Annotated in this window: 61 protein-coding genes and 1 riboswitch; of the genes, 7 read left to right on the forward strand and 54 right to left on the reverse strand. The window is 44.0% G+C overall.

Annotated elements, in window-relative coordinates:
- Nucleotides 1-271: 271 nt before the first annotated feature.
- On the reverse strand, nt 272-931 hold the full coding sequence (gene prsW / locus BLS23_RS15830; protein WP_089654019.1) for a glutamic-type intramembrane protease PrsW: 660 nt from the start codon (nt 929-931) through the stop codon (nt 272-274).
- A gap of 91 nt (nt 932-1,022) precedes the next feature.
- On the opposite strand from prsW, the gene BLS23_RS15835 reads away from it, so the two are divergent.
- Nucleotides 1,023-1,991 (forward strand): asparaginase, encoded by a 969-nt coding sequence (locus BLS23_RS15835; protein ID WP_089654110.1) that lies wholly within the window; start codon nt 1,023-1,025, stop codon nt 1,989-1,991.
- 70 nt (nt 1,992-2,061) lie between these two features.
- On the opposite strand, the gene BLS23_RS15840 is transcribed toward BLS23_RS15835, so the two are convergent.
- From BLS23_RS15840 to BLS23_RS15870, 7 genes are all read right to left on the reverse strand, one after another.
- Nucleotides 2,062-3,036, reverse strand: coding sequence for a YpdA family putative bacillithiol disulfide reductase (locus tag BLS23_RS15840; protein ID WP_089654020.1), 975 nt, complete (start codon nt 3,034-3,036; stop codon nt 2,062-2,064).
- A 234-nt stretch (nt 3,037-3,270) separates the two neighbouring features.
- Nucleotides 3,271-4,551 (reverse strand): Glu/Leu/Phe/Val family dehydrogenase, encoded by a 1,281-nt coding sequence (locus BLS23_RS15845; RefSeq protein ID WP_089654021.1) that lies wholly within the window; start codon nt 4,549-4,551, stop codon nt 3,271-3,273.
- Nucleotides 4,552-4,702: 151 nt separating this feature from the next.
- Nucleotides 4,703-5,623 carry a D-alanine--D-alanine ligase gene (locus BLS23_RS15850; protein ID WP_089654022.1) on the reverse strand — a complete coding sequence of 307 codons (921 nt, stop codon included), beginning with the start codon at nt 5,621-5,623 and terminating at the stop codon, nt 4,703-4,705.
- 700 nt (nt 5,624-6,323) lie between these two features.
- Entirely contained in the window at nt 6,324-6,905 is a 582-nt protein-coding gene (locus tag BLS23_RS15855; RefSeq protein WP_089654023.1) for a genetic competence negative regulator, read from the reverse strand.
- Between the two features lie 344 nt (nt 6,906-7,249).
- A complete protein-coding gene (locus tag BLS23_RS15860) occupies nt 7,250-8,149 on the reverse strand; it encodes a MerR family transcriptional regulator (RefSeq protein ID WP_089654024.1) in 900 nt (299 codons plus the stop codon).
- 96 nt (nt 8,150-8,245) lie between these two features.
- Nucleotides 8,246-9,013, reverse strand: coding sequence for a metallophosphoesterase (locus tag BLS23_RS15865; RefSeq protein ID WP_167356103.1), 768 nt, complete (start codon nt 9,011-9,013; stop codon nt 8,246-8,248).
- A 381-nt stretch (nt 9,014-9,394) separates the two neighbouring features.
- Entirely contained in the window at nt 9,395-10,033 is a 639-nt protein-coding gene (locus tag BLS23_RS15870) for a CBS domain-containing protein (protein WP_089654026.1), read from the reverse strand.
- Nucleotides 10,034-10,156: 123 nt separating this feature from the next.
- Here BLS23_RS15870 and BLS23_RS15875 point away from each other — a divergent pair, with 123 nt between their 5' ends.
- The 3 genes from BLS23_RS15875 to BLS23_RS15885 are packed head-to-tail and all read left to right on the forward strand — an operon-like array spanning nt 10,157 to nt 11,247.
- Nucleotides 10,157-10,378, forward strand: coding sequence for a spore coat associated protein CotJA (locus BLS23_RS15875; RefSeq protein WP_089654027.1), 222 nt, complete (start codon nt 10,157-10,159; stop codon nt 10,376-10,378).
- Nucleotides 10,375-10,644: a spore coat protein CotJB gene (locus tag BLS23_RS15880; RefSeq protein ID WP_089654028.1), complete on the forward strand. Its 270-nt coding sequence runs from the start codon at nt 10,375-10,377 to the stop codon at nt 10,642-10,644. The genes BLS23_RS15875 and BLS23_RS15880 overlap by 4 nt, the downstream gene beginning before the upstream one ends.
- A gap of 33 nt (nt 10,645-10,677) precedes the next feature.
- Nucleotides 10,678-11,247, forward strand: a complete 570-nt coding sequence (locus BLS23_RS15885) for a manganese catalase family protein (protein ID WP_089654029.1) — start codon at nt 10,678-10,680, stop codon at nt 11,245-11,247.
- 3 nt (nt 11,248-11,250) lie between these two features.
- On the opposite strand, the gene BLS23_RS15890 is transcribed toward BLS23_RS15885, so the two are convergent.
- The 4 genes from BLS23_RS15890 to BLS23_RS15905 are packed head-to-tail and all read right to left on the reverse strand — an operon-like array spanning nt 11,251 to nt 14,719.
- Nucleotides 11,251-11,562, reverse strand: coding sequence for a hypothetical protein (locus BLS23_RS15890; RefSeq protein ID WP_089654030.1), 312 nt, complete (start codon nt 11,560-11,562; stop codon nt 11,251-11,253).
- The gene (locus BLS23_RS15895; protein WP_089654031.1) at nt 11,555-12,151 is read right to left on the reverse strand and encodes a CPBP family intramembrane glutamic endopeptidase; all 597 of its coding nucleotides are present in this window, start codon (nt 12,149-12,151) and stop codon (nt 11,555-11,557) included. The genes BLS23_RS15890 and BLS23_RS15895 overlap by 8 nt, the downstream gene beginning before the upstream one ends.
- A complete protein-coding gene (locus BLS23_RS15900) occupies nt 12,148-13,659 on the reverse strand; it encodes a RecQ family ATP-dependent DNA helicase (RefSeq protein ID WP_089654032.1) in 1,512 nt (503 codons plus the stop codon). Before BLS23_RS15900 ends, BLS23_RS15895 begins: the two co-directional genes overlap by 4 nt.
- Complete coding sequence (locus BLS23_RS15905) at nt 13,649-14,719, reverse strand: YpbB family protein (protein WP_089654033.1); 1,071 nt, start codon at nt 14,717-14,719, stop codon at nt 13,649-13,651. Before BLS23_RS15905 ends, BLS23_RS15900 begins: the two co-directional genes overlap by 11 nt.
- 130 nt (nt 14,720-14,849) lie before the next feature.
- On the opposite strand from BLS23_RS15905, the gene BLS23_RS15910 reads away from it, so the two are divergent.
- The gene (locus BLS23_RS15910; RefSeq protein ID WP_089654034.1) at nt 14,850-15,101 is read left to right on the forward strand and encodes a ferredoxin; all 252 of its coding nucleotides are present in this window, start codon (nt 14,850-14,852) and stop codon (nt 15,099-15,101) included.
- A gap of 41 nt (nt 15,102-15,142) precedes the next feature.
- Here the strand turns inward: BLS23_RS15910 and BLS23_RS15915 are convergent, their stop codons facing one another.
- The 16 genes from BLS23_RS15915 to BLS23_RS15990 all read right to left on the reverse strand — a co-directional run bounded on the left by BLS23_RS15915 (nt 15,143) and on the right by BLS23_RS15990 (nt 30,804).
- On the reverse strand, nt 15,143-15,592 hold the full coding sequence (locus BLS23_RS15915) for a helix-turn-helix transcriptional regulator (protein ID WP_089654035.1): 450 nt from the start codon (nt 15,590-15,592) through the stop codon (nt 15,143-15,145).
- A 220-nt stretch (nt 15,593-15,812) separates the two neighbouring features.
- A complete protein-coding gene (locus BLS23_RS15920; protein ID WP_089654036.1) occupies nt 15,813-17,042 on the reverse strand; it encodes a GerMN domain-containing protein in 1,230 nt (409 codons plus the stop codon).
- Nucleotides 17,029-17,571: an RNA polymerase sigma factor SigX gene (sigX, locus tag BLS23_RS15925; protein WP_089654037.1), complete on the reverse strand. Its 543-nt coding sequence runs from the start codon at nt 17,569-17,571 to the stop codon at nt 17,029-17,031. Before sigX ends, BLS23_RS15920 begins: the two co-directional genes overlap by 14 nt.
- 741 nt (nt 17,572-18,312) lie before the next feature.
- Nucleotides 18,313-18,825 carry an ECF transporter S component gene (locus BLS23_RS15930; RefSeq protein ID WP_089654038.1) on the reverse strand — a complete coding sequence of 171 codons (513 nt, stop codon included), beginning with the start codon at nt 18,823-18,825 and terminating at the stop codon, nt 18,313-18,315.
- A gap of 6 nt (nt 18,826-18,831) precedes the next feature.
- Nucleotides 18,832-19,233, reverse strand: coding sequence for a DUF4430 domain-containing protein (locus BLS23_RS15935; protein ID WP_089654039.1), 402 nt, complete (start codon nt 19,231-19,233; stop codon nt 18,832-18,834).
- Nucleotides 19,234-19,440: 207 nt separating this feature from the next.
- A riboswitch (cobalamin riboswitch) is annotated at nt 19,441-19,621 on the reverse strand.
- A gap of 45 nt (nt 19,622-19,666) precedes the next feature.
- Complete coding sequence (locus tag BLS23_RS15940) at nt 19,667-21,451, reverse strand: ATP-binding protein (protein ID WP_208599190.1); 1,785 nt, start codon at nt 21,449-21,451, stop codon at nt 19,667-19,669.
- Entirely contained in the window at nt 21,451-22,167 is a 717-nt protein-coding gene (locus tag BLS23_RS15945; protein ID WP_089654041.1) for a response regulator transcription factor, read from the reverse strand. Before BLS23_RS15945 ends, BLS23_RS15940 begins: the two co-directional genes overlap by 1 nt.
- Nucleotides 22,168-22,274: 107 nt before the next feature.
- Entirely contained in the window at nt 22,275-23,465 is a 1,191-nt protein-coding gene (gene ccsB / locus BLS23_RS15950) for a c-type cytochrome biogenesis protein CcsB (RefSeq protein WP_089654042.1), read from the reverse strand.
- A gap of 17 nt (nt 23,466-23,482) precedes the next feature.
- Nucleotides 23,483-25,114 carry a cytochrome c biogenesis protein ResB gene (resB, locus tag BLS23_RS15955; RefSeq protein WP_089654043.1) on the reverse strand — a complete coding sequence of 544 codons (1,632 nt, stop codon included), beginning with the start codon at nt 25,112-25,114 and terminating at the stop codon, nt 23,483-23,485.
- Nucleotides 25,115-25,142: 28 nt separating this feature from the next.
- Entirely contained in the window at nt 25,143-25,694 is a 552-nt protein-coding gene (gene resA / locus BLS23_RS15960; protein WP_089654044.1) for a thiol-disulfide oxidoreductase ResA, read from the reverse strand.
- Between the two features lie 54 nt (nt 25,695-25,748).
- The gene (locus tag BLS23_RS15965) at nt 25,749-26,477 is read right to left on the reverse strand and encodes a pseudouridine synthase (protein WP_089654111.1); all 729 of its coding nucleotides are present in this window, start codon (nt 26,475-26,477) and stop codon (nt 25,749-25,751) included.
- A gap of 136 nt (nt 26,478-26,613) precedes the next feature.
- Nucleotides 26,614-27,129: a spore maturation protein gene (locus BLS23_RS15970; RefSeq protein WP_089654045.1), complete on the reverse strand. Its 516-nt coding sequence runs from the start codon at nt 27,127-27,129 to the stop codon at nt 26,614-26,616.
- On the reverse strand, nt 27,126-27,716 hold the full coding sequence (locus BLS23_RS15975; RefSeq protein ID WP_089654046.1) for a nucleoside recognition domain-containing protein: 591 nt from the start codon (nt 27,714-27,716) through the stop codon (nt 27,126-27,128). Before BLS23_RS15975 ends, BLS23_RS15970 begins: the two co-directional genes overlap by 4 nt.
- Entirely contained in the window at nt 27,704-28,765 is a 1,062-nt protein-coding gene (locus tag BLS23_RS15980) for a D-alanyl-D-alanine carboxypeptidase family protein (RefSeq protein WP_089654112.1), read from the reverse strand. Before BLS23_RS15980 ends, BLS23_RS15975 begins: the two co-directional genes overlap by 13 nt.
- A 699-nt stretch (nt 28,766-29,464) precedes the next feature.
- Nucleotides 29,465-30,058 (reverse strand): SMC-Scp complex subunit ScpB, encoded by a 594-nt coding sequence (gene scpB / locus BLS23_RS15985; protein ID WP_089654047.1) that lies wholly within the window; start codon nt 30,056-30,058, stop codon nt 29,465-29,467.
- A complete protein-coding gene (locus tag BLS23_RS15990) occupies nt 30,049-30,804 on the reverse strand; it encodes a segregation/condensation protein A (protein ID WP_089654048.1) in 756 nt (251 codons plus the stop codon). Before BLS23_RS15990 ends, scpB begins: the two co-directional genes overlap by 10 nt.
- 200 nt (nt 30,805-31,004) lie before the next feature.
- Between BLS23_RS15990 and BLS23_RS15995 the strand changes: the two genes are divergently transcribed.
- A complete protein-coding gene (locus BLS23_RS15995) occupies nt 31,005-31,478 on the forward strand; it encodes a DUF309 domain-containing protein (RefSeq protein ID WP_089654049.1) in 474 nt (157 codons plus the stop codon).
- Between the two features lie 54 nt (nt 31,479-31,532).
- On the opposite strand, the gene BLS23_RS16000 is transcribed toward BLS23_RS15995, so the two are convergent.
- From BLS23_RS16000 to BLS23_RS16120, 25 genes are all read right to left on the reverse strand, one after another.
- Nucleotides 31,533-31,898 carry a GNAT family N-acetyltransferase gene (locus BLS23_RS16000; protein ID WP_089654050.1) on the reverse strand — a complete coding sequence of 122 codons (366 nt, stop codon included), beginning with the start codon at nt 31,896-31,898 and terminating at the stop codon, nt 31,533-31,535.
- Nucleotides 31,899-32,158: 260 nt separating this feature from the next.
- Nucleotides 32,159-32,608 carry a site-2 protease family protein gene (locus BLS23_RS16005; RefSeq protein WP_089654051.1) on the reverse strand — a complete coding sequence of 150 codons (450 nt, stop codon included), beginning with the start codon at nt 32,606-32,608 and terminating at the stop codon, nt 32,159-32,161.
- 18 nt (nt 32,609-32,626) lie between these two features.
- Entirely contained in the window at nt 32,627-33,061 is a 435-nt protein-coding gene (locus tag BLS23_RS16010; RefSeq protein WP_089654052.1) for a peptidylprolyl isomerase, read from the reverse strand.
- Between the two features lie 14 nt (nt 33,062-33,075).
- The gene (lysA, locus tag BLS23_RS16015) at nt 33,076-34,371 is read right to left on the reverse strand and encodes a diaminopimelate decarboxylase (RefSeq protein WP_089654053.1); all 1,296 of its coding nucleotides are present in this window, start codon (nt 34,369-34,371) and stop codon (nt 33,076-33,078) included.
- Between the two features lie 115 nt (nt 34,372-34,486).
- Nucleotides 34,487-35,956: a spore germination protein gene (locus BLS23_RS16020; RefSeq protein WP_089654054.1), complete on the reverse strand. Its 1,470-nt coding sequence runs from the start codon at nt 35,954-35,956 to the stop codon at nt 34,487-34,489.
- Between the two features lie 24 nt (nt 35,957-35,980).
- On the reverse strand, nt 35,981-36,331 hold the full coding sequence (gene spoVAE / locus BLS23_RS16025; RefSeq protein WP_089654055.1) for a stage V sporulation protein AE: 351 nt from the start codon (nt 36,329-36,331) through the stop codon (nt 35,981-35,983).
- Entirely contained in the window at nt 36,328-37,344 is a 1,017-nt protein-coding gene (gene spoVAD / locus BLS23_RS16030; RefSeq protein WP_089654056.1) for a stage V sporulation protein AD, read from the reverse strand. Before spoVAD ends, spoVAE begins: the two co-directional genes overlap by 4 nt.
- Before the next feature lie 12 nt (nt 37,345-37,356).
- The gene (spoVAC, locus tag BLS23_RS16035) at nt 37,357-37,815 is read right to left on the reverse strand and encodes a stage V sporulation protein AC (protein WP_089654057.1); all 459 of its coding nucleotides are present in this window, start codon (nt 37,813-37,815) and stop codon (nt 37,357-37,359) included.
- 26 nt (nt 37,816-37,841) lie between these two features.
- Complete coding sequence (locus BLS23_RS16040; protein WP_089654058.1) at nt 37,842-38,252, reverse strand: stage V sporulation protein AB; 411 nt, start codon at nt 38,250-38,252, stop codon at nt 37,842-37,844.
- Nucleotides 38,239-38,856, reverse strand: coding sequence for a stage V sporulation protein AA (locus tag BLS23_RS16045; protein WP_089654059.1), 618 nt, complete (start codon nt 38,854-38,856; stop codon nt 38,239-38,241). The genes BLS23_RS16040 and BLS23_RS16045 overlap by 14 nt, the downstream gene beginning before the upstream one ends.
- A gap of 185 nt (nt 38,857-39,041) precedes the next feature.
- Nucleotides 39,042-39,788: an RNA polymerase sporulation sigma factor SigF gene (gene sigF, locus BLS23_RS16050; RefSeq protein WP_089654060.1), complete on the reverse strand. Its 747-nt coding sequence runs from the start codon at nt 39,786-39,788 to the stop codon at nt 39,042-39,044.
- A gap of 10 nt (nt 39,789-39,798) precedes the next feature.
- The gene (gene spoIIAB, locus BLS23_RS16055; RefSeq protein WP_089654061.1) at nt 39,799-40,239 is read right to left on the reverse strand and encodes an anti-sigma F factor; all 441 of its coding nucleotides are present in this window, start codon (nt 40,237-40,239) and stop codon (nt 39,799-39,801) included.
- Nucleotides 40,224-40,589, reverse strand: coding sequence for an anti-sigma F factor antagonist (gene spoIIAA / locus BLS23_RS16060; protein ID WP_089654062.1), 366 nt, complete (start codon nt 40,587-40,589; stop codon nt 40,224-40,226). Before spoIIAA ends, spoIIAB begins: the two co-directional genes overlap by 16 nt.
- 94 nt (nt 40,590-40,683) lie before the next feature.
- Nucleotides 40,684-41,859, reverse strand: a complete 1,176-nt coding sequence (locus BLS23_RS16065; protein ID WP_089654063.1) for a D-alanyl-D-alanine carboxypeptidase family protein — start codon at nt 41,857-41,859, stop codon at nt 40,684-40,686.
- A 632-nt stretch (nt 41,860-42,491) separates the two neighbouring features.
- On the reverse strand, nt 42,492-42,878 hold the full coding sequence (locus BLS23_RS16070) for an HIT family protein (RefSeq protein WP_089654064.1): 387 nt from the start codon (nt 42,876-42,878) through the stop codon (nt 42,492-42,494).
- A 12-nt stretch (nt 42,879-42,890) separates the two neighbouring features.
- Nucleotides 42,891-43,127 (reverse strand): hypothetical protein, encoded by a 237-nt coding sequence (locus BLS23_RS16075; RefSeq protein WP_089654065.1) that lies wholly within the window; start codon nt 43,125-43,127, stop codon nt 42,891-42,893.
- 172 nt (nt 43,128-43,299) lie between these two features.
- Entirely contained in the window at nt 43,300-44,601 is a 1,302-nt protein-coding gene (locus BLS23_RS16080) for a pyrimidine-nucleoside phosphorylase (protein ID WP_089654066.1), read from the reverse strand.
- 63 nt (nt 44,602-44,664) lie between these two features.
- The gene (locus BLS23_RS16085; RefSeq protein WP_089654067.1) at nt 44,665-45,486 is read right to left on the reverse strand and encodes a purine-nucleoside phosphorylase; all 822 of its coding nucleotides are present in this window, start codon (nt 45,484-45,486) and stop codon (nt 44,665-44,667) included.
- 15 nt (nt 45,487-45,501) lie between these two features.
- On the reverse strand, nt 45,502-46,680 hold the full coding sequence (gene deoB, locus BLS23_RS16090) for a phosphopentomutase (protein ID WP_089654068.1): 1,179 nt from the start codon (nt 46,678-46,680) through the stop codon (nt 45,502-45,504).
- Nucleotides 46,681-46,777: 97 nt separating this feature from the next.
- On the reverse strand, nt 46,778-47,665 hold the full coding sequence (gene xerD, locus BLS23_RS16095) for a site-specific tyrosine recombinase XerD (RefSeq protein WP_089654069.1): 888 nt from the start codon (nt 47,663-47,665) through the stop codon (nt 46,778-46,780).
- Nucleotides 47,666-47,672: 7 nt separating this feature from the next.
- Nucleotides 47,673-47,891, reverse strand: a complete 219-nt coding sequence (locus BLS23_RS16100; protein WP_089654070.1) for a DUF4227 family protein — start codon at nt 47,889-47,891, stop codon at nt 47,673-47,675.
- Nucleotides 47,892-48,177: 286 nt separating this feature from the next.
- Nucleotides 48,178-48,654: a ferric iron uptake transcriptional regulator gene (gene fur, locus BLS23_RS16105; RefSeq protein WP_089654071.1), complete on the reverse strand. Its 477-nt coding sequence runs from the start codon at nt 48,652-48,654 to the stop codon at nt 48,178-48,180.
- A 111-nt stretch (nt 48,655-48,765) separates the two neighbouring features.
- The gene (gene spoIIM, locus BLS23_RS16110; protein ID WP_089654072.1) at nt 48,766-49,404 is read right to left on the reverse strand and encodes a stage II sporulation protein M; all 639 of its coding nucleotides are present in this window, start codon (nt 49,402-49,404) and stop codon (nt 48,766-48,768) included.
- Between the two features lie 81 nt (nt 49,405-49,485).
- Nucleotides 49,486-50,643, reverse strand: a complete 1,158-nt coding sequence (locus BLS23_RS16115) for an endonuclease Q family protein (protein ID WP_089654113.1) — start codon at nt 50,641-50,643, stop codon at nt 49,486-49,488.
- Entirely contained in the window at nt 50,643-51,188 is a 546-nt protein-coding gene (locus BLS23_RS16120; protein WP_089654073.1) for an NUDIX hydrolase, read from the reverse strand. Before BLS23_RS16120 ends, BLS23_RS16115 begins: the two co-directional genes overlap by 1 nt.
- 95 nt (nt 51,189-51,283) lie before the next feature.
- Here BLS23_RS16120 and BLS23_RS16125 point away from each other — a divergent pair, with 95 nt between their 5' ends.
- Nucleotides 51,284-52,210 carry an aldo/keto reductase gene (locus BLS23_RS16125; RefSeq protein ID WP_089654074.1) on the forward strand — a complete coding sequence of 309 codons (927 nt, stop codon included), beginning with the start codon at nt 51,284-51,286 and terminating at the stop codon, nt 52,208-52,210.
- A gap of 71 nt (nt 52,211-52,281) precedes the next feature.
- On the opposite strand, the gene BLS23_RS16130 is transcribed toward BLS23_RS16125, so the two are convergent.
- Entirely contained in the window at nt 52,282-53,337 is a 1,056-nt protein-coding gene (locus BLS23_RS16130) for a dipeptidase (RefSeq protein ID WP_089654075.1), read from the reverse strand.
- Nucleotides 53,338-53,896: the final 559 nt, after the last annotated feature.

A 53,896-nucleotide genomic window follows, 5' to 3' on the forward strand; every position in this document is an offset into this window, starting at 1 on the left:
CAAGTCTAAACTAAGGATGAGCCCGGTCCAATTCCGCAATAAGCATCAAGCAACAGCCTAATTACATAGTGTCCAATTTTATGGGGTCAGTACATTAGCTCGAGGAGGCTCATCACTCGCCCACGGAAAGCGAACCTTTTCCCGGAGCCCCTAGAATCCCACAAAAGTCTCGAAATCGAGTCTTCCACAATCCTGCCATATTGTTCAATAACTAATTTGTATCAGAATTAGTATTAAATAAATAAAAAAAGAACAGCTCGATGGCTGTTCTTCATGGTTTTAATAATTTTTCATGATGCTGATTCGCTATTTTGATCTTACGAAGCCCGATCAGCCACAATATAATCATAAAAGGGGTAATCCAATACATCCATGTCATTTCTTTCACGGTAATAATATAATCATAAATGACGTGTAATCCTACGGGAATGACCAGGCCTAACGCTAAACACCAGTTCGAACGATTCGTCCTGAACTTCGCTTTTCCCATGTAGTACCCCATAATGAGGCCGAAAAGGGCGTGGGAAGAAACAGGGAAAACAGCACGTAATATGGCGATTTCAATTCCGTTTTGGAAGATATAGATGATGTTCTCTATCGTTGCAAACCCTAAACTGACAGCCACCCCGTATATAATCCCGTCGTAATGATGATCAAAATCAGAATGACGATACGCCACAAATAACAAAAAGAACCATTTGAAGAATTCTTCAAGTAATTCAGCGAGGAAAAAAGACTTCAGGAATGACGAATGAAATACATTTTCTGTTTCAAAAGCATACTGAATGAACATGATAGGAAAAACCATGATTACGCCTATGATGAACATGCGGATGATTAGAGGAAGGGGCTCTAATTCGATCCGTTTACTTAAATATATAAATGTCATGATGGCCACGGCAGGAGATATAGCGGCAGTCAATATGGCCATGTTTCTCAACCCTCTCTCTTTCATTCACCTACGTTTCATCGTATCATGAAGGTATGAGAAAAGGAACATTTGAATGGAAGATGGTGTAAATATGAAGCGTATACTAGTCATTCACACAGGTGGCACAATATCTATGAAGGAAAACAAAGAAACAGGTGAAGTGAACACTTCGTCCAAACACCCATTGGACGAGATCTCCACCATGCTTAAAGGGAACACGGTGATTGAGGACGAAATATTGTTTTATCTCCCTTCTCCCCATATCCGGCCGGATCATATGCTGAAACTGGGCCGATCCATCCATGAGAAAATGTCCAAGAAAAACTATGATGGCATCGTTATCACGCATGGTACAGATACATTAGAAGAAACCGCTTATTTTTTGGATTTATTTTTGCAGACGAGAAAACCCGTAGTCGTCACCGGGGCTATGCGTTCAAGTAATGAAATCGGATCCGACGGCCTGTATAACCTACTAAGCGCGATAAGAGTAGCCAATTGCGACGAGGCGCAGGACAAAGGTGTGCTGGTTGTCATGAACGATGAAATTCATACAGCTAAAAACGTGACCAAAACCAGTACGAGTAATGTAGCAACGTTCCAAAGTCCTCAATATGGTCCCATCGGAATTACTACAAAAACAGAAGTGTTCTTCCATCATAAAATGACACGCCGTGATTCCTACCCGATTCAAAACATTGGAAAGCAAGTAGCCCTCATCAAAGCCTACGCAGGTATGGATGGGACTTTGATCGACGCCGTCCGGGAAAGCGATGTGGATGGCCTTGTTATTGAGGCTCTAGGACAAGGGAATCTACCACCAGAAACGGTAGATGCTTTAGAGCGCACCCTGAATGAGGGCATTCCAATTGTTCTAGTCTCCCGCTGCTATCAAGGAATTGTCCAGGATACATACGGATATCCGGGTGGCGGACGTCAACTGAAGGAAATGGGAATCATTTTTGCCAATGGTCTTACTGGACCAAAAGCCCGAATTAAATTGATGGTCGCACTTGAAATGACCACAAATATGACTGAACTGGAACATATGTTCAGCTGAGGAAATCGAGGAATCAATGATATGTGCCCATACAAAAGCCTGGCATCCATGGACGCCAGGCTTTTTTTGGTTATTTATTTGTTACAGCCTTTGCTATTTTTCCTCCATGATGACGGCCATTCTCAATGAAAATTTCATTGTTATTATAGCCAGCCGCGATAACCCCTGCAATATAGATTCCCTCGACATTCGTCTCCATCGTATCCTCATCAAACGCAGGCCTTCCTGTTTCTTCATCCATCTCTACTCCCATTTTAGTGAGAAACGCATGGTCAGGACGGTAGCCAGTCATGGCAAACACGAAATCATTTTCAATTCGTTTTTCCTGACCATGACATTCATAGACAACTTCATCCTCGGTGATTTCTTTAACGTTCGCACAGAACTCCATGTCTATGATGCCTTTTTTGACCAATGCTTCGAATTGAGGAAGAATCCATGGCTTAATACTTTTCGAATAGTCTTCCCCACGGTAAAGAACGGTAATGAGAGCCCCTGATTTTTCTAATTCCAGTGCAGCATCGGCCGCTGAATTTTTGCCGCCAATGATTACGACCTTCTTTTTATAATACGGGTGTCCCTCTTTAAAATAGTGCTTCACTTTTGGTAGATCTTCACCTTTAACATTCATATAGTTCGGTTGATCGTAATAACCAGTAGCAATGACGATTTGGTTCGCACGGTAACTCTTACCTTCACCGTCCCCTGTTTGTGATTGGATGATGAATCCGTGGTCATTGCGATCCACTTGAGTTACTTTTTCATACGTGTTCACTCGCAAATCTTCTCTTCCTGCGACGGCCCTGTAATAAGCCAGGGCTTCATTGCGGACTGGCTTTTGACGTTCTGTAATGAAGGGGATGTTCCCTATCTCAAGTTTTTCACTCGAACTGAAAAACGTCTGATGTGTAGGGTAATGATAAATCGAATTGACGATGTTTCCTTTTTCTATGATTAGTGGTTCTATTCCTTCTTTTTGCAATTCGATGGCTGCACTCATTCCGCATGGCCCACCACCGATGATGATGACTTTTTCTTCTTGCACGACCAACACTCCTCTTTCTTTCCCGATACAGCTCATTTCTCTAATTCATCAGATCTGGTATGGTTTCCATATTCCAATTTGGCAAATCTATGCTCCAGACGCTATTCATGCTAAAAAGTTTACGTTTCCGAGTGTAATACTTTCGAGTAATGACAACTTATGGAGAGTTATTTTTTCATAAAAAATGAATCTCCTACCATAACCATGATAGGAGATTGCATTCTTATAATCAAGTTAGATCCATCCACGGAACCTCGATGCTTCCGCCATTTTTCTAACTCCGACCATATAAGCAGCGAGTCGCATATCTACACGACGTGTTTCAGCGGTACGATAGACATTATCAAATCCTTTGACAATGACTTTGTGAAGCTTTTCTTCCACTTCTTCTTCCGTCCAATAATAACCCTGGTTGTTTTGGACCCATTCGAAGTAGGATACAGTCACTCCACCTGAGGAAGCTAAAACGTCAGGTACGAGTAGAATTCCACGTTCAGATAGGATTCTTGTAGCATCCAATGTCGTCGGACCATTAGCTGCTTCTACAACGATTGTTGCTTTTATGTTATGGGCATTATCTTCCGTAATTTGATTCTCGATCGCTGCGGGTACGAGAATGTCACAATCAAGCTCCAATAGCTGCTCATTTGTGATGGTATTCTTGAATAAATTTGTGACTGTACCAAAGCTGTCACGGCGATCTAGTAAGTAGTCGATATCAAGTCCATCTGGATCGTGAAGTCCACCGTAGGCGTCTGAAATACCAATAACTTTTGCCCCTCGATCATGCATGAATTTCGCTAGGAAGCTTCCTGCATTACCGAAGCCCTGTACTACGACTCTTGCCCCTTCTACGTTGATTCCTTTCTTCTTGGCCGCTTCTTCAATACATATGGTCACACCTTTGGCCGTCGCTGTTTCACGGCCATGAGAACCACCAAGAACAAGAGGTTTCCCTGTAATGAAACCAGGATTATTAAATTCATCAATCCGGCTGTACTCATCCATCATCCAGGCCATGATTTGAGAGTTTGTAAAAACGTCTGGTGCAGGAATGTCTTTTGTAGGGCCTACAATTTGACTGATGGCACGCACGTACCCACGGCTGACTCCTTCAAGTTCACGGAAGGACATTTCACGAGGATCACATACGATTCCACCTTTCCCTCCACCATAGGGAAGGTCAACGATCCCTGCTTTCAGACTCATCCAGATAGAGAGCGCTTTTACTTCTTTTTCAGATACGTTCGGGTGGAAACGGACGCCCCCTTTCGTTGGACCGACCGCATCGTTATGCTGGGCACGATAGCCTGTGAAGATTTTAATCTGATCGTTATCCATTCGTACAGGAATTCTTACCGTCATCATTCGTACAGGTTCTTTCATTAACTCATATACTTCATTGGGATAACCTAATTTATCAAGTGCTTTTTTGACCACCGTCTGAGTGGATTTTAACACATCAAGTTTCTCATTTTTTTGGTTTGCAGAATCTGTTGGCTTATCGGCTACCATCCATTTACCTCCTATATCAATCCATTCGATTAGGGCTCGTTCTTCAGTGATTAGTATACACGTTCACTACTAATTAGGAAAGCTGAATGCGGCTTTTTCTAACCGTTTTCAAAGAAAAATGTAAACGTTTACACCTGTGTGGCTTTATTTTTTACGATAGCTCTACGAATTTTTGGATAAGGTCGTCATAACTTAACCCGATTGCCTGAGCAGAATCAGGGAAAAGGCTTGTCGGTGTCATTCCAGGCAATGTATTCACTTCTAAGATGATTGGTTCTTCGTTTTCATTAATAATGAAGTCAACACGTGAATAAACATCACACCCGAGCAGCTGGTGAGCCAAGATGGAGTCTTGTTGCAGTTGAGCTGTCAACTTGTCACTCAGTTTGGCTGGTACGATATGTTCACTGCCCCCAGGTTTATATTTTGAATCAAAATCATAATAATCATTCTTAGGAATGATCTCTATAACAGGAAGTGCCTGTTCTTTTCCTTTGTATCCCATAACAGGTACAGTCACTTCTCTACCTTTGACATAATCTTCGACTAGAATCATAGAGTCAGAATGTGCAGCCGTTTCAATCGCTTGACGTATATCCTGTTCTTTCTTGACGATGGTTAAACCTAAAGTAGAACCTTCTTGATTCGGTTTTATGACAAATGGGAGAGTGAACGTTCGTTTGATTTTATCTTCGATCATCGAAAATTGATGTTGATCCGTAACATCAAACACTTCACTTTTCGCTGTGTGTAAACCATTCAAGGAGAATATTTGCTTGGATTTTGCTTTGTCCATAGCCAGGGCTGAAGCTAAAACGCCTGAACCGACATAAGGAATGCCGAGCATATCTAATAGACCTTGGATCTTTCCGTCTTCACCGAACCGTCCATGCAAACCGATAAAAACGAGGTCCACATCTAAATTCAGTACTTCCTCCATTTTTTCAGGAGAAAAGTCGATCGGCGTAACATCGTGTCCCTTGTTCTCCAATGCTTTAATGATTCCCTTTCCAGTTGAGAGAGAAACTTCTCGTTCCCCTGACGTACCACCATATAAAACCGCAATCTTCATTTGTTACACTCCATTTCATAGACCACTAAATAATAATTAACTTACACCAACTCTTATCTTAACATGTTCCCTTTCAAGCTTCTATTTAAAAATAAAGCTCTGAATTATTTTATAAACCACAATAAACCCTAAGCCTCAAACCCAAACATTTGCACCCTTTTTTTTGAAAACTTAGTTTCGAGACTTTTGTTGAGTGGTTTTGGTGGTTGGGAAAACGGCTCGCTTTCCGTGGGGATGACGGCAAGCCTCCTCGGGCTTCGTTCGCTAGCCAATCCATTCCCACAGGAGTCTCCCCATTTTCCCAACCACCATACGATTGAAAGGTGCTCGAAACTACTTTCAAGGGACAAGATATTTTGCGACAGAGAATGCTATAACCACGGTACTGGAGCGTGATTATCTTACTATAATAGGCAGGTCCTCAGCTGAATAATTTCGAGAAGTACATACGGCAAGGGGCGGAGGGGAATGGGGAGACTCCTGTGGGCAAAGAGTGCTTGGTGAGACCCCGCAAGGCGTAAGCCTGAGGAGGCTCAACGCGCTCCCGCGGAAAGCGAGTCATTCCCCGCCGGTCCGATACACTCACACAAAAGCCTCGAAATCAAGTCTTTAAGAGTCCTGCCAAACAGTAGAATGCCGTTCAGTGCCATCGTTGTGTCATAAAAAAAGAACGACTCTTATGAAGCGTCGCTCTTGCAGTTTATGAAAAATGTTTATAGATGGTTCGACATGCATCTTTGTCCATGATTTGTTTTCCATATTCAATCAAGCGGTGCGAAGTCGCTGCTGTAGCGGAAGCAAACTCAGACAATAGCGCAATCACTTGATCCTGATCTAAATGAAAGATATCTTCATCTTCAAGAAGCATATAATAGGAGTCATGATAAAAGAAAACACTGCCTCCGGTCACATTAAGCTGATAAAGCTGGTGCCCTGCCCGGATGACATGTTCAAAGTCTTCAAAGGAGAACATCATTTCTTTACTTTCATCCAAAGTGACCTTCATTTCCATGTAATCTTCATCGTCTTCTATATCAGCGGGCTCTGTTTTCGTTACGACCACTAACATGCCTTGTGCTTGCAGGAGATATACCTGCACCAACAGGACACCTGACAATTCGACACCTAGTTCGATTCCTGCATCATACATCATATCGCTGAAAATACGATGCACTCTAGGCAAATCACTCCAAAGCTCCTCACGAGACAACCCCCGATCCATTAGATCATCAAACGTAAGGAAAATTTTAAATTTCTCATTTGTCATTCTTTCCACTCGCACATGATCGCCCCCCTGTCACGATGTGTTATCTATATCTTATGATGACTGATGCGATTATGGCACCTTTTTTCAAATTATATCTAAGGATTTGGGCGTGGGCAAACATTTTCCAATCCCATATAAGGGGTTATGTAAATGAAACATCCTCTCAAAAGGGTTCATTTAATCGATACATAACTGGCATATACGCCAATCCTAATGCTTTCTTCTGGTCTGAACTGTAACTTCAGAAAGACGCAAAGGTACAAAACGGCCTTCCATTAATAATGGAACGGCCCCTCATTATAACAAGGTTCCGTTCCATTATTAAGTGTGCATCCCGTTTCAAATGGAAATGTTAAACGTTATGTTGCCTGCAACCAACGTTCCCATGCTTTTTTAGAGTTTCCTACGATAAATGGCTGGATCCGTTTCTTATCTAGTTCAGAAAGGCGATCATAAGCATATCCACCAAGACCAATTTTTAAGTCAGGGTATTGTTTTTGTAATGATTCTGCTAGCCTTACCGTTATAGGGATATTTTTCTTAAGCGTACAGGACATGAACATGTACGTGGGTTCAATTTCATCAATGACAATATCAATATCTCCACCAGCAATGCTTTGACCGAGATAAATGACATCATATCCTTTCCGTTTCAAAAACAGAGCAAATATGAGTAACCCTAATTCATGACGTTCATTAGGACCACATACAAGCAGAGCTTTTGGCAGCATTCCATCTGCTGGAATAGACAGAAGCATCATGCCGATCCTTGAACGGATGAACTGGCTGGCGAAATGTTCATGGGCACTTGTAATCCGGTTTTCCTCCCATAAGTCACCGACCTTCACAAGAATAGGACCGATGATATCAATGGCCACCGTTTCTGGGGTAAACAAACTAAATGCATGATCCAAATGGCGCTGAGCATCATTTTCATTAAAGGAGAGAAGGCTGTTCAACAGCTCATCACCGATTTTATCCAGCTCGGTTTTATGTTCGGAATGATTAGAACTCGACAAAGCTTCTTCATTACTTTCTAACAAGGAAACAGCTTGCGATATAGTAAATCCTTTATTCACTTTTTCCATTAACCATTTTAAAATTCGGACATGATCATCAGTGTACAGACGATGGCCAGCCTCATTTCTTGATGGGCGGATCATTTTATATCTTCTTTCCCAGGCACGGAGCGTACCCGGCTGAATTCCTAACAACTGTGACACAGCTTTAATATTGTATTTTGCTTTTGTTGTCGCCATAAGTCTGCCTCCACCCGTCCATTTTCCTCTATTATATAGGATGTCAAGAATGTGTGTAAAATTTCAATATTCTCCCTATATGTTTCGAAATTCGATTTAATGTTTGGGGGTTAATTCTATCCAGTGGCATTCTGCTTTTGTCCCTAGACGGAGAGGTAATAAAGATGTACCATACCCTTCACTCACAAGAAAAGACTGGTTTCCCTCGATCTCCCACCCACCACGTTCATAAGGTCCGAAGCCAAACAACCGGATCTGCCCACCATGTGTATGTCCACTTAAGACGATATCAAACCTTCCCTTGTACACTTGATTCATTCTTTTAAATACATACGGATCATGTACACAAAGGATCTGTAGACAATTTTCATCCTCTAAGTAGGATGCATTTCGGTTAGGCTTCATGAAATAAGGATCTAAAGCACTTAATACAACCGGAGTGCCGTTTGGTAACTCCACATACTCATCCTCATTTGAAAGAGGGATAACTTCTTCTTTAATCAAGTCATCCAAAAATGATCCAAACTTCCACTCATGATCATTGTTACCAGGAACGAAATAAACGGGAGCCCCCCATTGCTTTAATATGGATAGGTTGTGCATGAAACGTTCATTAGATGTCCGTTTATCTACAAAATCACCGCCGATGATAACAAGATCGACGGAGCGCATTTTTTTGAACGTCGATTCCTTCAATTTTCGATTATGTATATCACTTATGAATAACAGTTGAATCCTTTGGTGAGCATCCAAACCCCTACAGGGCAATTGTTTTTCTTGTAAATGGTCGTTTCCTGATAAAAAATACATATACCCCAACAGGATGACTCCGCCAATAAGGACAAATAGCAGCACCCATACCATCCGGACACCCCCTTTCATAGTATTAGAACCCTTATATTATCACAAACGCCCAAGTATAATAAAACGAATCCAAAAGAAAGCTTCCCACTAAAAAACCATAATAAGAAGTGATGATATGTTGAAGTTCTATGATTTCAGGACTTTTGTGAGAGTTTTGAGGGCCTTGGGTGGTCGTTAAGTGAGCAGGTGATTCTGTTCATAGTTTTGTTCGCACGTATGTTCTTTCCCATACAAGCCTGATAAAGTACCTCTAAAAATACATAACATACAGGCCACATGAACAATGAATACAAAAAAACCGCTCAAAAAACACACATCCTGAGCGGTTTTGTTCCATTTATATATCACGCTTTTAAATTTCAAGAAAGTGAAAGTCCTTACTCACACTTTCTTTACGCTTAAAATTCTAAAACCCGTTTTTTCAAGCTTCCTCGTGAAGGCTTCAATATTATCATTGTCTTCAATCTTCAACACAATTCTTCTGGCAAGCTTATCGGTTTCATCAAAAGTGGCAAGTGAAATCACGTTTTCGTGATAACTCTTAATAATATCCCCCAGTCTTTCAATCCTTCCTGATGATTCTTCGGAAGTGAAAGCAATTCTTACTCCTTGTTTTTTGACTCCGAACGCACTCTCGAATTGTTCGATGACATCAAACCTCGTGACGAGGCCGAGAAACTTCTTAGATTCGTTGACGACAGCCAGTACGGAAAAACCCTTGAACAATGGCAGCGTATGTTCAAAAACCTCTTCATCATGAATATAAAAACCCTCATACATAGCAACATCACCAGCAGTGGTTTCACGAAGAAACGTTTTCCGATCCATTTCTTCTTCTGAATTAAAATAAGCCCGGAATATAATTTCTTTAGAAATCATCCCCGTGAACTGTCCTGATTTTAAGACAGGCATGGCTTCAATATCTTTCTCATCAAGCACTTTCAAAACTTCTGAAAGTGAAGCGGATGCTTCCGCCGTGAAGGATTTGTGGGCGGGTTTCATAATTCCTTTAACAAACATACACTCACCTCTTCTTTTGATTTGCACGGTAATAATTTCGCCATCAGCTTACGAATTTCCTGCCTAAATCGAATAGGACAAGAAAGGAGCACATAAAATTCCAAGGAAAAGGATGTGATTTAGGTGTACACACCAATCAAATGCTACCAGCCTTACCACGGCCCTTTTGATCCTTGCCCGCCAAGAGGGACGGTTTGTTACCAGACACCACCGAATCTTTATCTGGGATTTCAGCCCCCAAATTTGCAACAATTCCCTATTCAAGAAGCGTTGTATAAAGGAACTCTTTGGCCGGTATTATACGATCCATACCCGACACCTTTAGAGAAAGGAGCAAAACGATGAAGCAAGCGGCCGATCCTGCAAAAGAGCGTTATGCTTTAATGGAAAAAATTCAGATGGTGGATTTCGCTTTGGTGGAACTTACTCTTTACCTGGATACCCATCCGCAGGACACCCAGGCGATCCAGCAATTCAATCAGCTTGCAGTAGAAAGCAGGGATCTAAAATCTGCCTATGAGCAGCGATTCGGGCCATTAAGGCAGTATGGAGCCAGTTTTTCAGGGTATCCATGGAATTGGGGAGACAGCCCGTGGCCATGGCAATTATAACCCTTCATTCATGAAGGAAATAGGAGGGCGCTTATGTGGTATTATGAAAAGAAGTTACAATATCCTGTAAAAGTAACAGAATGCAATCCGAGGCTTGCAAAATATTTGATCGAACAGTATGGAGGAGCGGACGGCGAATTATCCGCAGCCCTTCGTTACTTGAACCAGCGGTACAGTATACCTGATAAAGTGATTGGACTTTTGACAGATATCGGTACAGAAGAATTCGCTCATTTAGAAATGATTGCCACGATGATCTATAAACTTACGAAAGATGCTACCCCGGAACAAATGAAAGCGGCTGGACTTGGTGCCCATTATGCAAACCACGACAATGCATTGTTTTATCATAACGCAGCCGGGAGCCCATGGACAGCTACTTATATTCAAGCAAAAGGAGATCCGATTGCTGACCTATATGAAGATATTGCTGCCGAGGAGAAAGCCAGAGCTACCTATCAGTGGATCATTAACATGTCAGATGACCCGTGCTTGAATGACAGTTTGAAATTTTTGCGTGAACGAGAGGTGGTTCATTCCCAAAGGTTCAGAGAAGCGGTTGAAATACTTAAGTTCGAAAAGGATCGAAAACAATTTTTCTAAACCTTACCGCTCTACCGTGATTTGTTCATGGTAGGGCGATTCTTCTATGATGGCCGGCTTTGGAAAGGTTTGTCCAAACCACACATCCCAGTAAGGGTAGGATAGAATCACAATGATCAAGATAAGGAGAATCACAAAAAGGAAGCGCATCCAAATCGCATTCACCCTCCACCTCGTTTTTTCTTTCCTACCTTCATGAACATTTTTTCTTGGCGGCAGATCCAGGATGTCTAGTTCTTCGTTTTCAAACCCGCCATCCTCTGTGTTTCCTCTCAACTTTTCTGCTTGATCTTCTGATGAATGCTGGTCACTCATCGGCTTCCCCCCATTTTCCAAAACGTATCCAAAAGGCTAATACAACATCAATAAGGAAATGTGCCAAGATGGTCACAAGTAAATTACCGGTCACCTCATACATATAACCAATAAAGAAACTGACGAATAATACTGAAATCAATAACACGATTTTCGTCAAATAACGGATATGCATAACGGCAAAGAGGACACTCGCAACGACATATCCAAACTCAGCGTGCAAGACCCCGCGGAATAACATTTCTTCACTAACCGCCACCAACAAAGTAATTCCTATAATACTTATACTGGAACGGTTTTTAAATACTTTGATGTTAATACCGCCATCGTCGTACATCCTTCGAGGTAAACGATACACGAGAAAAAGATCGATGAGAAGCACCATAAGTCCTGGAATCAACCCATAAACCAGCAGCTCGCTGGCGTGAAAGTCAATTTGACTGCTCCAATCGGCCCAAAAGGCATCAAAAAGAAATACACTGCCAATGAGTGCGAGAATCAGTATACTCAACTGAGTAAGAACCAATTGTAATGTAATTTCCCGGTCGTTCATTTCCATAATCAGTTCTGATTGACTCTTTCGTTTCATAAACCGGCTCCTTGTTTAAAAATCAGCTTTAACCGATCTTCCCAGCTGAATGTATCATACGTTTGTCTCTCCTCTTGGAAAGATAGGTCACCTATGCTGAAATCACATACATCGCAGCACGGGACGGTTGGCTTTCGGATCATGTCCTGAAATGGTTTATACAACGCTTCTCTGCGACATTCGGAGGCATGGATCCACTTTAACATTTCATTCAGTTTGTTGTGTTTATATATCCATCTCTCCTCTAAAAAGCGATGAATTTCCTGAATGAGTTCAGGCGTGACACCTATTAATTTTCCGTCTTGTAACGCTCCTTCCTCTTCTAATTGAAACTTGATAAAGTTCCATTGTGATTCGGATAATTCAAATCGTTCAACCATGACATCATCTTCCGGAACCTTTTCACCCTGCTTTTTCGTTAAAAAGGAAAATACCTGCTGAAGGTCATTTTTCCCCGGTAATTCACTCTGGATGAGCCGTTGAGGAAGATAGTGGTCCTGACGTGTAAAGAGCAGAAGACTGAATGCCGCTCCCCCATCTCTTCCTGCCCTGCCAACCTCTTGGATAAAGGATTCTAGTTGAGGGGGCAAATGAAAATGTATAACGATTCGTATATCTTTTTTATCTACACCCATACCGAAGGCACTCGTACAACAAATAACATCCAATTGATTATTCATAAATTGCTGTTGCACCAGCATTCGATCCGTTTGTTCCATGCCACCATGGTAAAAAGCGACCCTCTGCTTCAAACGATCCCTCAGTTCAAAGCTGACCTTTTCTGCCCACTGCCGGCTGGAAAAATAGATCATCGTCGGGGCCTGGTTTTTCTTGAGCAATTGGACAATCCGATCCGTTTTTTCTTCTGGACTTGTGCATTCTTCAACAGCAAAACTAATGTTTTGTTTATCCATGGGATAGATTCTTTTTTTCATATGAGGGAGCCTCAACTTTTCCATGATATCCCGCTGTACGTCAGGTGTAGCTGTTGCACTCAAGGCCATCACGGTTGGGTGCCCGAGGTTTTCGATGGTCTTATGTAACTTGAGATAATCGGTTCTGAACTCATGCCCCCACTGAGAAATGCAGTGGGCTTCGTCAATAACGAAGAGATTGACATGCATGCGATTCAAACGGTTCTGCAACCAATCGGTCTGCAACATTTCTGGTGAAATATAAACGAGAGAGTACTTATGAAGGTTCCTCAATACAGCATTTCTTTCATGCTGATCCATGAAACTGTTCACAGCAGTAACCGCCTTATAACCGGAAGCTTTCAATTGCTTCACCTGATCCACCATCAAAGATATGAGTGGAGATACGACAAGTGTTGTTCCACCAAGGATCTTGGCAGGAAGTTGATAGCATAGCGATTTCCCTGTTCCGGTAGGTAAGATTCCTAATACATCTTCGCCTTCGAGGACATCTGTAATCACTTCTTTCTGCCCTTCCCGAAATTCACTGAAGCCAAAATTTTCTTTAAGTAATGAACCTAGATCATGCTTCATCCTGCGTCATACCTTCCTTTATTACGTGCTGTCCTTTTGCTAAAGCGAGACGCAATTCGAAATAATCATACTTTCCATCCAGAGCTTCATAGATTTGCTTCAGCTTTTTTGTATTCATTTGACTCCCCATTTTATTTATCTCCCGTACGTCTTCCTCACTCAAAAAAGAAGTGATCGAAAAATCAGGAATGATTAAAGCTGACTCTACGATGTGGTCTTGGATCGTGCTTTTTTTCAACCTTCTTAAATTCATAATTTCCTGCATGCTCAAACCTTGTTGAATATATTGATATGTCTTTCTTGCCGACCTTGTAATGAGATGTGTCGCATCGAGCCCTTTTGTACAGAGGTGCAGCACAGGATAGCGATCCTTTTTCTTTTTGGATTCAAGAAACAAATAATAATGGGTATGTTGCAGCATAAGCTCTACATCTTCTATATTCAAATCGAACTCCCGTTTGAGCTGATCGATCGTCATGCCGATAACGCCTCCCCCTGTCAAACGATGGACAAACAACTCCGCTTGAAGAGAGGGATGTTCTTTTAGTAGATGGTGAATTTCTTCATACATCGATTCTACCATCTTCGGCAATTTATCCTGAAATTGATGATGGACCGTTCGCACCCAATTCTGAGTACCGAAGTCATCCACGATAGGTACATAATGGTCAATACCAGCATTGGTGTTCGCCATCATTTGTAACATAAGATAAACTCTTCTGACGAAAGTAGGAATCACATCATGCCAGACCATACCGTCAAAGTATGTAAGCTCTTGAATCGGGAACGAAGACAATCGCCGAGCCCCCTCAGAAGTTATAGAAGGGAAAGATTGTTCATTTATTTGGATCAACCCGTCACGAATCAATGGTTGAACCCGCTTTTCCAATGACTCACGCTTTAGTGATGGATAGATACCAAAAAGCGTATCAAGTTCGTACCCCTTGGCATCCTGTAATGTTTGCGAAGACCGTTTGCCTGTCAGTAAATGATAAATGCCGGACACTGTACGCTCTCCTCTGAATCGATCCACACATGTTAAAACCACATGATCGAACATCTTCTCCCCCCTTTCCTACTTGTTCAACATGGTTTAGTTGAAAACCATTCACGTCCGATTTACAATAAACGTTGTACTTATGTAATCAATGCCTCGATCATACAGAAAGTCTCATGAAGGAGGTCGTTTTGTGGCCAAATATACAATCGTAGATAAAGAGACCTGCATTGCTTGCGGGGCGTGCGGTGCTGCTGCCCCTGATTTATATGATTACGACGATGAAGGAATCGCTTATGTCGTCCTTGATGATAACGAGGGTACAGAGGAAGTTCCTGAGCTGTACGAAGAGGACATGGAGGATGCATTGGAAGGGTGTCCCACAGATTCTATAAAGATCTCTACGTCTCCCTTTCATGGGGACCCTTTGAAATACGAAGAGTGATAGACCTTTTGACCATAAGCCCCTTGAAGAAAGGGGCTTTTTTATTTTACTAGTTCTTCAAAACGGATTTCCGCCTCTTCCCGGTCAATCGTTGAAAACATACGATAATCTTCGGAATCAATGATTCTATAGTGATGACTAATGACATTTTGCTGAAGGATGTAGTTTTCTCCTTCCGCAATCGTCTGCCACCATACTTTTCCACCGAGCGTCTTCTTCCCTTGAGGTTCCACTTGCTCATGGGCAATGGTTTCCACTATTTCTACAGGGGCATCACCTAATACGCCTTTCAAAACATCACTCTCTTGAAAAAGAGCACATACGGCGACAACCGTTGTCCAGCCTGCCAGCGTTCTTTGTTTTTCAATTTGGACAAGCGTCTTTTTAGATAATCCGAGGATTTCTGCCATTTTGTCCTGGGTATATCCATGCTCGACACGGATCAATTTAATTTTTTCAGAAACCTGTTTCCGTACGTCGTGTTTATCCATAACCTATCGTCCCCTTTTCTACGTTCCTTTATTTTAACATGAGCGAGAGGGACAATCCTAGAACAAAGGCTTTGGTGCGCCCGGGTAGACTAGAAACAAAGTCAGGGGTACGGTTGCCTCCCTTTCGCAAGGCTGTCGGCTTGTATCGTGAGGGAATGGAGGATCATTGCCTAAACGAATATAAGAACCCCCTGCAAATACTTCAGAGGGTTCCTGGCCATTATTCAACGACAGGATTGATTCTATCTGGAACATCAATTGGCTCTTCAAGATCATAGGTGGAAAACTCCCTTACGTTCACACCATTGAACTTTACTTTTTCAAAACCAAACTGTCCTGCTGTTACAAGGATGGCTTCCACCATCGTCAAAAGCTGTTGCTCACTTGCCCATGATTCATGTTGAAGATTTATATTCACTATACCTTCATCTACTGTCGTTGAAGTAAACTGAACATGTTCTGGCACGGCTGGGCTCACAAAGAGACCTCTCCCTTTTTCCTTCATCAAAGATAGAGCATCCTGGAATGTCGGAGAACCATCAACAGAAATGGGAGCTAATAAACGTTCAGAGGAACCTTCGTATTGATACAATTGAAAGATGTACTCCCTTTGTTGAATGACAGGAACTTCGGACATTTCTCCGTAGCTTCCTAGGTTGACGGGATTACCTGATTCGGTTTGAACAAAAATTTCTTCTAGTTGAAAGTTCTCCAAGTCCCATCGAATGCTTTCAACGATCGCGCTTGCCCAAGCAGATCCACTAACGGTGAAACCATCAGGAAACGTAACGACAGCCGAACCTTTTGTTTCATCCACTTCATATTCGATTCCTTCTACAGCTCTCTCAGCTAAACCGTACCTCTCTGGTGAAAATGTGTCGACATCCTGCTGCTTCTGGAGGGTAGGAAGGATGACTTCAGCATTTTTTCCTGGATAAGACACCGTATCATAACCGCCTTCGTCACTCCTTAAAACCAGTGACTCAAGCTCTGCCTCAGGCTCTTCTTGTGTTTCTTCAAGCTTTGATTCTTCCTCTTTCTCTTGTGATTCTTCTACATTTTCTTCAGGAGGAAGGTCCTTATCCTCGCTGGAAGGTTCAGCTTCCTTGATTTCAGCACTTTCCTTTTCACTCTCTGAGGTAGATGAATCAAGAGATGGAGCTGTTTCTTCAGTTGCCGACGAGGATTCTGCATTCTCATTCGCACGATCGGCAGACTCTTCTACGGTAAGCATTCCATTGTTACTGAAAAAGACAGGAATGAACACGGCAAGTACTAGCAAAACAGCAATCGTAGCTAACCCAGGAAAAAGCCATGGAGCTACTTTCCTTTTTGGTGTATTTACGCGTGATGAAACCTTTTGGTAGAGCATTTCTTTCGATTGTCGGTCATCCATAGAAGGGAGTTCACCTAATACTTTTTTGATATCTTCGTCATTACGCTTCTTCACGGTCTCCCCTCCCCTCTTCCATCTCTTCAAGTATCATCTTCAGAGCTTTCATGGCTCGATGTTGAGTCGTCTTCACTTTACTCTCACTCCAGCTTAAGATTTCTGCTGTTTCTTTTATGGACATGCCTTGAATAAAACGGAAAATCAACACACTTCGTTGATCGACCGTACATTTGTCGAGCGCTTGATAAACTTGTTGAATTTCATCATTCTGCACGGCAATCTCTTCAGGCATTTTATTCTGATCTTTGATTTGCTCACCTTTCTCTGTCCAATCAAAGAACTCCATGAAGCGGTTCCTCTTTCTTTTTTGTTTGCGGAAATAGTCAATGGCTACGTGCCTGGCTATGGAAAACAACCATGTTTTCTCAGAGCTTTTTCCATTGAATGAATCATATGATTTCATGACCCTCACATAAACATCCTGAACCAAGTCTTCAGCAAGACTTCTGTCCTTGACCATATAGATGAGAAACTGAAACAGGTCATGGTGATAGTTTTCGTATAGTTCGTCAAAGAACGTTCGCAATGGTGGTACCTCCTGGGTCACTTTAATAGTCGTTTTATGTATGAAAAAAGTTACACTCTCTATCTTAATATGCAAAAAAAGAAAAAGGAACCGCGTTTTCAAAAGAAAATCACCTGCCCAATACCTCTATCCCAACTTCAACTAAAGCTCCCAATTGTGGAAGACTCAGTTTCGAGACTTTTGGGTTAGAGATTCGGGGCTGCGGGGGATAACTCGCTTTCCGCGGGAGCGCGATGAGCCTCCTCGGACTGCGTCCTGTGGGGTCTCACCATGCACTTTTTTCCCGCAGGAGTCTCGCCATCCCCCTCCGCCCCTTTGCCATATTCAGTGTCTCGAAACTACTACCACGAATAGCGGAATTCCCAAGCTCTGTCGAAATGCAAAAGTCTGTGGCTTCCCTATTGAAATGCTGATACAGCGCGCTTTATGACTCCTGGACAAGGAGGTTGGAAGACGCTCTTTCTAAGTGTAGGGGTTCGTTTTTCACACTCATCGAATGGGGTGGTGGGGAAGCCGCGAGACTCCCGTGGGAGAAAGGAGATCGGCGAGATCCCGCAGGGCGTTAGCCCGAGGAAGCTTGCCACTCCCCCACAGGAAAGCGAGTTGCTTCCCCACCACCCCTGACTCTCAATACGGCAAACGAACACCCATTATATCGAAACTGAATCTTCTACAATCCTGCCATTAACTTTAATAAACGGTAGGGTTAAGGGAACAAAAAAGCTACCCTTGTTCGGGTAGCTAAGATACTTTTGATATGGCGTTTCTTTTTTCGTAGCGTTGGAAAAGTGTTCCGAGTATTGGAGATAGTGCCAATATGAACACAGTATTAGATACCGCATGATTGATATCCATCGGGAGGCCTGCTAAATAATACGCCCAAAATGGCTGGCCCGCAGCCCGCATCGTTAAGGAAAGAATGACGCCGAAAAAAAGTCCGCTGATAAAGCCATAGATGGAAAGACCCCAGAATGGCATTTTTGACCAATATTTCCCTAGGAGACCGGCAATGATTCCTATAATTGACCAGGCGATGATCTGCCAGATGGTCCATATCCCCATGCCCAACAACACATTAGACACAAAGGTTGTGAGCAGTGCAATGAGGATTCCTGCACTGGGTCCGAGCCAGAAACCGGCAATAATAATGATTGCAGTCACCGGCTGGATATTAGGAAAATGAGCTAAAGCCATCCTTCCTGCTATGGCTAAGGATGCGAGCATGGCAATCAATGTTAACTTATAGGTATTCATCCTTCATCATTCCCAAGATTGATAATCAAAAACGATCTCGTCTCCATCCTCTACTTCGTACTCATTGGCTCCAACCATTGCTTCATCGCCGTTAATGGTGTACATCCAAGCCATTTTTTCTTCTTGGTTGCCGGCGATCCCTTCGATGCTGTTAATGAACCCTTCGGATTGTTCTACTTCATAGTTATCTTCCATGACTTCCATGAGGGTGGTTCCTTCTTCTACTGTTATTTCATCTTCCGCAATCATTTCTTCGCCATCGTTTTTAGATAGCTGCACTTGTACAGTAACTTCCTGCACTTGTTCTTCTTGAGTAGCTGATGTCTCACTACCCTCTTGAGTCCCACATCCAGCCAGCATGCCTACAGCGAGAATCATTGCTGTTAGTAACGTATTCCATTTTTTCATTACAATCTCTCCCTTTCTTTTTGTTTCACGGCCAGGAGGAGAGAAAAGCGAAGACAACCAAGTCACATGTATGTAGAAATCGTTATATCTTTCCTACCACAAAAAAAGCTTACCCTTCTACAAGGGTAAGCTTAAGACAAACGAAAGGATAAGATCTACGTTCCACGTCATACCGATCGGTTGTCTCAAATGCTCAATCCCCGAAGCTTTGAAACGTTGGATCAGGCAGGTCTACTGACTTGTGCGTCATCCTAATCAGGATCCTTCCCATACCTGAAGGTACAGTGGAATTTCCTTTTCGTCTACACTTACAGTTGCGAGGACAGTTCTGGTTTTCCACCAGATTCCCTATTAAGTCTTTTCAGACACCTGAATCCTCTTCTTATGAAGTTTCCATAAACAAGATTACAACAATTTTCCGAATATAGCAACTTTATTTTTCCTTATGTGTAAAAGGAATTTTAAAAGTAAAGGTGGTTCCTTCTTTCAACTTGCTGTGCACACTAATGGCCCCATCATGGGCTTCTACAATGTTTTTCGCAATCGCAAGTCCGAGCCCTGTGCCTTTTTTGTAATTTTTATCTTCACGCTTCCTTGATTTATCTGCTTTATAGAAACGCTCAAAGACGAATGGAAGGTCTTCCTCGGCAATTCCATACCCGGAGTCTTTGACACTTGCAATCCATTCCTTTTCATCTTGTTCAAGAATCACCTGTACCTGACTGCCCGGGTCGGAATGTCGGATCGCATTATCAATCAAATTTGTAAACACTTGTTCAATACGATCAGGATCGAAATCGAGGAACCCGAACTCCCCTTCTACTTTCAAATGAAGGTCTACAGACTTCTCTTTGGCAATCCCACTGAATTTCCGAATGATTTTGTTCAAAAATGGCTCAATTTCAACAGATTCTTCATTCAACTGAATATGTCCCGCTTCCATCCGTGCTATATCCAAAAGCTCATTGACAAGACGACCGATCCTGAGCGACTCGTCATGGATGATTTGCGCGAGTTCATTTTTGTCTTCTTTTGATTCCGCAATGTCATCAACGATGGCTTCACTATACCCTTGCAGCATCGAAATGGGGGTACGCAATTCGTGGGATACATTAGCGATAAAGTCTTTGCGGAGCTTGTTCAGTCTTCTTTCTTCCGTCATATCCCGAAGGACCGCGACAGCTCCACGTACTTTTTCTTTGTCATACAAAGGTGTCATGATGATCACCCAGGACCTGCCTTGTAATGTCATCTCGATCATGGATTCATTTTCATCCGTGATAACATTGTTAAACAAATCCCTCAGCGGTTCTGGAAGGGACGTTTGATCAGAAGACGTGGATGCAGCGTTCTTTTCAAACGCATAGGCATCTAAATATTGTTGTGCGGGGGGATTGGAAATGAGCACATCCCCTTCGCGATTAAACGTTATGACGCCATCTGCCATCGACCTCAAAATACCCGAGAGCTGTTCTTTTTCCTGATTCAAAGCATTGATATGAAACTTCAACTCCCGGCCCATCCGGTTAAAGGCCATCGCCAGTTCACCGATTTCATCATGTGTACGTATGGGTATCTTCGTGTTGAACTCGCCTTTGGCAAGTTCGAGGGCACCTTCTCTCATTTTAATCAAAGGTGCCGTGATTCGAGTGGAGAGGAAAAAGGCGAAAATGGTCGTTAATACGATGGCAATTCCAGCACCCAGGAATATGATTTTTGTCGTCTGTTCGGACGTTTCTTCAATCGTATCCAGTGATTGATAGACAAAAACAGCCCCGTCCTGGTTATTAAGTGGAGTGCCGACAACCATGACTCCAGTCTCGCCATTTCCTAGATCGGCAACTTTTTTAACATCTGCGCCTTCATTCAAAACGGTTGCTGTATCTTCGTCATTTTTAAACCATTCATAATCTAGCACAGGCAGTGAATCGGAATCACTTTCCGAAACCAGCGGATCATCCTCTCCTTTTACAATGACGGCTCGACTAGCCGGATCTTTGACAAGGGCTGTTGTCGATAGTAAAAGGTCTTCCTCTTGTTCATAGCGATCCACGACGTCTGAAATTCGGTCCGCCGTCTGCAGCAGATGCCTTTCTGCTTCTACGACATGATAGTTTTGAAAGAACTCGAGGAGAAGAACAGTCAATATAAAGAGGACAAAGCAAACCAATAATAAGATGGTGAACCATAACTTCCCGACTACACTACGCCAGAACATCAGTCACCAGATACCTCAAACTTATAGCCGATTCCCCATACCGTAACAATCATCCCTGCCGCTTCTGCAGAAACTTTGCTTAATTTTTCGCGGAGTCGTTTAACATGGGTATCGACCGTCCGAAGATCGCCGAAAAATTCATACTGCCATACCTCTTTCAGCAATTGTTCTCTGTCAAAAACTTTATCCGGAGACTGCGCCATGTAGTGAAGAAGTTCATACTCTTTCGGTGTCAGAGCCACTTCCTTTCCATCAGCAGTCACACGGTGAGCATCATTATCGATCGTCATGTGAGGGAAAACAAGTACATTCCGCGCGGAAGTTTCCGTTTCTAAAAACTTCGTAGAAGAAGAACGACGCAGGAGCGCTTTCACTCGTAAAACGACTTCTCTTGGACTGAATGGTTTAACGATATAGTCGTCGGTTCCCACTTCAAACCCTTGCACGCGGTTGGCTTCCTCCCCTTTGGCCGTAAGCATGATCACTGGAGTGGCTTTCTTCTCACGCAGCTCTTTACACACTTCAATCCCATCTTTTCCTGGAAGCATCAAATCAAGCAGGATCACATCATATTCATTCTGAAGCGCTTTTTGCAAGGCTTCTTCCCCGTCTTCCGCTTCATCAATGATATAATCCTCTCTCTCCAGGTACATGCGAATCAGGCGGCGGATACGTTCTTCATCATCCACTACTAACACTTTCGCTTCTTGATCCATTTAAAAACCTCCACATCATAGAAATAATACTCTTATGGATTCATTATCTTTATCCTTTACACAAAGGGCAGGCGGAGTTCAAAGAATTCTCGCCTGCCTTTTGTCTTTTATGCATAAGAATGTAAGCCTGAAATAATTAAGTTGACCGCAATCAAATTGAACATAATGATTCCGAAGCCTCCGACTGCAAGCCATGCGGACTTCATTCCCTGCCAACCTCTGGATAAGCGTAAATGAAGGTAAGCCGCATAGAAGAAGAATGTGATCAGTGCCCACACTTCTTTCGGATCCCATCCCCAGAAACGATCCCAGGCTTGCTGAGCCCAAATCATGGCAAAAATCAGTGCTCCCAATGTAAACACGGGGAAACCGATGGCAACAGCGCGGTAGGATACTTCATCGACAAGTTCAGGGTTCACTTTTTTGTTTAGGAGTGGCTGTATAGCTGCAGCGATTCGTTTTCTTAAGATCAACCTTGTACCCCAGTAAAGGACTATTCCACCAAGAAGTGCCCATAGGAAGGTGTTGAATTTCTTCGCCGCATCCTCCCCGCGCATCCATTCTGGCGCTTGGAAAAATGGAGACATGCTACCTTCACTTATCAATTCTCCTTGGTAAGGTCCTACAATGGCTGGCATGTTGTACGTGATCTCCGCTTGTTGTCCTTCAATCGGTGCTTCAAAACTCGCTTCGTAATTCATCGCACTGAAGGATGAAGAAACAATGATGAAAGCAAGCGTCACAGCAATGACATAAATGACAAACTCGAGCCAAACCGTATGCTTGGAGCGCTTGCTCTGGTCCACCTGGCTGATCAAGAAGATCAAGCCTGCGACAAAACTAACCGATAAAATCCCTTGACCAAGTGATGCAGTAGTTACGTGGATGTATAACCAATGGGACTGCAAAGATGGTACTAGAGGTGAAATTTCCGTCGGGAACATGCTTGCAAAAGCGATCAATAGTAGGGCAATCGGTAAAGCAAATAACCCTAAGAGATCCACTCTGTAAATAAAGTAGAGAACGATGAATGCGAAGACAAGCATCATTCCAAAAAACGTCGTGTATTCAAACAAGTTACTGATCGGGGCGTGACCGCTTGCGATCCACCTAGTAATAAAATATCCGATTTGAGTGAGGAACCCGATAATCGCAAGCGTAATTCCGATATTTCCTGCTACGCGGCTCTTCCCTTTCTTTTTATCGCGTATGGTTCCCGCAAAGAAGAAGGTCGCAATTAAATAGATGAAAAAAGCAGCATAGAGCAGATTGCCGCTTATGGCTGTCCAATCTCCCATATTTCATCCTCCTGACTCTATGATTTCATTTCATACTGGTCCTGAGGGGCCTCGATGTGAGTGCCTTCAATTGATTTTTCAATTTCCATTCTCAAGGCGTACCAGTTTTTATTCGTATGTCCCGCAATCCAGGCTCCGTCTGATCTTGGCTGGAGCCAGATACGACGATGGTTCCAATACATTCCCTGAATAACGCCGATCATGAAGATCGCGCCTCCGAGAGAGATGATTCCTAACGTATGATCCTTTTTCACAGTCAGACCTGTGACGTCCCGCGTATCGAAACCTGTTAGGCCAAGTTTATATTGGTTATTCTCTCCAGCATCGATATTCGCCCCTATACCTAGGAAACTAGTTTCAGGTGTTTCTTCACCTGGTGGGTACAGGTTGAATACGAAAGCTGGGTTTTTTGGATACTTGGAGACCGAAGCCGGCTGACCGTCCTGCATTTCATACTCAGGAAAATAGTTTACGACTTCCACCCGGAACCCTTCGTCCAGCTCATATGTAGATTGTGGGTTCGTCAAATCGACGGTAAACTCGCCATAGTTGGTATCTTCATCATCCTTGTCGTGGATTTTGAAAGACATTTCACTGAATTCATCCAATTGATAACTCGCCTGATAGAGGGCAAAGTCCTCAAATTTTAATGGGTTGTTCAACGTGGCTGAGCCTTCTTTGATCGTTTCCAGCTCAGGATCAGCACCAGCGACTCCTTGATTTGTCCGCTCATAAATGACAGCGTCCGTCCGGAATGTCTTCGGGATCGCTCCATCCTGATTTTCAATCGCTTCTTTAAATTTCGCATCTTCCGGGTCGTCTTTATCATAGGTTTCTAGAGTAAAGGCCTCATTTTTGATATAGTATTCGCCCTCTGTACCAGGGATTAGTGTTGTCTCCCCTTCTCTTACCCAAACATGTTCATCGACATAGAAAGCAGGGATAAATCTGAGTAAAGCGCCTAATAGGAAAATAATAAGACCGATATGATTGACATAAGGCCCCCATCTTGCAAAGCGGTTCTTCTCTGCCAGCAAATGGCCGTCTTGTTCATAAACTTTGAAGCGTCTTTTTTTCAAATTGGTTTTGAATGTTTCATAATCGATGGCATCTGACTTCGTCTCACCGAACACACGCTGCTTTTTCATGAAGAGCTCATGACGCTTCGGTTTCTGCCTTTTCAACGTTTTATAAAGCGGGAAGAAACGATCGATGGATGCAATGACGATGGATATGCCGATCATCGCAATCAAAAGCATATACCACCATGAGCTGAAGAGGTCATGAAATCCAAGTTGATAATAAATCTGCCCGGCGATCCCATATTGATCCTTGTAATGAGTCGCAGGATCGGCACCGCCAATAAATACAGCCTGAGGGAAGATCGTTCCGATGGCAGATGCTACGACGGTGATAAAGATCAAGGTGACCCCGACCTTCACAGAGGAAAAGAAGTTCCATACTTTATCAACGATCGTACGATTATATGTTTGTGAACGACGGGCACTTCCATCGTAGCGCATGTTGAGCAGCTTTTTGTCTTCATTGCCGTCGATATGCTGATTCTGTTCCACAGGTTTCCCGCATGCTTCACAAAGCACCGTGCCTTCAGGATTCACATGACCACATTCACAGGTAATCTCTTTCATAGTAAAACCTCACAATGTCAAGTAGACTCTATTCCTCCGGTGCAATCTTTTGCAAGTGGCCTTCGAGTTTGTCTAACGTCAGAGGGCCGATAACCTGCTCTTCAATTTCACCTTCAGGATTGATGAATAGCGTGGAAGGAATCGGACCGATGTTATAAAGATCCATTACTTCACCATTTTTATCTTGCAGAATAGGGAAGGTCAGATTGTATTCGTTCACAAAATTCTCCACCACAAGCTCGGTCGAATCTAGATTGACAGCTAGAATTTCGACACCTTTTTCTTTGTACTCCGGATACAACTCTTCCATATAAGGCATTTCATCTTTACACGGCTTACAATACGTCGCCCAAAAGTTGACCATGACGCCTTTCCCTCTCAAATCACTCAATTGAACCGTCTCATCTGTACCGAATTTTTTCAATTGAAAGTCGGGTGCTTTCTCCCCTTTGGCGATCACCGATTGTTCGTCCTTGCCGTTTGCAACGAGAGCGAACACGACAAGTCCGACCATCACGGCAAGCATAGCTGTTCTGAAGATGAGGCGCTTTCTTTTTTTCCTAATGGTTTCTTCCTTCATTATGACTCACTCCCAAACCATTATAACATTGATTGAAGGCTGTAAATTTGAACGTTATTCAACAGTTTTCTCAGCAAGTGCACGGAGCTGTTTCACTTCAAACGGTTTCAATGGACGGGAATCTCCTGCATTCATTCCATGTAGGTCCAGCGTCCCGTACCGTTCACGTTTCAATTTGTCTAAAGGGTATCCAAGAGACTCAAACATCCGACGGACTTGACGGTTCTTTCCTTCGTGAAGAACAATTTGTACAATCGCCGTATTCTTCTTCGAATCCGTGGAGGTGACTTTAGCGTGAACGGCCTTCAAGTACTCCCCGTCTACGGTCATCCCTTTCTTCAACTGCTTCAGTTGATCTTTAGTAGGAATGCCTTTTGTCTTTGCGATGTACACTTTGTCCACTTCATGACTCGGGTGCATGAGTAAATTAGCAAATTCCCCGTCGTTTGTTAACAAAATTAATCCAGACGTATCGTAATCCAGCCTGCCTATTGGGAAAATCCGCTCTTTAACTTCCGGCAAAAAGTCTGTGACTACTTTACGTCCCTTATCATCACTGACGCTTGAAATAACACCGCGTGGTTTATATAACAAATAGTAGACAGGCTCTTCTTTATCGATCGGGACTCCTTCTACTTCAACATCATCGTTTTTACCAACCTTTGTTCCTAATTCTGTTACTACTTTTCCATTGACTGTCACCTTGCCGTCAACAATCAATTTTTCTGCTTTTCTTCGTGATGCGACACCTGCGTGGGCGATCACCTTTTGTAGTCGTTCCATATCTGCCATACGACCGTCACCAACTTTCTTTGAAATCACTTTTTTTCATGAAACGAAGCCACGCTCACACAGCGCGGCTCGTCCGTTCCTCTACATTATACACATTCTATAAAGGTTTGAACAAAAAATCATCCTATTAACTAAATAGGATGATGACAATGACAATTGATGCTATTATACCAACCAAATCGGCCATCAGTCCAACTTTCAAAGCATCTCCCATTCTTTTTATCCCAACGGCCCCAAAATAGACAGTGATAATGTATAGTGTCGTATCGGTACTCCCCTGCATCACAGATGCGAGTTGACCGATGAAAGAATCAGGACCAAACGTGCGGATCAGCTCTGTCGTCATACTGAGTGCGGCCGTTCCTGAGATAGGACGGATGAAAGCGAGAGGGAGAATTTCAGCTGGAGCTCCAAACAATGACATCAGAGGCTCGAACAGTTTCACGATCGCCCCCATCGCACCTGACGCTTGAAAAACAGCAATCGACACCATCATCCCCAATAAGAAAGGAAGCAAACTGATGGCAATTTGGATTCCCTCTTTACTCCCTTCCACAAACACTTCATAAGAAGGTACCTTTTTAATGGTTGCCGTCACCAGTACAAGCAGGATGATGGATGGGATGAGCCATATGCTGATCATAAACGCATCGCCCTCTCCCTTTTATAATGAAAATAGCGGTCGATCAATAAGGCGGCAATGGTAGAAATAATAGTTGCCAAAATGGTAGCACCTACGATGGAGGTCGGATCCTCTGAACCATACTTCATCCGAATGGCAATCACAGTTGTCGGTACGAGCGTCAGGGATGAGGTGTTGATGGCAAGGAGTGTAATCATAGACCTGCTCGCTTTATCCGAACCTGACAGCTTTTTCAATTCCTTCATCGCTTTGAGCCCCATCGGCGTGGCAGCATTTCCAAGACCGAACATATTGGCCGTCATATTGGACAGGATGTAACCAAGCGCCGGGTGGTCCTCAGGAATTTCAGGGAAGATGCGTTTGACAAAGGGCCGGAAAATTTTAGCCAATCCGGCAAGAAGCCCTGCCTCTTCAGCGATTTTCATCAATCCAAGCCAAAAAATGAGGACCCCTGCAAGACTCAGAGTAATCATAATTGCCTCATCCAATGTTGAGAAAATCGCTTTGTTTACGTCCTCCATCGTACCATTGAAAGCCGCATAGATAATCCCCGTAACCGCAAGGAACGCCCATATTAAGTTGACCATGGCGCTACCCCCATCATCCTGTTCAAGAAGTTCTTCACTTCTGAAAAGAAGGATTGAGAAGGGCGCTCATTCCACACAGGCGCTTCAACTAACGGTGTTTGTCCGACCATGAAGTATGTCACACCGGCTAAATTCGACTCCCCTTGCTGGTCATAACGGTAAAATGTTGCCTGAAGGTCTTCCTTTTCAGATAGGGTGAGAGGATAATAGATATCTCTTGGAATATAAAGGGATTTCCCGTTCACTTCAACGGTACCCTCACTTTGTAGTTTCACCGTTTCAAAATTACTGAATCCCCACTCGAACATCCGTGTATGGTCATTCCAATCATCAGGAGCATTCAAAGTAACAGCGATCAGCTCCATTCCATCTTTTTGGGCACTTGTCACTAAGGTTCGCCCAGCGGCTTTTGTGAATCCGGTTTTCCCACCGTTCGTCGGTTCGTAATATTGGGTCAGCATTTTATTTTTATTCTTCCACGAGTATTCTCGATTTTCAGAACGATACATTTCGCTGCCTGTAACTTCGCGGAACGTATCATTTTTCATAGAGTAGGCCATAAGCAGCCCCATATCATACGCGCTTGAATAATGGGTTTCTCCATCCAAGCCATGCGGATTTTCAAAGTGACTGTTATTCATACCAAGCCAAGCCGCCTTTTCATTCATCAGCTGCACAAAACCTTCGACACTTCCGCCTACATGTTCAGCAATCGCTACAGCTGAATCATTTCCAGACCTCAGCATCAACCCATATACCAAATCTTTCAAAGGGATTTTTTCTTTCTCTGTCAAATAAATGGAGGACCCTTCTGTATAAACGGCCCTTTTACTTACTTTCACCTTTTCTTCCATCATTCCTGATTCAATCGCTATGATAGCGGTCATTATCTTCGTGGTGCTGGCAATCAGTGTAGGGTCATAAGCATTCTTTTCATACAAGACCCGGCCTGATTCTGCATCCATCAGAACGGCCCGCTCAGCAGATACCGATATATTAGGGTTCGCTTTTACCTTATCCACCATAAAGGTTGGAAGTAGTAAAGTCATTACCACAGCTACATAAAAGAACCTTCTCAAGAGGACTTCCTCCTATTCACATCATTTGCTTCAACTTATGCAAAAGCGTACAAGCTTATGAGTAATAGAAAAATCCAATTATGGCAGGATTTTGGAAGACTCAGTTCGAAATGTTTGTGTGAGTGGATCGGGGCGGCGGGGGATGAATCGCTTTCCGTGGGAGCGCGGTGAGCCTCCTCGGACTGCGTCCTGTGGGGTCTCACCAAGCACTTTTTTCCCACAGGAGTCTCCCCATCCCCCGCCGCCCCTTAACCATAAATGACTCTCGAAACTCCTCTAAATGAATCGCGATGTTAGGTAAGGAAGCCCTGATTTGCCATATCATGATAATAGTTTCAACCAAAGAATATGCACAAATAAGGTTAGAGAACAGGGTCTGGGAAACGTCCGCATGAAAATCGAGAGGAGACACGGACGTGTGTGTTTTTCTACTGACGGATCCCAAACACTGCAAATCGTCGTTTCCCTGACCCCGTATCCATGGCTAGAAAGCGTCTTCCATTATTTCAACTAGGTAAGGTTTACATTATGAATTTTCGGTAGGTGCTCTTTGCACTCCCACGGAAAACTAGTCATCCTCCACCCCACCTCACCAACATATCGAAATCGAGTCTTCCACAATCGGGATTTATATAGAAAAAAAAGCTGTCCCTGGTAGGGAACAGCTTTTTAGTCGTCGGCGAAGGGGTCTTCGTTGAATTTTTCGAAAAAGAGATCAGCTTCTCCTTCTTCTTCCCCTTCGCTTTGCTTGAGTTCAGAAAGAGGCGGAAGCTCTTCAATGGAAGTCAAGCCGAAATAGATAAGAAAATCTTTGGTCGTTCCATATAGGATCGGGCGTCCGATGGCATCTTTACGGCCTTTTTCTTCAATCAAACTGCGATTGACAAGTGTCTGGATGGCACGGTCACTTTTGACCCCTCTCAAGTCATCGACTTCTATTCTAGTAATCGGTTGTTGATAGGCAATGATTGCGAGCGTTTCAAGAGCCGCTTGAGACAGCCTTGTCGATCCTGGTGAATCCAAAAGACGCTTGTAATACGAAGCATGCTCTGGCTTCGTAGTCAAATGCAAGGTTCCTTGTGAGTCCATGATGGTGAGACCTCTGTTTTTCGATTGATAGTCTTTCATCATTTCTTCCAACAATGTTTTGAACGTCTTCGCATCCAACTCTAGTAGGTCGGTCAGTTTCTTTTTTGTGATCCCTTCTTCTCCGGCTGCAAAAAGCAGACCTTCGGTTATCGCTTTGTAGTCTTCTAACTCCATGGTGCATCCTCCGTCTTATATACGATTAGTTCATCAAAATGTTGTTGTTGGACACATACGATGTCATTGCTCTTCATCAACTCAAGTAAAGCGATGAAAGTGACTACGATATGCGGTCGTGTTCGTTTTTCAAATAATTGATGAAAAGGAGTGCCACCTGCTTGCACATCAATTTTACCGAGTATTTCTTCCATTCTCATTTGGATAGGAATCTCATCTCTCCGGACCTTCGCTTCCTGTGGTTTTTCTGTTTTGGCCCGCTTTAATAGATTGCCCATCGCTTGAATCATATCGTAAACAGAGGCTTCTCCCGGGCGCACTTCCGGCATCTCTTCTTCCCAGCCTTCCATATTCAATGGAGGTCGGGTGTAGATGCGGTTGGCATCGAGTTCTTTTTCCTTCAGTTCTTCTGCTGCTTGTTTATATTTTCGGTATTCAATCAAACGTCGCATCAAATCTTCGCGAGGGTCATCTTCAAGCTCCCCATCTTCGAATTCATCTTCCATGTTTTGATTAGGAAGAAGCATCTGACTTTTCATGGCAAGTAATGTAGCAGCCATGACCAGATATTCGCTCGCGAGATCCAGCTCAAGCTCCTGCATCGTATGGATATAGTTCATGTACTGATCGGTAATTTGGGAAACGGGAATATTATAAATATCGATTTCGTATCGATTGATCAGGTGTAAAAGAAGATCAAGAGGTCCTTCAAAACCTTCCACTTTCACTTGGTAGCTTTTTTTCATATCATTCTTCCTTTACGTTCCAATGTTCTTTTTATAATGGTATCAAAAAACATCCTGCTGTGACAGCATGTATTTAATGGCGATTAATGTCTTTCGTTTTACATCTTCCTTTAAGTTATACTATAGATAGAAGTACAAGAACCTTATTTTAATCAACAACCAAGCTTTCCATGGTTGTATCAAAGGAATGGATGGTTTATATGTATCCTAAAGCTTATATAGAATTTCTTGCTCATTTCCACGGTACGAGAGATTATTTCGAGTGTCATGAGATCCTTGAGGAATACTGGAAAGAAGTTGATCCTCGCAACCGTTCTTCCATCTGGGTATGGCTCATCCAAATCGCTGTAGCCATGTACCATGATCGCAGAGGCAATCAAAATGGTGCAAAGACCCTCATTAAACGGTGTTTAAGAAAGAAAGTAGAACATGAGAGAGAACTCCCACTCCTCGGATTGGATGGAGAACGCCTGGAAAAACAGCTGGAAGCATTCAAAGCACGTTTGGACAAAGAGGTCCCTTACCGTAGCTGGAATATGCCCATCATAGATAATGAACTCCGTAAAGAAGTACATCTCCTCTGCCAACAATGGAACGTCGCTTACGGGTCTCCGAGTGACATGTCTGATGAATTCCTTCTAATGAAACATAAAATGAGAAGAAAATCACTTTAAATTCCTATATAAACGAAACAAAGGAGGTGCCGTGAATCGACACCTCCTTATCTTTTATAACTGTGAAGAGGCACTTTCTTCATCACATTTCTCGATGAATGACTCTGTGGCTACATCAGCACATACATGACAATCATCTTTGAAATGGTCACGGACACGATGGATCATCTGCCGACCAATCCCAGCATTACGATGGGACGGGTTGACGGACACGTGCTGGATGATGGCTTTGCCATCTTCCAAACGGACACCGACCGCTCCGAGGATGTCTTCCTCTTTCCACAAAAACAGATTCCAATTCGGATTGGAATCGTATTCTTTTATAATTTCCTGAAGTGTCTTCACGTCTGAAACTTCAGGCATGAAAGAAAGCAAACCCATCGCAATCTTTTCAAATGATTTTTTATAACGAATTAACATATTAACCCCTCAATTATGAAAATAACTTTCCTAGAGTTCCAGATGAGAAAATGGTTACTTTCAATCATTGTCTAATTCTTCCTATATGTCAAGCTTACATGACGATGACGAACCAGTAGTATAAGCCCCAACCGATGCTGAACAACGATAAAAACGTAAACAGCATCCAATTTTTCATTTTCATTATACGCTGCCCCCGGTTTTTTGTGATTTGCCCCGCTACATAGAATATAGCATAGCCCTGGATTATTCAAGCCTGTTTAAAACCGTCTTTTCACAATCGACCAAAGCTGATATCCATCAGAACCCTTTTCTTTGATAGAAAACGGTACAAGATTCACGAGGGCAAGGTACGTATTAAAAAGAAAAGAAATACGAAGCAGATCACCGCCCTGCTCCTTAAACCATAAGAACAAAACGAAAGCTGTTAGAGCATTGAGTAAAGGACCGCCAATACTGATCCAAGCTTTTTCGAAATCTTTGAACGGAGGTTTCCGTTCATTCACCGAGTAAGCTCCCTGGAAGAAAAAAAGGTGGATGTACACATGTACCCCGCTTTTTTCCCATCGCCCGATTACTTTTCCCCGGCCAAGGTGAAGGACACTATGATCTGCCCTGAAGTACAGGCCGGGGAATAGGTGACCAAGCTCATGGATGAACAGACTCAAAGGTGCCACTAAAAAAATCAATACGAGTAGTGTGACAATCATGAAGGGCTCTTTTAATGATTACTTGTCCTCAACGCGGACTTTCTGCATGACATCTCCGACACGAACACGATCGACCGTATCCACACCATCCACCACTTTGCCAAAAACGGTGTGACGGCCGTCTAAGTGTGGCTGAGGAGAGTGACAGACGAAGAATTGGCTTCCTCCTGTATCTTTTCCAGCGTGGGCCATGGAAAGGGATCCTCGCTCATGCTTGTGAGGATTGCCTTCGGTTTCACATTTGATCGTATAGCCTGGACCACCCGTTCCTGTTCCTTTCGGGCACCCGCCCTGGATCACGAAGTCTGGGATGACACGGTGGAATGTCAATCCATCGTAAAATTCATCATTGGCCAGTTTCTCAAAATTCGCTACCGTGTTTGGTGCTGCTTCATCGTAAAGTTCAATCAGCATTTTTTCTCCATTTTCAAATTCAATCGTTGCTTGTTTCATTTCTCATACCCCTCTCATTTTTCATAAGATAAATCTAGTCGTGTCATCTCTTGATAGCTCTCTCTTCTGACGACAAGCTGATGCTTTCCGTCTTCGACAAACACGACGGCCGCTTTTTGAAAGCGGTTGTAATTGTTAGCCATAGCATAACCATACGCTCCTGTGCTGAAAACTGCAAGTCTGTCTCCATGTTCAACCGCAGGAAGCGCCACATCCCATATTAGCATATCTCCAGATTCACAGCACTTTCCAGCTATGGAATACTCTTTTTCCGGCTTTTGGTCCATTTTTTCTACCAGCGCTGCTTCGTATTTTGCCTGATAAAGGGCTGGACGGATATTATCTGTCATCCCTCCGTCCACAGATACATACGTCCTTACATCAGGGACTTCCTTGAGGGAACCGATGGTATAGATCGTAGTACCTGCCTCCCCGACAATTGCACGCCCCGGCTCAATCCAGATTTCCGGCATAGGATAATCGTACTGCGATGAGAGGTTTTTCACTTCACGGATAAGGGCGTGAGCATATTGATCCAAATCAAGCGGTTCGTCCTCTTCCGTATATTGAATCCCGAACCCGCCGCCTAAATTCAGTACGGTCGCTTCATATTTATAGCGGTCACGCCAATCGTTCAAAGTAGTAAAGAGTTTTCTCGTTGCCATTTCGAAACCGCTCGTCTCAAAGATTTGTGAACCAATATGGCAATGAAGTCCGACTAAACGGATATTGGCATCATCCTGGACTTTCATGAATGCCTCTTCAGCCTGGCCGCTGCTCAAATCAAAACCGAATTTCGAGTCTTCCTGCCCTGTCAAAATATAATCATGGGTATGGGCTTCGATCCCCGGTGTCACCCTCAACAAGACATCCATCTCTTTCTTCTGCTCTTTGAGGATGGAGTGCAGGAGTTCGATTTCATAAAAATTATCAACGACGATACATCCGATTCCATGTTCTACGGCCATTTCCAATTCACGGATACTTTTATTGTTCCCGTGCATGTGAATCTTCTCTACGGGGAAGCCTGCTTCAAGGGCTGTATGTAGTTCTCCTTCAGAAACGACATCCAGACTGAGACCTTCCTGGTTCGCAACCTGAAGCATCGCGACAGAAGAAAAAGCTTTACTTGCATAGGCGACTTGAGCTGCTACCTGATTTTCTTTGAATGTCTGCACAAATGCCCGTGCCTTTTGTCTGATTTCACCAACATCATATACATAAAGAGGGGTGCCATATTGTTCGGCAAGGTCTGTAGCTGGAACTTGTCCGATTAACAATTGCCCATTTTCATTAACATCATGATTCATCGTAACCCACCTTTTCTACAAACGGAGAAATGATAAAAAGAAAATGCCCCTTGGAGTTCAAAGGACATCAAGATTTATTTTAATTTATCACATTGCTAAAGAACGGGCAATACGATTATTTTTGACGGTGATTGTTTTGAGGGTGAACAACGCTCGGTCTCACTTTCAACGATGGCATACTTAGACGGAGAATAATTTGAATCGCCGCTTTTCCATTGAACGGGAGAAATGGCCACAAATAGGGGGTGTTCAACGACTTCGTATTCGCTAAAAGCAGAATATAAGCTAAGAATCCACCCATCAGCCCTTTAATCCCAAATATCGCGACTAAAATCACAAATACGATTCGTGCCATTTTATTAGCCACAGATAATTCATAACTCGGCGTTGAATAGGATCCGATGGCTGCAACAGCTACGTAAAGGATGACTTCAGGGACGAACATCCCTACGTCAATGGCGATTTGCCCTATAAGAACAGCGGCGATAAGTCCCATAGCCGTCGATAAAGGAGTAGGTGTATGGATGGCTGCGATCCTGAGCATCTCCAAACCTAAATCGGCAATCAATATTTGAAAGATGATGGGAATGCTGCTTTCTTCGTTGGGACCTATAAAGGCCAGCGGTTCTGGAAGCAGATCCGGCTGCATAACGAACAACATCCATAATGGTAAAAGAAAAACAGATGCAAAAATCCCAAAAAAACGCACCCACCGTACAAAAGTCCCAACAGGAGGAGACTGCCGGAATTCCTCCGCATGCTGCACATGGTGGAAGTACGTGGTCGGAGTAATGATTGTACTTGGTGATGTGTCGGTCATGATGACTACATGTCCTTCAAATAAATGCGAAGCGACGACATCAGGCCGTTCCGTATATCTTACGAGCGGAAAAGGATTCCTTCCCTGATTGACAATGTACTCTTCGAGACTTTTATCCGCCATCGACAAGCCGTCGATATCGATTTTTTGTATTTCATCTTTTAACAATTGAACAAGCCCTGGATCGGCAACGTCTTTGATGTAAGTAATACAAACATCTGTTTTCGAACGATTCCCGACCTGCATAATTTCATTTCTTAACCGTTCGTCTCTGATACGACGACGTGTAAGAGCTGTGTTTTCTATGATATTTTCTGTGTACCCATCCCTCGAACCACGGATGACCTTTTCCGTATCCGGTTCTTCTGGGGTCCTTCCAGGATACGTCCGCACATCAACAATGAAGGCCTCTGTTTCCCCATCGACGAAAATGACCATCAATCCGGAAAGCATCTGGGTGATACACTTATCAATGTCGGAAGTCGTCTCTACTTGTTGATGAGGGATTTCATCTTTTATGGATTTAAATACGGAATCGACGTGGTCCTCCGAATCATTCATTTCCATTAATTGGCGCATCACTTCTACAACGATGGGTGTCTCTACCAACCCTGTGACATAATAGAAGTTCACTTCCACACCTAGTAAGGTCAACGTACGGAAACCGGCATCAAATGATTGGTCTACGCCAATGCGTTCATTCATCGTCTTCCGGTTTTGGTCGAGCTTCATGACGATGGGCGTTCCTTGTTTCTTCGTAGGCATAAACCTCCACTCCTTGATCTCGAGTTATCCTTTAGGCTTGAAAATAACAGCAACGATAAAACCAAACAATATGGCGGATGCAATACCGGCAGATGTCAGTTCAAAAATACCGATGGCCACGCCGATAAAGCCATGTTCATCCGCCTGTTCCATAGCTCCATGCAAAAGCGAATGCCCGAAACTTGTAATCGGCACAGTGGCTCCTGCACCTGCAAATTCAATGAGGTTATCATAGAGATCGAACGCGTCCAGGACCGCGCCTGCTACAACAAAGGAAGACATGACGTGGGCTGGAGTCAATTTGAATACATCCATTAAAATCTGCCCGATCACACAAATGCTCCCCCCGACGATAAACGCCCATAAGAATGTCATGATCCTTCCTCCCCTCTCGTGAGCACAACGGCATGAGCGATTCCCGGAATCGATTCCTTCTGTTGAAGCATCATCGGACTCATGAGCGCACCTGTCGCAACAATTAACACACGCTTGTATTTACCACTCATCAAATCCTGCACAATTTTCCCATAAGTCACGACCGCTGAGCACGCACATCCGCTTCCCCCTGCAAACACAGGTTGGTCGCTATGATAGACCAGCAGCCCACAATCTTTATGGACATCACTGATATCATAGCCATCCTGTTTCATCAAATCTTTAAGAATAGGGGTTCCCACAGAGGACAAGTCCCCCGTTGCGATCACATCATAATCCCCCGGAACACGCCCCATGTCTTCCAAATGCGTTTTGATGGTGTCCCAGGCGGCTGGTGCCATCGCCGATCCCATATCAAACGGGTCCTTGACGCTATAATCCATGACTTTTCCAATGGTTGCCGCTTCGACCTTAACCTTCGATGGTGTTTTCGAAAGAAGGGCAGCCCCGCTTCCTGTCACGGTAAACGTAGCGGTGCCCGGCTTTTGTCCCCCATATTCCGTTGGATAGCGGAATTGTCGTTCGGCTGTACAGTTGTGAGAACTGACGGCTACTAATGCTTGGGTGGCGTACCCTGATGAGACGAGCGCAGCACCTGTGGCGAGTGTCTCCATACTCGTCGAACAAGCGCCGAACATACCTAAAACAGGTATACCTAACTGTCTCGCTACATAGTTTCCTGTGACGTTTTGGTTCAAAAGATCTCCAGCTAAAAACAAATCAATATTGGATTGGTCGACCCCTGCTTTTTGCAGACAAGTATTAACCGCATCTGTCATCAGTTTGCGTTCAGCAAGCTCCCAGTTGGATTCACCACAGTGAAGCTCTTCATGAATGACGTCATACGTTTCTTTCAGTGGACCTTCTCCTTCCATCGGACCGACAGCCGTGCCCGTGGATTGTAAGTAGACCGGATCGGTAAACGTCCACGAATGTGTTCCAGTTTTAGCCATATGCTTTTCCTCCTAAAAAATAAGCGACCATACGTAACGAATGATTCCTAATACATAAGCAGCGACAACACCAAATACAATGACAGATCCTGCTAACTTGAATAAGTTGGTGGCAACCCCGAGCACGAGCCCCTCAGATTTATGCTCCAATGCTGCTGAGGTAATCGAGTTTGCGAATCCAGTGACTGGAACCGCTGAACCAGCACCAGCAAACTGTCCGAGCTTATCATACACACCGAAACCTGTAGCGAGAGCAGAGAGTAGTATTAGAGTCGCTACCGTCGGGTTGATGGCATTTTTTTCACTATAGTCAAACCAGTGGATATACATTTGTGTCAAAAGTTCACCAAACACGCAAATCAACCCACCTATAATAAATGCTTTCAAACAATTCATGACATAAGGCGGTTTCGGTTGATAGGATTTTCTCGCCTTATCAAAGTTCTTTTCATTGAGCGGTTGTTTAGCCACACTACTTCCTCCTAATCACAGATCGTTCACCTGACAAAAATGATCCATTGGAATAAAGATCCCGCAATTTTCCCAAGCACCAGAGCCATTAATAGCGTAAAGAGAAAACCATCCACACCGATTCGTTTGAATAAAAGTGGAAATACATTCAAGACTTCCGTCAGAGCAGCGGCCAGCATTCCTATGAAGATCCCATGAAAAAGTCCCCATATCACAAGACCAATCATGGTCATCTTCACAGGGCCATCCCCAAATGAAAGGTAAATCCCTGCGAAAACGCCTAGAATCACAGCCATTTCATAACTCCGGAGTTTTGATTCCGAATGGCTCAACTGCATGAGCCTTGGGACAATCCCGAGGACTGTCAAAAAAGCAACGAAGCCTGTTCCGACAGCAATGCCAGCAGCAAGTCCAATGAGTGCTTCAACGATCCACATCCTGTTTTTCCACCTTATTCTCCTTAATGGCTACATAATGGTCCAGATCTTCCTGGTAATTGAATATCTCTACTTCCATCGGACTCGGCTCTTCATTGAATCGTTTCTGAAACCAGTGGTTAAAAAATAAGATCATTCCTATCCCAAGACCGATGGAATACGGCACCTGGATCCATAACGGATGTTCCACTTTCTCCCCTGTCAACATGAAGTGCAGCTTCTGTTGAACGGCCTGCATGCTCACATCATAATGGAAGTTCATAATCGCCATCGCTGCTCCAATAAAAAGCAGGACCCATATCGCACTGATCAATAGAGGGGACGGCTGCTTTTGGTGTTTTTCCACATGAACCACGCATTGATTCGGGCCGATCAGTTCGACCTCAAGCTCCGGAAATTTCTCGATCACTTGTTCAATGATCATGAACGAATCGATAACCACGATGTTTTGGTCATCTTCGGTCACTTGATGCAAGACCATCTGCTCCAAGACAGGTTTATGACGCTTTTGACCCGTAACACGAGCCACATCCTGCAAACGGATTTTTGCCAACGGTTGAACATAGATCGATTGTTTTGTACGTATATAGACAGGAGTCGCCAATCCTACCGCCTCCCCTGCGTAAATTTTCTTAGACTTATTATGTGTGAGATCGGAAAAATCATACGAAGAGTCCTTGGTTATTGGATAATGGAAAATATCGTGTATTTGAAGCTGCTACAAGAAGGTTCAGGTATACGATTTTTTACCAGAAAATAAAAAAAGCTGTACCATTATAGGTACAGCCCTCAGCTTGTATCATTCATCGTTTCCTTCATATCAGCAAGGATTTTCTTTTCCAACCGCGATACTTGTACTTGCGATATGCCTAAACGTTCCGCCACTTCGGTTTGCGTTTGATCTTTGTAATAACGCAAGTAAATAATAAGCCGCTCCCGCTTGTCCAGTTTACTCATCACATCCTGGAGGGTTAGATGATCGAACCAGTTGCTTTCCTCTTCGGCAATCTGGTCGACGAGCGTGATCGGGTCGCCTTCGTTTTCATATACCGTTTCATAAATGGACTGAGGAGTTCGTCCAACTTCCTCCGCCTGGACGATTTCCTCCCTTGTAAGCCCTAAGGCATCTGCCAGTTCATTAACCGTCGGAGAGCGGCCATATTCTTTTAACAGCTCTTCTTTCTTGCCACGGACTTTATGATTCAGTTCTTTCAAACTCCGGCTCACTTTCACACTGCCATCATCACGAATGAAGCGCTGGATTTCACCAATGATCATCGGTACGGCATACGTAGAAAAACGCACATCATAACTCAAGTCGAATTTGTCGATCGATTTGAGCAGGCCGATACAGCCGATTTGATACAGATCATCCTGATCGTATCCACGCCTGAGATATCGCTGGACGACCGACCATACGAGACGGGTGTTTCTTTCTACCAAATAGTCCCTCGCCTCTTGATCGCCCGCCTGACTCTTTTTGATCAGCTCTTTGACATCTTTGTCGGACAGACGGTCTTTTGTCGTATCGCTCATAGGCGGCGCCTCAATTGCACAAAGCGCGGGTTGACGTCAACTGCTTCGTCATTCGGATCGTTGTTCCGACCCCGGGCTCTGATGTAATGTCTACGCGATCCATGAAATTCTCCATGATGGTAAAACCCATTCCCGAGCGTTCCCATTCCGGTTTCGACGTGTATAGCGGTTCTTTCGCAATATCGATATTTTCAATACCCTGACCGCGATCCTGAATGATCAGTTCGATTTCTCCGTCATCAATGGCACAAGTAAGCATGACTTTTTCATCATTTTTCTCTTCGTAACCATGAATAATGGCATTCGTGACAGCTTCAGAGACGACGGTTTTAATATCCGTAAGCTCTTCCATCGTCGGATTGATTTGACTGACAAAAGCGGCAACAGATACACGGGCAAGGGATTCATTTTCACTCACACTCGTAAACTCCAGCGTCATTTCATTTCGCATGATGCCACCCCCAACATCTCAAGCGCGGATGCCTCATCATCCACGAGCTTCATGATTTTGAACATTCCCGACATATCGAACAATCTCCGAACCTCAGGCGAAATCGAGCAGAGCACCATTTCGTTCCCTTTTGCTTGTACCTCTTTATAACGACCGAGCATCACACCAAGGCCTGAACTATCCATGAAGGACAATTTTTGTAAATTGACAATCACATGTTCGACACCGTTGTTCGCGAGCTCCTTCTGCCAAGCTTCCCGAAGAGTTGTGGCTTCATGATGATCCAGCTCTCCATTTAACCTGACGAGCAAAACATTCTCTCTGACAGCAAAATTAACTTGAAGACTCAAGTGAATTACCTCCTCTGACTTTATAAGAGTCACTATGTCTTTTCGTAATTTTCGCTGTCATTTCCTGCTCAAAAACATAACTAGTGAGAAAATGCTAAAACCTCTGAAAGCTCGTCAAATTCTTCCACGAACGCTGCCACAGGGTAGGGAAACCTGCTTTATCCACGGTTTCGACCGTTTCGAGACGAACTTTAGCTACTTCCTGATCCCCATTCTTCACGATCACCCATCCCATATGGGCCCCTTTTTCCAATGGAAGGTCTGATTTCTCTACTACTTTCAGCTCTGTTTCATACTTGCTCTTCTTATCATTTTTCTTCTTAAGGACGACGACGTCTTTTTCAGGGGAAAGGTTCAACTCAAGAGGATTCCCTCTCGTCATTTTCATGGTTTTCATCGTGTCATCCTTCGAATAGAGTTTGACGCCCTCATACTGACTGAAACCATAATCCAAAAGACTTGTCACATCCGAGTTCCTCATCTTCGGATTTTCTGCTCCCATCACGACGGCGATCATATGCATATCATCGCGCTTAGCAGAGGCCGTGAGACAATATTTCGCCTCGCTTGTATAACCTGTTTTCAGTCCGTCCATTCCTGGATAATTCTTAATTAACTTGTTCGTGTTGACTAACCAGAATTCATTGTCCTGCCCTTTACGTAAATAATCATCATAAATTTTTGTGTACGTTGTCACTTCATCATGAAGCAGCAGTTCTCTTGCCATGACCGCCATATCATGAGCCGTACTGTAATGACCTTCAGCCGGCAGACCTGTTGGGTTTTGGAATTGTGTATTCTTCAAACCGAGATCTTTTGCTTTTTGGTTCATTTGAGCGACAAACTCTTTTTCACTTCCGGCAATCCGTTCAGCCATAGCGACACTCGCATCATTTCCAGATGCGACAGCAATCCCTTTGAGCAAATCTTCAACGGTCATCTCTTCGCCAGCTTCAAGGAAAATTTGAGAACCTCCCATAGAAGCGGCGTGTTCACTGATACGTACTTTTTCATCCAGCTTGATGCCGCCTTTATCAAGTTCTTCCATGATCAACAACAGCGTCATGACCTTCGTCATACTCGCAGGGGGCAGCTTTTTATTTGAATCCTTATCATAAAGCGTCATCCCGCTGTTCTTCTCCATCAATATCGCTGACTTCGCCGAATTGACGATCTCAGTTGAATCCCTTTCTTCTGCAAAAGTCATGTTTAACGGAAAAAGTGAGACAACTAAACAAAGAGCGAGACACACACCCATCATTTTTTTCATAACCTAAACCTCCCATTGCTTTAAGTGCCCCTAGCTTTCCCTTACCATCATCTTCTATACATAATGCAAAACAGCACCACTAGGTATTCAACAATATGGCAGGTTTGTGTAAGTCTCGATTTCGAGACTTCGTGAGAATTTAGGGGCTCCAGGAAAAGGTTCGCTTTCCGTGGGCGAGTGATGAGCCTCCTCGAGCTAACGCTCTGCGGGGTCTCATCTACCACGCACTTCCCACAGGAGTCTCACCTTTTCCCTCCGCCCCTTGGCCATGTGAGGTTCTCGAAATCCCTCTTATAGTACCCTGCCAAAAACTGTTTTAAATCCTGCTTAAACCGCGTCGATATAGGATTATCGACCATAAAAATCCCTATTGCTGGAAGGTAGTTTCGAGAATTTTTTCCGGCAAGTGGGCGGAGGGGAATGGCGAGACTCCTGCGGGAAAAAAGTGCAGGGTGAGACCCCACAGGACGCAGTCCGAGGAGGCTCACCGCGCTCCCGCGGAAAGCGAGCTATTCTCCGCAGCCCCATCCACACAACAAAAGTCTCGAAACTGAGTCTTCCAGAAAAGGGAGCGTTTGTTGAAGACTACGGGTAGGAGAACAACAAAAAACACGACCTTGGTAGGTCGTGTTTTAGATGTGGCGTTTGTTTTCTTCTTGTTTAAGCCAGTGGCGGATGCCTTTGCCGGCGTGGGGTTCGTCCTGGAAGCGGGGGATGATGTGCATGTGAGCATGGAAGATATGCTGCCCACCTGTTTTGTAACAGTTATAACCGATGTTGTATCCGTCCGGTTTAAGTGTTTCATCAAGCCAGCTTTTGACTTGTTGAATCATTTCCTGCGTATCGATCCATTCCTCTCTGGAAAGGTCAAATACGGTTGTTTTATGTGATTTGGGAACGATCAACCCTGAGCCCTTTAATATACGCTGGTCTTTTTGGACAAAGTAGCAGGAGTCGTTTTCAAAAATGATTTTCTGTTCTTTATCCGCTTCTGGTGAGCATAAAACACACTGATCCATGTCTTCCCCTCCCTATGTAATCGGTATGAAGCTTTCGATAAAAATAAAGGCCATCATGGAAGAAACTACGAGAATGACCGTTCCTCTGATGACGCGATCGTCTCTTAGATAATGAATGCCTGTAAAAAAATATAAAAGAGCCAACACGAGTGCTACGAGATCAAAGCTTACATTCAATGAAAAAAACCAATTGGACAAGACAAGAACAAGAGCGGCTAGCGCGAAGAGCAACTCCAAAAACCGAATCATGCATTCGCCCCCTTCTACAAGAATAATATCATGAACCGCCCTGTTTATGAATATCCAATCCCCCTTTCGCATTCTATTGTTCCTCTCCACAATCCCATGCCTGGATAGACAAAAAAAGAAGCGGACCGACCTACGGGTGTAGATGGTTCGCTTCTTTTCTAAGTTCAAAATCTTATTTAATGATGTTATGAATCAGTGTTGGTTTCTCGACTTTTTCACCAGAAATGGTGTAAGCTTCTTTTACCTTTTGGATAGAATCATTCGGTTGCTCATCATCACTGATTAATACGACAAGAGCTTCCCCTGCCTTGACAGGATCGCCGATTTTCTTCTTCAGGCTGATTCCGACTCCGTGATTGATTTCATCATCTTTCGTCGCACGGCCTGCTCCTAGATACATGGCGGCAATACCAATGGATTCTGCATCAATAGCAGATACGAAACCATCTTGATCAGCTGTGACTTCAATTTCATGAGCCGCTCTTGGTAAACGATCCAGATCATCAATCATAGAAACGTCTCCACCCTGAGCCTCAATGAGTGTGCGAAGGGATTGGAAGGCTTTCCCGTTTTCAATATTGGCTTCGATTGCTTCATACGCTTCTTCATATGAAGAGAACTTCTCAGCAAGCACAGCCATATGGGAAGCGATTTCAAGTGAAAGCAAACGTAAGTCTTCTACATTCTTCCCTTGTAGAATTTCTGCCGCTTCTTTAATTTCATTCGCATTCCCGACTTCATAGCCAAGTGGCTGATTCATGTCACTAATGACAGCTACGGTGTTACGTCCCAGGTTGTTTCCGATGTTCACCATCTCACGAGCCAGGGCTTCAGAGTCTTCAAGTGTTTTCATAAAAGCTCCAGAACCTGTTTTCACATCAAGGACGATACTGTCTGCACCTGAGGCAATTTTCTTACTCATGATAGAACCAGCGATCAATGGTAAGGAATTCACGGTACCCGTCACGTCTCTCAAAGCGTACAATTTTTTGTCTGCAGGGGCCAGGTTTCCAGTTTGACCTGCAACCGCAAGCTTGTGTGTATTAACATTCTCAATGAATTTCTCTTTAGTCATCTCAATTTCAAGGCCTTTGATGGACTCTAATTTATCAAGCGTTCCACCTGTATGCCCAAGGCCACGGCCTGACATTTTAGCAACAGGGATGCCGACAGAAGCAACGAGTGGTCCAACGATAAATGTTACTTTATCACCTACACCACCTGTGGAGTGCTTATCGACTTTTTTACCTTCGATTGCTGAAAGGTCGATGGTTTCTCCAGAGTCCACCATCGCTTGTGTCAGCGTAGCTGTTTCTTCTGCAGTCATGCCTTGGAAGTAAATCGCCATCGTGAAAGCAGATGCCTGATAGTCAGGAATCTCTCCTTTTGTGTAACCTTCAACGAAGAATTCAATTTCTTCTTTCGTCAGTTCCCCGCCATCGCGTTTTTTTACAATAATGTCGTACATTCTCATCTCGATCACCCTTTACTTAAAAGTTTAAATGCGAAAGCGCCTCACAAAGACGCTTTCGATTTTTTATGCTGGTAATGTTTTTAGAAGCTCTTTCACGAACCCTAGGAAATCTTCACGCACTTGAGCCGTCGTTTCGATGACTTCATCATGGGTAAGCGGCTGATCTAAGATTCCAGCAGCCATATTGGAAATACAAGAGATACCAAGCACTCGGATTCCTGCATGGTTGGCGACCATCACTTCTGGGACGGTGGACATTCCGACGGCATCTCCGCCGAGTGTACGCAGCATACGTACTTCTGCGCCTGTCTCATAGGCAGGTCCTGTGTTTCCTACATAAACCCCTTCCTGTACTTGAAGGTTCAAACGCTCGGCTGACTGTTTTGCATGATCGATCAAAGCGCGATCATACGCTTCAGACATATCAGGGAAACGTGGACCAAGATCCTCATCATTCGGGCCGATCAGCGGGCTGTCTCCCATATTGTTGATATGGTCGGTGATGATCATCAAGTTCCCCGGCTTAAAGGTTTCATTAATGCCGCCAGCAGCGTTTGTAACGAATAGTGTTTCAACACCAAGAGCCTTCATTACACGTACCGGGAAAGTCACCTGTTTCATATCGTAACCTTCATAATAGTGGAAACGTCCTTGCATCGCGATAACTTGTCGTCCTTCTAATTCACCAACGACCAGCTGTCCTTTATGTCCTGAAACCGTAGATTCAGGAAAGTGAGGGATTTCCGTATAAGGAATGGTTGTCGGGTTTTGAATCTCCTCCGCCAGTACACCAAGGCCGGATCCTAGAATCAGTCCGACAGTTGGTTCATGAGTCAATTTTCCTTGAATGAATTGAGATGCTTCTTTTACTTGTGTTTGGTTCATTTTGTTTCTCCTCCCTTATCGAATATCTTTCAAAAAGCTCTTGCCGTGTTCTGGCATTTGAATTGAAAAGTTTTCAGAAACGGTCGCACCGATATCGGCAAACGTTTGGCGCTGATCAAGTTCCTGTCCTTCTTTTATGCCATTGTGATAGACAAGCAATGGAACAAGTTCACGTGTGTGATCTGTACCGTGGTGGACAGGGTCATTGCCGTGGTCTGCTGTGATAATCAGCAAATCATCATCGTTCATCTTATCCAACACTTCAGGCAGGCGGGCATCATAATCCTGCAGCGCTTCTCCATATCCTTGTGGATCACGACGGTGACCAAATTTCGCATCGAAATCGACCAGGTTCAAGAAGCTCATGCCAGTGAAATCTTTATCCAGTGTCTTCACCAGCTGATCCATCCCGTCCATATTGTCTTTCGTGCGGATCGCTTCTGTTACGCCTTCGCCGTCATAAATATCAGAAATTTTACCGATCGCGACAACATCTAGTCCTTCATCAGCCATCTCGTTCATAACTGTGCGTCCAAATGGCTTCAAGGCATAATCATGACGATTGGATGTACGTTCAAAGGCTCCCGGTTCCCCGATGAATGGGCGGGCAATGACGCGGCCAACCATATATTTTTCATCTTTTGTGATTTCACGGCAGAACTCACAGATTTCATAGAGCTCTTCCGGTGGAATGACATCTTCATGGGCAGCAATCTGTAAGACAGAATCGGCAGAAGTGTAAATGATCAAATCTCCCGTTTCCATGTGATGTTCTCCTAATTCCTTAAGGATCTCCGTCCCTGATGCCGGTTTATTCCCAACAATGCCGCGACCAGTCTTTTCTTTGATCTGGTCCAGCAGCTCATCAGGAAAACCGTCCGGGAACGTACGGAAAGGCTGGTCGATATATAGGCCCATGATTTCCCAGTGACCGGTCATCGTATCTTTTCCGTTCGACGCTTCCACCATCGTTGTGTAATGCGCTTTCGGCTTTTCCGCCTTGTCAATCCCCTGAATCTGGCTAATGTTGCTCAGTCCAAGCGATCCCATATGCGGCATGTCCAACCCGTTCATATGTTCTGCGATATGCCCCAGAGTGTGGGCTCCTTTATCATCGAACTTTTCTGCGTCCGGAGCTTCTCCTATTCCTACAGAGTCCATAACTACTAAAAATACACGTTTGAATGAATTCATCAAAGATCCCTCCTAATGTTTAATTTCCCAAATTCGTGAAAAACTACCCCATATTCTTAAGATGTAGGATGTCAGACAACTTAAAACACAAAAGAGTTTATGCCCGTGGATGATACGAGCGATAAACGTCTTTTAACCTTGTCTTGGAGACATGGGTATAGATTTGCGTCGTCGAGATGTCTGCATGCCCAAGCATTTCCTGCACAGCCCTCAGATCGGCTCCATTTTCCAACAGGTGTGTAGCGAAAGAATGGCGCAGCGTATGTGGTGTCAACTCTTTATTCACGCCCATATCCCTAGCAACCGCTTTCAATACCTTCCAAAAACCTTGCCGGGATAAGGCATTTCCGTGGTGATTGACGAAAAGCTCTTCGGTCTGCTTATGCTTCACGAGAGCATCGCGACCGACTTGCAAATAATTTTCAACCGCATCTTTAGCCATGTCACCGAGAGGGATGATCCTCTCTTTCGACCCCTTTCCTAGACAGCGGACAAAACCCATCGTCAAATGCAGATCCGTCACTTTGAGAGAAACGAGTTCCGTCACTCTTAGACCCGTGGCATACAGCATTTCGAACATCGCCTTATTCCTTGCCGAAAGTGGGTCTTTGGCGTGAATGTTCAACAACTTGTCCACATCGTCTGAAGAGAGCACTTTCGGAAGCTTCCTTTCTTTCTTCGGTGTCTCTATATGTAAGCTCGGATCGTGCTCTGTCACCTTTTCCCGGATCAGGAATTGATGAAAAAGACGAATGGATGACAATAACCGTGCGATGGTTGCTGACGAACGTCCCTGGTCATTGAGGTGATGCAAGTACTTCATAATATGGGAGCGGGTCATTTCATCCCAACTCTTCACTCCTAATTCCTGCTGTAAGAATCGATCGTACTGAGACAGATCCCGTTTATAAGATTGAATCGTGTTAGGTGATAATCCGCGCTCTACGGTTAAATAATGAAAAAAATCTTCCAGCGCATGCTGCATCGTCCATCTACTCTCCTAACCGAAAAAATATCGACAGCCGATCCGTCCATGGTTGCTCCAGGGGTTGATAGACTTTAATTGCCGTACCACCTGGCGGATCGTATCGATGCTGGCGCTCGTATTCTTCATGCACCATTCGTAAAGCCATATAAAAAACGCAAGTACAAACAGTGAATACAATCAGGACTTTGATTAAATCTCTTAAACTGTTCTTCAAACGGGTCATTGGCACTCCCCTCACTTCCGTACCTTTTTGTAAAGGATATGCCTAAATTCCCTACAAATATACGTAGAATGGTGAGAGAATACGGTGGCAGAGCCATTGAAAAAACAGATCAAGTCCCATCTAGGTTTAACGTACACGATTTTCGTTCATTTGTAAATAAAAATACAAGAGTCAGAGATTTTAGAAAACGCATACAAGGGCCGGCCCGGACAGTTCTTCCTCTGCTTTTGCTGAACGAATAGAAAACAAAATAAAAGCCACTATGTCCTCATAGCGGCGGTCTTTTTTAATCTTCGTTTGATTTTGCAGATGATGTCGTTACGGCCTGTTTTTGGCACACACGGCATATGCCGTGGAATGTCAAGCGGTGATCTTTCACTTCGAAACCCCACTGACTTTCAACGATTTTTTCTACATCCCCTAAGAGATCTTCATCGATTTCTTCCACAGATCCACACTCAATACATACGAGATGATGGTGAAAGTGTTCGGCACCTTCTTTTCTCAAGTCATATCGGGAGACGCCATCTCCGAAATTAATTTTATCGACAACTTTAAGTTCTGATAGTAATTCTAATGTTCGATAGACGGTTGCTAGACCAATTTCTGGTGCTTTCTCTTTTACGAGGAGGTAAACATCTTCCGCACTTAAGTGATCTTCTTCATTTTCCAAAAGTACCCGTACTGTGGCTTCACGCTGCGGGGTCAGCTTATAACTCTGGGAATGCAGCTGCTTTTTAATTCTATCTATACGATGTTCCATATCGTTCGTCCCTCCCTCGTAATACCAATTTCATTATAATCAGAGACAGAACGAGTGTCAAATTATAATTATTTTAATCTGTTAACGATAATCATTATTATCTGATACCCTTTACTTGTATATCCATTTCAAGACATATTCCAAAAAAGTGTTGCTGAGAAAGACTTCCACAACGGAAGAAACCATCAGGATTGCAATCAACGCTCCGAACAGTGCACTATACCTTAGAAAGCCCTTCATGATCGGCTGGTGAACCCGACGAATGAACAGCTGTTTACACAAGGTGAGTGAAAAAATCAAAGCAAGGGAGCCTGCAATCAGATATACAGGAATAATAATGACATTTTGAGGGGCAATTGAAACCGATGAAATCAACAAACCGTACCAGCCCATCTGATTGACTAGAAAACCGACGGAAAATCCGATCACCAATCCTTTGATAAAAAGTAAAACCGTGATGATCGGCATCCCGATGACAGAGATTCCTAACAAAAATAATAGAAGCATATACTTGAGATGGTAAAGAACGCTATCTTTCCACAGGGTAGCCTTTCCCGTTCCCCCGATCATCGTCTGCTGCTCAAAGAACTGCTTCAAATAGAAGAAGAGATCCTGCTTTTGGACAAAGTTCATACTGTTTACAATGACTGCCCCGAAAATCATCCCCATAAGAAATAGAACGAAAATGAACACGAAAATATTCATATGTGTTTGAACGTCGTTTTTAACCATTCGCATACCCTGCTGCATCTTTTATCCACCTTTCTCTTCACCGGTCTATGACCAATCTATGAGAGAGATGGAAAAAGTAGACCAATTCCAGCTCAGTTTCTATTGAATTCTTCCATAACGTCCTCCCCCACCCGCCTGAATGGTGAGTGTCCCTTTTCTCATGGCTATGATCCGCTCAGCCACTTGTTCAGGAATGACCGTCGTCAATTCTTCCTGAGAAACCTCATGAATGACGGCCATTTCGGTACCAAAAGCATCGATTAATTTCTCGTAGGTACGCATCCCTACTCCAGGGAGAGATGATAGAGGCACTTGATAGATATACGGAGGTCTCTCTTTCTTCTGAGAACTAGATTTCAACTCCTCCACACGGTCTTTCACGCCTTTGACGATTTTTCTGGATCCACATTCTTCACATTGAGTAGCAGAAATCTCAGCAGGCGACAGACATTTGGCACAAACGGTCTGGTGGTATTTCCCCATGGCGGGACTCATCCCATAATTGGTAAGGACTTTTCTTCCCTGTTGATTGTGTAAAGCCAGGCGCAGTTCTTCAAAATTCAATGCCTTTAAAGCCATTCGCTGATACTCGCGGGCAAGCTTCCCTAAGGAATGAGCGTCGGAGTTGGTCACGTAAGTATACGGTTCTAGCTCCCCAATCAAATCAGCCATATCTGTATCAGCGCTTAACCCAAGTTCTATGGCATCGATTTTGTCAGGATCAAGAACTTCTCGTAATGTTTCCTTCACCCCTTTTCCATAAAGGCTTTTAAAAGGAGTGAACACATGAGCGGGAATAAAGATTCCATCATGTTCTTTCACATATTGCTGGAGTTCGCGAGCGGTGCCATAAAAACGTTGAGAGCTTAAATTTATATTTTTCATCTTCTGTGAAAGCCATGCGGTGAACGCCCGCATTCGATTCATCGTTGGAAAATAACAGAGCACATGGATCGGACCGGAACAAGCCGCATCATATACTTCGATTTCAGAACCTAGAAGGAGGACCGTATCTTTATAACGGATGCCCCCTTCCTTTAATTCCACGGCTTGACCCCGATCGATCAGATCCATCATTTCTTCCTGCACGGCAGGAGCTTGAGCATCGATGACACCGACCATATCGAGCCCTTTTCGATTCGCTGCCTCTTTAAAAATATTCGAGAGTGTCAGCGATTTGGAACCTGTTATTTTCACAGGCTTTCCGTTCCAGTCCCTGCCGATATGAATATGTAGATCGACGAAAAACGTATTCATCATCTCGCATTTCTCAATTTCATATAAAGGATGGCATAGGCCGTTTTCGCATCATGGATCCGCTCTTCTTTTTCCAAAGCTTCTGCTTCCTCCACCGTCAGTTCTATTTGTTCGACGAACTCGTCCTCGTCCCCGTCCGGCTGCTCCTCCATCGGTTTGATCTGGTCCGTAAAGTAAAGATGAACGATTTCATCGGCAAACCCAGGAGAAGTATAGAAAGATGTAATGAATTCAAGGTCATCGGACGTATACCCCGTCTCTTCTTCTAATTCCCTAAGCGCACATGTTTTCGGTTCTTCACCCGGTTCAAGCTTGCCTGCAGGGATTTCGATGATGCTTTTCTCCATCGGTTTTCTGTACTGTTCCACACAAACGAGCTTTCCTTCTTCAGTAATTGCGATGACAGCTACAGCACCTGGATGGCGGATCAATTCTCGTTTAGATGTATTCCCATCGGGTAAAGTAACACTGTCGATATCCAATTGAACAATTTTCCCTTTATAAATCGTTTCGGTTTCATATGTTTTTTCTTCAAATTTTTTCAAAACATTCATCCTCTCTTGTTACTATCGTCATTTTATCACAGGAGTGGCATGGAACCGGAACAATCCGCTACAATTAAGATGGAAAGGATGATTACATGAACAAACGTCAATTAGGATCTTCAGATTTATACGTATCAGAAATCAGTCTTGGATGCATGTCGCTCGGTACCGATCATAACAAAGCAAAAGACATCATCGACCGCGCCGTCGATGCCGGCATCAATTATTTAGATACGGCCGACTTATACGATTTTGGGGAAAACGAAAAAATCGTAGGAGAAGCGGTCAAAGGAAAAAGAGACGACCTATTAATCGGAACGAAAGTCGGTAACAACTTTAATCCTGATCAAGAGGACTGGCACTGGGACCCGTCCAAAAAGCACATCAAAGAAGGTGTGAAAGACAGCCTGAAACGTCTGGGCATCGATTATATCGATCTTTATCAGCTGCATGGCGGCACCATTGATGATCCGATTGAGGAAAGCATCGAAGCTTTTGAAGAGCTCAAACAAGAAGGTCTGATCAGAGAATACGGCATCTCTTCGATTCGTCCGAATGTCATTAAAGAATATGTGGAAAAATCCAACATCGTAAGTGTCATGATGCAATATAATGCGCTGGATCGCCGCCCGGAAGAAGAAATTCTCAACCTGCTTGCAGACAATGAAATCAGTGTCCTGGCAAGGGGGCCCCTGGCAAAGGGAATGTTATCTTCGAAAGGACAAGAGAAAGCCCAAGAAAAAGCAGAAAATGGATTTTTAGAGTACAGCCAGGAAGAAGTATTGGAAATCGCGAAGCAATGGCAATCATTCACTAGTGATGAGAAAACGGCAGAGACGCTCGCGCTTCAATACGTCCTGCAAAATCCTACCGTCGCGACCGCTGTCTTCGGAGCAAGCTCCGTGGAGCAGCTGAACGACAACTTGCGCTACCTTGAGTCTCCTCCATTGACGGAGCAGATTTATAAGGAAATGAAAGCACTGACAAAAGGAATCACCTATCAAAAACACAGAGCCAGATAATCGATGACAAACAAAAGACGAGGATGCCTTTCGCAGGGGCACCCTCGTCTTTTTTCTATGGGAAGCTTGGATCAGCTATTGTCTTTCCATGTTTCCTTAAGAACACGAAGCCAATTTTTATAGGCGATCTTTTCAATGTCGTCCCTGCTCAATCCTTCCTCTTTCAATAAATTTAACAATTTCGGCACGCCAGTCACGTCCTTAAGAGCCGTCGGCACTCGGGTTCCGTCGAAATCCGAACCTAAAGCGACGTGGTTGATTCCGATGCGACCGATCATGTAATGGATATGTTTCGTGATGTCAGTTAAAGCGGCTCCTTCGTTATTCGCACCATCTTCTGTCACCATATTGGGATTAATACTGTAGGTGACCCCAACCAATCCATTCGACTCTCCGATTGCATCGATTTGTTTGTCTGTCAGGTTTCTAGTAACCGGGCATATTTGATGAGCATTGGAATGAGTAGCTACAAGGGGAGCATCACTAATGGAGGCGACATCCCAAAACCCTTTTTCATTCAAGTGGGAAAGGTCAATCATGATTCCTAATCGGTTACACTCGCGGACGAGATTTTTCCCGGCTTCCGTAAGGCCGGGCCCCGTATCTGGAGAGGAAGGAAAACGGTACGGAACTCCCTCACCGAACGCGTTTGCTCTGCTCCAGACTGGACCCACAGAACGTAACCCTACTTCATATAAGACAGACAGCGCATGTAAGTCTTTATCGATCCCCTCTGCTCCTTCGATATGTAAAATGCCGGCCATGTATTCTCCCGCAATGGCCCCTTCTATGTCCCCAACGGTACGTGCCGCTTTGAATTTCCCACCCGACTCTGCTTCCATTTTTAAGAAGCGGGCGACCATCTTATTGGTATACTCGCAAGCATAAGCATATGACAACGGACGCGGAAACGGTTTTTCATATCCCTTCTCAGTTTTGTAGGCGACAGGGAGTGGATCGGTATCAGGGTTCGGACAGAAAACGGCGTAGAAACCTGCGGCCAGACCAGAACGGTTCCCTCTCGGCCAATCAATGTGCCCTTCTTTCGTCCCTTTGAAAAAGGGCTTCACCCCATTTTCAAAGTTCATCATCGTATCATTATGCCCATCTATGAACGGCACTTTCATCTACTTCTCCTCCTTTAAAATCAACATTTTGCTCGTTCCGATTGTGGAAGACGCCGTTTCGAGATAACCGGGGTTTCGTTGCCTGATTGAGAGTCAGGGGTGGTTGGGAAGCCGCTCGCTTTCCTGCGGGGATGACGGAGAGCCTCCTCGATCTCCGCTCTGCGGGGTCTCTCCAGCCCATCCATTCCCGCGGGAGTCTCCCAGCTTCCCAACCACCCCATTCCATGTAAAAAGAAACGAACCCCTATACCAAGAGGATGTGTCTTCCACCCCACTCGGAAGCTGATATAAAACGCTTTATATCAATCCTTTCAAATCCCGAAAAGCGGAAATGGAAAGTCTATATCTTACAACTTTCGCTGTGAATAAAAGCATATGATTCCAGAAGTTGGTTCGAGACACTTATTTCGTAAGGGGCGGAGGGGAATGGGGAGACTCCTAACTTAAGTGTGGAGGCGCCTCGATCAGCGGCGTATGGACTGGACTGAGCTGGCGGAGATAAAGGAAACACGAAGAACGGAGTGATTCGATGTTGACTTATCGTACAGAAGCGAGGGAA

Origin of the sequence: Halobacillus aidingensis (assembly GCF_900104185.1) — a bacterium.
GTDB classification, from domain to species: domain Bacteria; phylum Bacillota; class Bacilli; order Bacillales; family Halobacillaceae; genus Halobacillus; species Halobacillus aidingensis.

Coding starts and splice junctions, on each gene's coding strand:
- prsW (WP_089654019.1), bottom strand. CDS start 931: ATGGCCATATTGACTGCCGCTATATCTCCTGCCGTGGCCATCATGACA.
- BLS23_RS16115 (WP_089654113.1), bottom strand. CDS start 50,643: ATGAATACGTTTTTCGTCGATCTACATATTCATATCGGCAGGGACTGG.
- fur (WP_089654071.1), bottom strand. CDS start 48,654: ATGGAACATCGTATAGATAGAATTAAAAAGCAGCTGCATTCCCAGAGT.
- resA (WP_089654044.1), bottom strand. CDS start 25,694: ATGAAGGAAGAAACCATTAGGAAAAAAAGAAAGCGCCTCATCTTCAGA.
- resB (WP_089654043.1), bottom strand. CDS start 25,114: ATGAAAGAGATTACCTGTGAATGTGGTCATGTGAATCCTGAAGGCACG.
- sigF (WP_089654060.1), bottom strand. CDS start 39,788: ATGAGCGATACGACAAAAGACCGTCTGTCCGACAAAGATGTCAAAGAG.
- BLS23_RS15975 (WP_089654046.1), bottom strand. CDS start 27,716: ATGGTCAACTTAATATGGGCGTTCCTTGCGGTTACGGGGATTATCTAT.
- BLS23_RS16100 (WP_089654070.1), bottom strand. CDS start 47,891: ATGACCCGTTTGAAGAACAGTTTAAGAGATTTAATCAAAGTCCTGATT.
- BLS23_RS16130 (WP_089654075.1), bottom strand. CDS start 53,337: ATGAAAGTGCCGTTCATAGATGGGCATAATGATACGATGATGAACTTT.
- spoVAE (WP_089654055.1), bottom strand. CDS start 36,331: ATGACATTCTTATGGGCGTTTATCGTCGGGGGGAGCATTTGTGTGATC.
- BLS23_RS16080 (WP_089654066.1), bottom strand. CDS start 44,601: ATGAGAATGTACGACATTATTGTAAAAAAACGCGATGGCGGGGAACTG.
- BLS23_RS15895 (WP_089654031.1), bottom strand. CDS start 12,151: ATGAAACGAAAGAGTCAATCAGAACTGATTATGGAAATGAACGACCGG.
- spoVAD (WP_089654056.1), bottom strand. CDS start 37,344: ATGGCTAAAACTGGAACACATTCGTGGACGTTTACCGATCCGGTCTAC.
- BLS23_RS16000 (WP_089654050.1), bottom strand. CDS start 31,898: ATGTTAATTCGTTATAAAAAATCATTTGAAAAGATTGCGATGGGTTTG.
- BLS23_RS15930 (WP_089654038.1), bottom strand. CDS start 18,825: ATGAATACCTATAAGTTAACATTGATTGCCATGCTCGCATCCTTAGCC.
- deoB (WP_089654068.1), bottom strand. CDS start 46,680: ATGAATTCATTCAAACGTGTATTTTTAGTAGTTATGGACTCTGTAGGA.
- xerD (WP_089654069.1), bottom strand. CDS start 47,665: ATGCAGCATGCGCTGGAAGATTTTTTTCATTATTTAACCGTAGAGCGC.
- BLS23_RS16040 (WP_089654058.1), bottom strand. CDS start 38,252: ATGTGGATCGTTGAAGCACTCATTGGACTTGCTGCTGGCATTGCTGTC.
- BLS23_RS16070 (WP_089654064.1), bottom strand. CDS start 42,878: ATGGATCAGTGTGTTTTATGCTCACCAGAAGCGGATAAAGAACAGAAA.
- ccsB (WP_089654042.1), bottom strand. CDS start 23,465: ATGGGAGATTGGACAGCCATAAGCGGCAATCTGCTCTATGCTGCTTTT.
- BLS23_RS15835 (WP_089654110.1), top strand. CDS start 1,023: ATGAAGCGTATACTAGTCATTCACACAGGTGGCACAATATCTATGAAG.
- BLS23_RS15905 (WP_089654033.1), bottom strand. CDS start 14,719: ATGTTCGATCATGTGGTTTTAACATGTGTGGATCGATTCAGAGGAGAG.
- BLS23_RS15885 (WP_089654029.1), top strand. CDS start 10,678: ATGTGGTATTATGAAAAGAAGTTACAATATCCTGTAAAAGTAACAGAA.
- BLS23_RS15945 (WP_089654041.1), bottom strand. CDS start 22,167: ATGGATCAAGAAGCGAAAGTGTTAGTAGTGGATGATGAAGAACGTATC.
- BLS23_RS15845 (WP_089654021.1), bottom strand. CDS start 4,551: ATGGTAGCCGATAAGCCAACAGATTCTGCAAACCAAAAAAATGAGAAA.
- BLS23_RS15860 (WP_089654024.1), bottom strand. CDS start 8,149: ATGGCGACAACAAAAGCAAAATACAATATTAAAGCTGTGTCACAGTTG.
- BLS23_RS16020 (WP_089654054.1), bottom strand. CDS start 35,956: ATGCCTACGAAGAAACAAGGAACGCCCATCGTCATGAAGCTCGACCAA.
- BLS23_RS15865 (WP_167356103.1), bottom strand. CDS start 9,013: ATGGTATGGGTGCTGCTATTTGTCCTTATTGGCGGAGTCATCCTGTTG.
- BLS23_RS15980 (WP_089654112.1), bottom strand. CDS start 28,765: ATGACTTTACTACTTCCAACCTTTATGGTGGATAAGGTAAAAGCGAAC.
- BLS23_RS15880 (WP_089654028.1), top strand. CDS start 10,375: ATGAAGCAAGCGGCCGATCCTGCAAAAGAGCGTTATGCTTTAATGGAA.
- spoIIAB (WP_089654061.1), bottom strand. CDS start 40,239: ATGCGAAATGAAATGACGCTGGAGTTTACGAGTGTGAGTGAAAATGAA.
- BLS23_RS15870 (WP_089654026.1), bottom strand. CDS start 10,033: ATGTTTGTTAAAGGAATTATGAAACCCGCCCACAAATCCTTCACGGCG.
- BLS23_RS15970 (WP_089654045.1), bottom strand. CDS start 27,129: ATGATCAGCATATGGCTCATCCCATCCATCATCCTGCTTGTACTGGTG.
- spoIIM (WP_089654072.1), bottom strand. CDS start 49,404: ATGCAGCAGGGTATGCGAATGGTTAAAAACGACGTTCAAACACATATG.
- BLS23_RS16005 (WP_089654051.1), bottom strand. CDS start 32,608: ATGATTGTCACACTACTCGTATTGATTTTTTTAGTGGCACCTTTGAGT.
- BLS23_RS16075 (WP_089654065.1), bottom strand. CDS start 43,127: ATGATTCGGTTTTTGGAGTTGCTCTTCGCGCTAGCCGCTCTTGTTCTT.
- BLS23_RS15900 (WP_089654032.1), bottom strand. CDS start 13,659: ATGAAGCATGATCTAGGTTCATTACTTAAAGAAAATTTTGGCTTCAGT.
- BLS23_RS15935 (WP_089654039.1), bottom strand. CDS start 19,233: ATGAAAAAATGGAATACGTTACTAACAGCAATGATTCTCGCTGTAGGC.
- BLS23_RS15915 (WP_089654035.1), bottom strand. CDS start 15,592: ATGGATAAACACGACGTACGGAAACAGGTTTCTGAAAAAATTAAATTG.
- scpB (WP_089654047.1), bottom strand. CDS start 30,058: ATGGAGTTAGAAGACTACAAAGCGATAACCGAAGGTCTGCTTTTTGCA.
- BLS23_RS15940 (WP_208599190.1), bottom strand. CDS start 21,451: ATGTTCTGGCGTAGTGTAGTCGGGAAGTTATGGTTCACCATCTTATTA.
- BLS23_RS15965 (WP_089654111.1), bottom strand. CDS start 26,477: ATGGAACGACTACAAAAGGTGATCGCCCACGCAGGTGTCGCATCACGA.
- BLS23_RS16125 (WP_089654074.1), top strand. CDS start 51,284: ATGAACAAACGTCAATTAGGATCTTCAGATTTATACGTATCAGAAATC.
- BLS23_RS15890 (WP_089654030.1), bottom strand. CDS start 11,562: ATGAGTGACCAGCATTCATCAGAAGATCAAGCAGAAAAGTTGAGAGGA.
- BLS23_RS16065 (WP_089654063.1), bottom strand. CDS start 41,859: ATGAAAAAAATGATGGGTGTGTGTCTCGCTCTTTGTTTAGTTGTCTCA.
- lysA (WP_089654053.1), bottom strand. CDS start 34,371: ATGAATCATGATGTTAATGAAAATGGGCAATTGTTAATCGGACAAGTT.
- BLS23_RS15990 (WP_089654048.1), bottom strand. CDS start 30,804: ATGAAAAAAAGCTACCAAGTGAAAGTGGAAGGTTTTGAAGGACCTCTT.
- BLS23_RS15850 (WP_089654022.1), bottom strand. CDS start 5,623: ATGAAGATTGCGGTTTTATATGGTGGTACGTCAGGGGAACGAGAAGTT.
- BLS23_RS15995 (WP_089654049.1), top strand. CDS start 31,005: ATGTATCCTAAAGCTTATATAGAATTTCTTGCTCATTTCCACGGTACG.
- BLS23_RS16010 (WP_089654052.1), bottom strand. CDS start 33,061: ATGAAACAAGCAACGATTGAATTTGAAAATGGAGAAAAAATGCTGATT.
- BLS23_RS16085 (WP_089654067.1), bottom strand. CDS start 45,486: ATGAACCAAACACAAGTAAAAGAAGCATCTCAATTCATTCAAGGAAAA.